This is a genomic window from Kribbella sp. NPDC051952 (assembly GCF_040680855.1).
Lineage (GTDB): Bacteria > Actinomycetota > Actinomycetes > Propionibacteriales > Kribbellaceae > Kribbella.
On sequence record NZ_JBFAXQ010000020.1, the window covers coordinates 57,266 to 113,265 of the forward strand.

Below are 56,000 nucleotides of genomic sequence, written 5' to 3' on the forward strand. Positions count from 1 at the left end.
TCAGGGTCGCTGCGCCCGCCGCGTCCGAGAACGTCGACACGGCCGCCGCGAGTACCGCCAGCTGTACCGGCCAGCGGCGCCGGAACCACAGGGTCAGGCAGAGCGCCATCCCGGCGTAGAAGTCCAGCGCAAGGAGCTCGCCGCTGATCGGGTCGCGCTGCCCCTCGTCGTACAGAATGAGCGCGCCCAGCACCGCGACCACGAACACCAGCGAGTCGACCAGCCAGTCGCGCGTACTGCGGCGACGGCGGGTGGACTCGGTCATGTCTCGAATCTAGCGCTGCGTAAGCGCTCTCCGGGTCTTTCGCGGCTGTCCGGATACCGAAGTCGCTTTCTTGAGCTACTTAGGTCAACGGTAGGTTGCCGGGCATGAGTCAGCTCGCTGTCACCGTCATCGGCCCGGATCGCCCGGGCATCATCGCGGACGTCACCGGAGCCCTCGCCGGGACCGGGGTCAACCTCGAAGACACCACCATGACGCTGCTGCGCGGCCATTTCGCGATGATGATCGTCTGCTCCGGACCGTTCGACGAGGTCAAGTCCGCGCTCGAGCCGCTGCGCGGTGAGCTGGTCATCACGGTGCGGCAGATGGGTCCCGAACACGAGCACGCGCCGATCGGAGCGCCGTACATGCTGAGCGTGCACGGCGCGGACCGGCCCGGGATCGTGGCGGCGGTGACCCGGATGATCGCGTCGGTCGGTGGGACGATCACGGACCTCGCCACGCGGCTGAGCGGGGAGCTGTACGTCCTGACCGCGGAGGTCGAGCTGCCGCCGGCCGCCGAGGTCGGGTACCTCAACAGGGCGCTGGAGATCACCGCCGAAGAGCTCGGCGTCGGCGTCACCCTGCGCCCGGCCGAGAGCGACGACCTGTGACCGTGATTGCTGCTTGGAGTCCTGCACAGCTTTCGTTCGTGGGTGATGTTCTCGAAGTGGTCCGGGCCCCGCATCCGGTACTGGCCACCGAGGGCGCGATCGTAGACCCGCTCGACCCAGCCATGATCAAGCTCGCCGCCGACCTGGTCGCGACGATGCGGGTCTCCCCCGGCTGCGTCGGGCTGGCCGCGCCCCAGGTCGGCGTGGCGGCGCAGATGTTCTCGCTCGACGTGACCGATCACCCGAAGACGCGCACGTGCCACGGGGTTTTCGTGCTCTGCAACGCGGTCGTCCTCGAGGCTTCCCGGCAGGAGAAGGGCCGCGAGGGCTGCATGTCCGTCCCCGACCTCACCGGCGACGTCAAACGAGCCACGCGGCTGACCGTGACCGGCGTACTGCCTGGTACGACGGAACAGGTCACGATCACCACCGACGCCTTCGAAGCCCGAGCGTTGCAACACGAGATCGACCACTGCAACGGCCAACTCTTCCTCGACCGCGCAGCCGGCGCCCACGCCATCTACCCCCGCAAGGTCTACAAGTAGCCCTCCTTACCAGCCTGCTGCCCACCGGGCGCTCGGACGAGTACCCTCATCCCCGAGCCGTGGTTGCCACGGGATGTCGCGATCATGCGACGTGGCAGTCGGCCCGGGTGGCGGAACGGCAGACGCAGCGAGCTTAAACCTCGCAGCCGAAAGGCATACGGGTTCGAATCCCGTCCCGGGCACAAACGTTGGACGAGTGTCGTGGGGGTCCAGCCCACGCGTGCTACGCAGGCGCTCTCTCGTCGCTCCGCTCCTCATCGCACCCGCTACGCGCGCTCCCACCCACCCCCGGCTGTCGCCGGACGCGCGCTGCCGCGCGGTCGACAGCTCTGTGATTCGGCCGACCGTTCGTCTCCAGCCCGCCCGCCCATTCGTCTCCAGCCCGTGTGTCCGTCGTCCCCGGCCTGCCTGTCCGTCTCCGGCCTGCCTGTCCGTCTCCGGCCTGCTTGTCCGTCTCCGGCCTGCCTGTCCGTCTCCGGCCTGCCTGTCCGTCTCCGGCCTGCCTGTCCGTCTCCGGCCTGCTTGTCGGGGTCGGGAGGCTGGGGGCGCCATGTTGCTTCGGAGGGGATCAGCTCGGTGGGGCATCGATTCCGGTCGGCTGACGGGTTTCTCCGCGTCTTCACGACGGTCCTTCCGGGCGGAAAAGCGGGCGACTGGTGTAGTCGGTTGCTTTACGTTGGCGGGGTGAGTCTTGAGATTCCGGAGCAGGTTCGGCGGACGGTTTTGGCTGAGGGGGATGGGGCCTGGCTGGAGGAGTTGCCGGGGGTGGTTGGGGCGTTGGCTCGGGAGTGGGGGCTGGTGGTTGGTGCCAGCTTTGAGGGTGGGCATGCTGCGGTGGCTCTTGAAGTGACGTTGGTTGATGGGGCTTCGGCGGTGCTTAAGGTTGGGGTGCCGGGGCGGGATGTTGGGCCGGAGGCTGTGGCGTTGCGGCTGGCGGATGGGGTGGGGTGCGCCAAGCTTTTGGGCGAAGACTTGGGTCGGCAAGCTCTGCTGCTGGAGCGGCTTGGGGCTCCGATGTACGACCTTGTGGCCGACCCAGTCAGTCGCCACAGCTTGTTGTGCGACGTGGCGGTTCGACTGTGGCGTCCGATCGGTCCCGACGTCGACCTCCCAACCGGCGCGGACTTAGCTGCGCAGTACGCCGACCGGCTGCCGAAACTATGGGAGCAGGCGGGGCGGCCCTGCTCGCCGGCCACTGTGGCGGATGCGCTGGATTGCATGGATCGTCGTCGGCTTGCCCACGATGATCGGTCGGCGGTGCTCGTCCACGGTGATATCCACGAGATGAACGCACTGCAGGCAAGTGACGGCAGCTACAAGCTCATCGATCCAGCCGGGCTGCGAGCCGAACCGGCCTGCGATCTCGGCACCATCGTGCGTTGCAACCCGGACCTCGGCGATGACCTCCGGGCGAGGACCGAGCGGCTGGCTTCTCGCACGGGCGTCGATGCCACCGCCATCTGGGAATGGGGGACCATCCACCGGGTCGTCAGCGGCGTCTACGCCTGCAGTATCGGCTTCCAGCCCTTCGGCGATCTGCTGCTGGCCGAAGCAGACCGCCTCACGGCGTAGTCAAAGGACCCCTGCCCGCCGGTAGTCGAAGGGCCTTGCCAGCCGATCGCGGTCGGCACGATCATCGGCCAGGCGCTCGGGGCGGACGATCACGCCTTCAGGTTGAGGATGAGTACGAGCACTTCAGCTCAGGGCTTCAGGTAGCGGTCGACCTCGGGTAGGACTTCGGCCAGTGGGCGGTGCATGTCCAGCTGGAGGTAGTTGTCCGAGGGACGTTGAACGCGGTCCTTCGCATCGCGGAACATTGCCGCGCCGTCCACCAGTTCGTCGCCGAGATCCACGGGCGGATGGTCGACGCCGCGGCGGTGGGTTCTCAGCCGCGGCCGCCGGCGGAGCCTCTCGTCGAGGAGCTTCAGATCGTCAATCCAACACTCGATATACCTGTAGCTCGCGTCGTACGACCTGGCGATTTCCATGCCCTCGCTCAGGATCCTGGGCCAGAAGCAGGGGCTGTCCATGACCACATTGTGGCCCTGAGCAAGTACGTGACGCGCCTGCGCGTACATGACCTCGTACGCCGCCTTGGTACTCGCGGCGAGGTCGAACCCCGCGTCGAGTACAGCCGACTTGATGACGTCGTAGTCAACGGCAACCGCACCATGCGTGGCTACGACATGCGCGGCGACGGTGGACTTCCCAGCACCCGGAACGCCCGACATCTGAAGCAGAAACATTAACCCTCCATTCGTTGACCAGGCGGCCTAATCCCTCGATTGAGGCAGGTTGAGGACGGCGGTTGCCAGGGACTCGAGGGCTGCGGGGTTGGGGGTGGACCAGTAGGTGGCTTCTAGGGCTTGGATTTCGGGGGTCATGGCGAAGCGGTCGTACCAGCGGGGTAGGTACTTCGGGAAGGGTGGGTGGTGGCCCTCGGAGAGGAACCAGGCGGTGTAGATGAGCTTGTGGAGTTGAACCGCGAGGTCGGCGTGGAGCCAGCGGTTGTCGCGATCGGCTGCCTTGCGTAGCTCGTTGACGAAGGCCGGCAGCGCGGATTCGAGCTGGTGGCGCACCGCCGCAACGAGTGGGGCCGGCGGATTCTGGACTCGCGCGCGGTACTCGGCTCCCAGGCCGGCTGGATCCAGCAACAGCTCGGACTCGGCCAGGCCAGCGGCGACGTAGATCGGCAGCGGCCAGGCTGGACCCATCCAGCCGTCGCCTCGGTCGAGTTCGCTCAGCCAAGTGTCGAGCGTACGGCGAGGCACGTGCATGAGGTCGACGTCGTACCCATCGATGCTCGACTGCTCGAGCGCCAACTGCCCGTGCACCGTGAAATTCGACTGGGCCGGCAATGTCGGCGTACTGGGCGCATCCGTAGCCCAGATGAGGATCAGGTCGAGATCGGAATCCTCGGTCAGGCCGGTGATCACCGATCCCTGGCCGTACATCCAACTGAGATCGCGGGCGCTGCGGTAGTGGTCGACCAGGCCTTCCATGACCAACGCGGCCGGAGGGGCTCCTCGCATGGGCAGAGGATACGGCGTACGTCCGACATCCGCAGGGACTGCCGACATACTCGCTCGCTCGGGCGCGGAAGGTCAGGTTGACTGGCTTCGTGTCGGAGATTACGCGGAAGAACGGGCGCTACTGGGAAGCCATGGCCGGCCATCGGCGTGGGGAGACGGTGGAGCATCTCCGGTCGGGCGGCGAGGTCATCAGTCCAGAGGAGCTGGCCGTAATCGGCCCTGTGGCTGGGCGACGGTTTCTTCAGGTTGCGGCTTCGGTGGGGGACGCTGCGCTGAGTGTGGCGTTGCAGGGCGCGCAGGCGGTGGCGGTGGATATTGCGCCTAGCCATGTCGCGACGGGCAGGGCTAAGGCTGCGGAACTGGGTGTCGAGGTCGACTTCCGCGTCGGGGATATGACGGCTCTGCCCGAGGACCTCACTGGGTTCGACACGATCTACATCTCGTGGGGTGGGCTGTGCTGGGTGCCCGATCTTCCTGTGTGGGTTGCGGATATGGCGACGCGGCTCAGTCCTGGAGGACGCTTGGTGATCGCCGAGCATCATCCCGTGTGGGAGGTGCTGTCAGTCGCCGGGCCAGATCTGCTGGCGCTGTCTGCGAGCTACTTCGAGCAGACGTGGATCGGCGAGCGCGACCTGGCCAAGGAACCTCAGGTCGTCAAGGAGCTTGGGCTGGAGTGGCAGCCGCACCGGGCGTTCGTTTGGAACCTAGGGGACGTTATTTCGGCGTTCCTTCGAGCTGGGCTCGTTGTGGTGGCGCTCCAGGAATTCGGTGATCGGGAGATGTATCCCGGTTTCGCGCACGGGCAGCACCTACCCTCCACCTACATCGCCGCGGGCGAACGCCCGAAGTGTGACTGACGAACTGTCGGATCCGGGTCGTAGCGTTCGTGGAGTAGGTAGAGGCGGCCGATCGAGGACGCCCAGGTTGACTCGGGAGGTGTTGTGAAGCTTCTTCTTACATCCGGTGGCATCACCAACGGGAGCATTCGCGAGGCGATGGTCGAGCTGCTCGGGAAGCCGATCTCGGAGTGCCGTGCGCTGTGCATTCCTACGGCGCAGTGGGGGCATCCGGCCTGTGGGCCGGCCTCGGTGCGGGGATTCGTCAGCGGTGTCTCGCCCTGGGACATGTCCGGCTTGGGCTGGGAGTCCGTCGGGGTCCTCGAGCTCACTGCGCTGCCCAGCATCAGTAAGGAGCGCTGGGAGCCTTGGGTCCGCGAGGTCGATGTGCTGCTGGTGGACGGCGGCGACGCGACGTACCTGTATCACTGGATGCGGGAGTCAGGGTTGTCGGAGCTTGTGTCGTCGCTACCCGAGCTGGTCTGGGTCGGGGTGAGTGCCGGCAGCATGGTGATGACGCCGCGGATCGGTGCGGACTTCGTCGCGTGGGCGTCGGCGCCGGACGACCGCACGCTGGGGGTCGTCGACTTCTCGATCTTCCCGCATCTGGACCACGAGTCGATGCCGGAGAACACGCTGGTCGAGGCGGAGAAATGGGCCGCCGGGATCGGAGTTCCGTCGTACGCGATGGACGACCAGACCGCTCTCAAGGTGATCGACGGGACGGTCGAGGTCATCTCCGAAGGGCACTGGAAGGCCTTCCCTGCCTAGAGATCGGCGAGGATTTTGGCTCTTGTGAGTACGGCGTCCAGCATCGGCTCGGTCAGTTTGCCGGTGAACGTGTTCTGCTGACTGGGGTGGTAGCAGCCTAGGACGGTGACATCGCCGTGTGGCGTGGTGATTTGGTGCTCTACGGCGTGCCCGAAGGGCGGGCGGGGGCGCGGGATGGTGCCGCCTGCTGCGGCCAGGCCGGCCAGGAGGGCGTCGTACCCGAACTTGCCCAGGCAGATGATCGCCTGGGTAGTGGGGAGGCAGAGTTCTAGCTCCTGGCGGAACCAAGGGGCGCAGGTGTCGCGTTCCTCCGGGGTTGGTTTGTTGGCGGGTGGGGCGCAGCGGACGGCGGCGATCATGCGGGCGCCGGTCAACTGGAGGCCGTCGCCCGCGTGTTCGCTGGTGGGTTGATTGGCGAGGCCGACGCGATGGAGGGCGGCGAACAGCCAGTCGCCGGAGCGGTCGCCGGTGAACACGCGGCCGGTGCGATTGCCGCCGTTCGCCGCTGGAGCGAGGCCGGCGATCAGGATCCGCGGCTCGGCCGCACCCCAGCCGGGGATCGGCCGACCCCAGTACGGCTGATCCGCGAAGGACTTCCGCTTGCCGACAGCAACCTCTTCGCGCCACTCGACCAACCGGCTGCACGCCCGGCAGACCGAGACCCGAGCCTCCAGTTCGTGCAAGTCCTCGGTCGCCGCCAGCCGCACCACGTCCGCAGCACCGCCAGCCACCGGAGTCCGTCGTACGGCGGGATCCTCCGGCCACCCCGATCCCGGTGGGACCGGGCTGTCGAACAACTCCCCCGTCAACGGGTGCGGAAGCTTCATGCGGCCAGCCTAGAGACGGTCAGACCAGGAGCCGACATCGGCGCGTTCACGTCGGCCGGGAGGGCGCTCGGTCGGCGACCGGATCCGGCCACCGCAGAGGGTTGACCTGGATTTAGATCGATCTCATGCTGATTTAGATCGATCTAAGTGAGGAGATCCGATGCCAACGAGCCCGCTGCCGGCCCAGTCGGTCGACGACCGGCCGTCCCGCCTCCCGGTCCGCCGGACCGTTCTCGCCTGCATGGCCGACTACATCGACGCCGGCTCGATCGTGGCCGCGTCGTCGGGACTCGCGCTGTGGTCGGCCGAGTTCGGCATGAGCAAGTCGACGGTCGGCCTCCTCGGCGCACTCGGCACGAACGCCGCGTCGTACGCCGTCGGCGCACTGATCGGAGGCCGGCTCGGCGACGTGTTCGGCCGCAAGCGGATCTATCAGTACGACCTGCTGATCTACGTGCTCGGCGGGCTGCTCGTGGTCGCAGCGTTCAACAGCGCCAGCCTGTTCATCGGCCTGATCATCATGGGTCTCGCGGTCGGCGCCGACGTACCGACGTCCTGGGCGCTCGTCGGCGAGATCGCGCCGGAACGAGCTCGCGGCCGGGCGATCGGATTGACCTCGTTGTTCTGGAACCTCGGGCCGGTCGTGAGCCTGCTGCTCGCGCTCGCGGTCGCCGATCTCGGCGTACTCGGCATCCGGATCGTGTTCGGACAGCTGGTGGTCGTTGCCCTGGTCACCTGGTTCCTGCGGCGGCGGATGGGTGAGTCCGAGATCTGGGTCGACGCGCAGGCGGACCGGGCGCAGGTCAGCGCGGCCCGGCTGCGCGCCCTGCTCCGGCCGGATCTCGCCAAGCCGCTCGTCTTCGTGTTCCTGGTCCATCTGCTCGGCAGCGTTGCCGCGGGCACCTTCGGGTTCTTCCTGCCGTACATCCTGAAGACGGTCGGCGGCCACGGCCAGGCGGCGAGCGTCGGTCTGAACGCACTGAACTTCACCCTCCTCGGGCTGGGCGTCGCGTTCGTCTTCATGCCGCTGATCGATCGGGTGAACCGGCGCCGGTTCTACGGCATCGCCGGTGTCTTCTCGGTCCTCGCGGCCCTGATCCTCATCGTCTTCCCGGTCACGAGTACGGGCGCCATCGTGGCGTTCATCGTGATCAACGCGATCGCGTCGTCGTGCGGGCAGGAGCAGTTCTATCGGGTCTGGTGCCAGGAGCTGTTCCCGACGATGCTCCGCTCCACCGCGCAGGGTGTGATCATCTTCGCCCAGAAGATGCTGCTCGCGGGCTGGAGCCTGCTGGTCCCGCTCATCGTCGCGCGCAGCTTCACCACCTTCGCCTGGATCCTCGCGATCGCGACGTTCCTCAGCGTGCTGATCGGGACCGTCTACATGCCGCGCCGCCCGCAGTCGCTGGCGACGGTCCGATGAGCCGGCCCAACATCTGGCTGATCCTCTGCGACCAGCTCCGCGCGGACGCGCTGGGCTGCTACGGGAACCCGATCGTCGAGACCCCGGCCATCGACGAACTCGCAGCCACGGGGGCGCTTTACACCTCGGCGTACACGCCCTCGCCGGTCTGCGTGCCGGCCCGCGCCTCGCTGATCAGCGGTCGCGAACCGCACGTCAACGAGTGCTACGACAACGGATCGCCGATGCCGGACGGTCCGACTTTGATGAGCGAACTGACGGCCGCGGGCTATCGCACCCACGGCGTCGGGAAGATGCATTTCACCCCGGACGGCGACGCGTTGCGCGGCTTCCAGAGTCGCGACAGCGAGGAGGAGTTCGGTACGGCGGACTCCGACGACTACCTCGCCTGGGTCGAAAAGGAGGGCTACGGCCACGTCGAGTATCCGCACGGGCTGCGCGACGAGATGTACTACGTGCCCCAGCTGTCGCAGCTGCCCGCCGAGCTGCACCCGACGACCTGGGTCGCGGACCGGTCGATCACCTTCCTGCACGAACAGAACGAGGACGAGCCGTTCTTCCTCTGGTCGAGCTTCATCGCGCCGCACCCGCCCTTCACCCCGCCGTCGCCGTGGCACCGGCGCTACCCGGCCTCGCTGATGCCGGATCCGCATCTCCCGGTGTCCGGCGACGGCCTGTTGACGGCGTACAACCGGCTGCAGAACCGGTACAAGTATCGCGACGGCGGCCGGGATCGGCGCCTTGAGCAACTAATCCGCTCGTACTACTACGCGTCGGTGACGTACGTCGACCACCAGATCGGTCGGGTGGTCACGGAGTTGAAGCGGCGCGGGCAGTTCGAGAACACGGTCATCGTGCTGACCGCAGATCATGGCGAGTTCCTCGGGGACTACGGGTGCTTCGGGAAGCGGTCGTTCCTGGATGCGGCGGCCCGGGTCCCGATGATCTGCCGCGGGCCTGGGTTCGGGCCGGCCGAGATCGATGGGCCGGTGAGTCTGGTAGACGTACTGCCGACGTTGCTGACGGCGGCGGACACCATGATCCCGGCGACTGACGGCGTACCGCTGCAGTCGGCTCGATCGGACCGGGTCGTGTTCGGTCAGTTCCAGCAGGGTGAGCTGGGGTTGTATGCGGTGATCACGGAGCGGTGGAAGTACATCTGGTCGGCGCCGGATGGGAAGGAGTACCTGATCGATCGGCGCTGGGACCGGGGTGAGACGAGCAATCGGGCTTACAACGTGCGGCTTCGGGACGTGCTGCTCGAGCTGCGGGCGCAGGCTGCCGGGCATTTCCCGGATCTTGCCGGGACCGACTTCGACGTGGCGAATCGGCCGCTGAAGGTTGGCGCCGCGCCGGGTGATGGAGGTGGGGACGGGCTGGCTGCGCTGGAGCGGGACGCCGACGCTGCGACAATCGTCGTCCAGTGGGAGTGAAGGGAGCCGCATGATCAACGATGCCCGCCGCGTGCGGATGCTCGACGTGGCGAACTCGCTCGGCGTCTCCCGGGCCACCGTTTCGCTGGTGATGCGCGGCAGTCCGCTGGTGTCGGCGACGACGCGCGAGTCGGTACTCGCGGAGGCCGACCGGCTCGGGTACGTGTACAACCAGGCCGCGGCTAGTCTGCGGACCCAGCGCAACGATGTGGTCGGGCTGGTCATGCCGGACATCGTCAACCCACTGGTGGCCGAGATCTCGCTGGGTGCGCAGGAGGTGCTGAACGAGCTCGGGTACTTCGCCGCGATCGTGAACACCGCCGAGAACGTCGAGACCCAGCAGCGGCTGTTCCGAACGCTCGTGCAGCAGCGGGTCGCTGGGGTCATCGTCATTCCGGTACTGCGCACCGCGTCGGCGGACGTGGCCGAGTTGGCCCGCAGCCAGGTGCCGTTGGTCGTGCTGACGCGAGCCTTTCCCGACTCCGGCGTACCGTTCGTCGGGACCGATGACACGCTGATCGGGCGGATGGGCGGCGAGCATCTGGTCGAGGTGCACGGTTGTCGGGAGGTCGCGTACTTCGGTGGCAATGCGCTGGCGACTCCCCGGGTCAGCCGGGAGGGCAGCTTCCGGGAGACGGTCGTCGCGGCGGGAGCGTCGTACGACAAGATGTGGTCGCAGCCGTTCGACGCCGGGATTGTGGACGCGTATCGAGCCGCGTCCGCCCTGCTGGAGAAGGGACCACCGCCGCGCGGGATCCTCTGCCACAGCGACAACGTGGCCTTCGGATTGCTCAAAGCCCTGCAATTGAAGGGCTATACGCCCCAGGACTGCGCGGTCGTCGGCATCGACGACCTACTCCAATCCCAACTCTGGACCCCGTCGGTCAGCAGCATCGCCGTACAACCCACCGAGATCGGCCGCGTCTGCGCCCGCGTCCTCCTCACCGAAATAGGCACCCCACCCAACGGCCCCACCACCCCACCCCCACCAACCCTCCACCCCCGAACCTCCTGCGGCTGCAACCCCACCAACCCATCCCTCTGACAGCAGTCGGCCCGCGCGAGCTGTCTCGCGCGGGCCAAGGGTTCAGCTGACCAGTTCTTCCAGGAGTGGATCTGGGGCGGTTGGCCGGGTGAGGCGACGGGTGGTCGGGATGGCTAGGGCGAGTACGACGGCGGCGGCGGCGAAGGTGGATAGGAGGAGGAAGGTGTCGGTGAAGCCGGATTCGGCGGGGAGGCCGTTGGGTTGCAGGTGGCCGGTGATGATCGAGCTGGCCAGGGCTGTGCCGATCGAACCGCCGATGGTGCGGATGTTGGCGTTCATGCCGGTGGCGGCGCCGGTCTGCTCACGCGGCACGTTCTGGACGATCAGGCTGGTCATCGAGGCGTAGGCCATGCCCAGCCCGATGCCGAAGACCGCGGTCGACAGCGCGACCTGCCACGGCTCGTCGTGGAACTCGGTGAACGCGAGCGACGCGACCAGAATCAACGCCGAACCCCAGACCACCTGAGACTTCACACTGAACCACGGCGCCAGCGGCCCACTCAGCGAACCGGTGATGGCCATCGTGATCAGCATCGGCAGCATCAACAGACCGGCCTGCGTGACACTCGAGCCGAAGCCAAACCCCGCGGCCTTCGGGATCTGCATGAACTGCGGCACGAACGCGTAGATCGCGAACATCGCCGCACCGAACAGCAGCGCCACGAGGTTCGTCGTCCACACCGCCGGCAGCCGCATCATGCGCATGTCGATCAGCGGGTTGCGCGAACGCAACTCCACGGTGATCCAGCCGATCAGCAGTACGACGGCAACCGCGAACAATCCGATTGTCGGCAATGAGGCCCAGCCCCACGACCGACCCGCGCTCAGCGGGAGCAGCAGTGCGACCAGCCAGCCGGACAGGAATGCGGCAGCCAGCCAGTCGATCCGGCCGGGCACCTTGTTCGGCGACTCGGGGACGTAGCGGCGAACCATCACCGCGGACAGCGAGATGATGACCATCGGGATCCAGAACAGCCAGCGCCAGCCGAGCGCCTCGACGATCGGGCCGGCCAGCACGATGCCGAGCCCACCACCGGCGGCGATGATCGCGGAGACCACGCCGACCATGGACGGCACCCGCTCGGCCGGGAACTCGTCCCGGATGATGCCGAACGACAGCGGGAACGCCGCGCCACCGACACCTTGGATCACGCGAGCCGCGATCAGTACGCCGACATTCGGCGCGAGCGCGGCGATCAGACAACCGACCGCGAGAGCGATCAGGGCGACCAGCAGAGTGCGTTCCTTACCGTGCATATCGCCGATCCGGCCGAGCAGTGGGGTCGCCACCGAAACGGACAGAAGCAGTGCGGTGAACACCCAGGTGACGGTGCTCGGGGTCGTGTGCAGGTCATGCTGGATGACGGGCAGCGCCGGGCTCACCAGCGACTGCAACATCGAGAACGAAGCCACGACCGTCGCCAGCACCGCCAGCGTCAGCCGTGGGTTTCCAGACCTGGTTACAGGCATGCAGAAGTCCTTCGAAAGGGTGTGAGCGCGCCACGCGAGGCGGGCGCAAGAGTTCCCCGGCCTGGTAAAGTCGAGGTATGCCTCCACTATAACGGAGGGTTGCCTCCGGTATCAAGCGACCGGGGTGAACGGCTGGGAAGTGACTAAGGTGATCGCGTGGTGACTGAGAGCAGGCCTGTGTTGCAGGTCGACGTACGACGGCCGCAGCGGGCGGACGCGCGGCGGAACTTCGACGCTCTGCTCGGCGCGGCCCGGGAGGCGTTCGCGAGCAAGGGCGCCGACGCGTCGCTGGAGGAGATCGCGAAGCAGGCCGGGGTCGGTATCGGCACGCTGTACCGGAACTTCCCGACCCGGCAGGACCTGTTCAACGCGGTGTACTTCGGTGAGATCGAGGAGCTCTGCCTCGAGGCCGAGGAGGTCGCCGACCTGCCGCCGTGGGAGGCACTGACGACCTGGCTGCAGCGGTTCGTTCAGTACGCCGCGACCAAGCGCGCGATCATCGAATCGCTGAACCGCGACTCGGAGCGGTTCACAGCCGCGCGGGAAGCGATGTATGCCGCCGGGACGCCGCTGTTCGAGCGCGCGCAGAAGGCCGGCGAGGCCCGGACCGATATCAGCTTCGACGACGTGCTGCGCATGGTCAGCGGACTCACCGCCGCCGGGTTCGTGGACGACAGCCAGCGCGAACGAGTCCTCGAGATAGCCCTCGACGGCGTCCGCGCCCGCTGAACCTCAACGCAAGGCAGCGCCCGCTGAACCTCAACGCAACGCAGCGCCCGCTGAACCTCAACGCAACGCAGCGCCCGCTGAAGCTCAGCGCCAGGCATCGCCTGGGGTCCGGACGTAGCGCCGCCAGGAGTAGCGCCACGGGATGACGGCCAGGATGACGACGATGAAGGAGCAGCTGAACAGGACGCTCTGCCCTTCGGCGTTCAGGTCGTTGGCGATCAGGTTCGGAAGCGCGACCGTACCGAGCCAGATGAGCTTCCAGATCACCTCGAACAGCAGGATCGGCAACATCCGCACGGGGTACCGCAGCCCGAGGAACGCCAATAACGACATCGCCGTCAGCAGACAGGCAACGACGCCTTCCATCACCGGCAGCGATCGAACGTCGTGAAACAGAACCGGCCACTTGACCAGCACCAGCCCCACCGCCATGAACGCGTAGCCGAACCGCATGACGTTCATCCGCCGGGTCGTCAGCTCCTGCTCGGGTGTTCGTAGCTGCAAGATGTCGCCAACCACTCGTGCACTCATGACATGCGGTCCTTTCCTCTTGGTTTGTGGTCCAAGAGTGCGGGTGGGGCAGGGGTTCGCCTACGAAGGTTGCTGTTTGTGGGAAATGGGAGTCCTATGAGTTGTGGAGGACACCTCAGCGGCGGAGATCGCCGCGGTGCTCGAGGAGGTCGGGGGCCGGCTCAAACGCGTGCGCTCGCAGCGCCGGCTGACTCTCACCGAGGTTGCAACAGCGACCGGGATCTCGAAGAGCACGATGTCGCGGCTGGAGACCGGACAGCGGCGACCGACTCTGGAACTCCTACTGGCGTTGTCGCACGTGTATCGCGTGCCCTTGGACGACCTCGTCGACGCACCGGCGGAGGGCGATCCACGCATCCGTTTCAAGGCCGGTCGCGTCAGGGGCCGGACAGTGATCCCACTGACGCAACAGCCCGATGGCATGCAGGCGTGGAAGATCGTCATTCCGACCAGCAAAGGCACCCCGGAGCTCAGGGCGCACGACGGCCACGAATGGATCTACGTGCTGTCCGGCCACCTGCGCCTCGTCCTCGGCGACGAGGACTGGGTGCTCGGACCTGGGGAGATCGCCGAGTTCAGCACCGGGAGACCACATTGGTTCGGTAGCACCGGCACTCGGCCCACGGAGATTCTCAGCATCTTCAGCCGCCCCGGCGAACGGATGACCGTCCGGGGAACGACTCCCCACGCCGGGTCAGCCGAGGGACAGAGCGACCCCGTCGAGGATGTCGTGTTCGGAAACGACTAGCTCGTTGAGCGTCAGGCGGTCGAAGAGGCGTTGCAGGATGAGGGCACCGGCGCCGATGACGTCTACTCGGCCGGGATGGATCGACCGTACGGCGGAACGCTCAGCGCGGGTCGAGTTCGTCAGCCAGGTGGTGGTTGCGCGGAGATCATCTGCGCCGAGGCGGGCGTGGTGGACGGCGCTTCGGTCGTACTCCGGGAGCCCTAGCGCGACTGCCGCGACGGTGGTCGCCGTACCCGCGACGCCGATCAGAGTGCGGGCCTCGGTGAGGGGCACCGCGCAGGTGTCGAGGAGAGCGTCGATGTCCTTGGTGATCGCGGCGAGCTCGTCCGGGGGCGTTGGGTCTGCGGTGATCTGGCGTTCGGTCAGCCGGACGGAGCCGAGGTTGAGGGACTCGGCTGCGATCACTCCATCGGTGTCGCCGACGACCAGTTCGGTCGAGCCGCCGCCGATGTCGGCGACGAGGTAGGGCGCGGGCAGGTCGAGGGAGGCTGTGGCACCGCGGAAGCTGAGTTCGGCCTCTTCCCGGCCCGAGATGATCTCCGGTTCGACGCGGAAGCGGGCAGCGATTCCGGTCAGGAACTCGTCTCGGTTGCTCACGTCCCGGGCTGCCGAGGTCGCCACGAATCGCACGCGCGCCGCGCCGGTCGCCCGGATCACCGCAGCGAAGTCGTCAGCCGCGGCGAACACCCGCTGCAACGCCTCCGGGGCGAACGAGCCGGTCGCATCCACGCCCTGTCCCAGGCGGACGATCGTCATCCGCCGATCCACCTCGACCAACGAACCATCCACCAGGTCCGCGATCAGCAGGCGGATCGAGTTCGTCCCGCAGTCGACCGCGGCAACCCGCTCAGACACACGGTCCCCGACGGCCCCAGTCCTCCAACGCTTCGAGAGCCTCGTCCCCCAAGGGGTTGACGCCTGGGCCGGCGGCGAGAGAATGCCCGACCAGGACATGGAGGCACTTGACGCGGTTGGGCATGCCGCCGGCGGTGATGCCGTCGATCTCCTCGACGTGGGCGATCGACTCGCGGTGGGCCAAGTAGGACTCGTGTGCCGCCTGGTACCGCTCGGCCAGCTCGGGATCCGTCCCGAGGCGGTCGGTCATCTCTTTCATCATGCCCTCGGCCTCGAGCGTGCCGATCGCGGACGCGAGCCGCGGGCAGGTCACGTAGTACGTGGTCGGGAACGGCGTACCGTCCGGCAGTCGCGGTTCCGTCTCGACGACGTCCGGCAGGCCGCAGGTACAGCGATGTGCGATCGACCGGATCCCACGGGCGGTCCGCCCTAGCTGCTTGCTGACCGCTTCTTCATCCAAAGTCACCGAGTCACCTTAGGCGACGGCGTGAGGATCGGCTTCGGGGTCGGCTTGGCCGGGGTCGGGGCGGTGGCCGGAGCGGGTGGATTACCCGCGCCCTCGACGCTCCCCCACAGCTTGGTGTACCACGTCGGCTTCTGGGCTTCCGTCGTACCGTCGGACGGGGCCGCGGGCTCCGGCGGGGCGCCGACCGGCTTGCCGTCCGCGCCGATCACGCGGTACCCGACCTCGCCCGGCATCACCCAGCCGAGCCGCTGCCGCGCCTGCGCCTTGACGTAGGCGTCGTCGTCCCAGCGCTCGATCTCGTTGTTCAGCTCCGAGACCCGCTTCTCCCGGTCCCGGATCTCCTGCTGCAGCGAGGTGACCTGCTGGTGCTGGTCGAACCACACCCGCAGGCTCTGCGCGTACGACACGATCAGCGCGCCGAGCACGAGCAGTACGACGGCCGCCCGGCCGGTCAGGTTGCGGGAACCGCGGGTCCGGGCCGAGCCGGGCGCGGTTCCCGTCGTACGGCGTTTGGGCTGGTCGGCCCGCCGGGCCGGTGGACGCGACTGGGTCCGGCTCGACGGACGCGAGCCAGGTCGTGCACCGGAATCCCGACGGGACGGCATACCGAAACCTCCGAAAGATCAGCCCTGGTAGCGCGGGAAGGCCGAACGACCGGCGTACGTCGCCGCGTCGTCGAGCTCCTCCTCGATCCGGAGCAACTGGTTGTACTTGGCGGTGCGGTCGGACCGGGCCGGGGCGCCGGACTTGATCTGGCCACAGTTCGTCGCGACCGCGAGGTCGGCGATCGTGGTGTCCTCGGTCTCGCCGGAGCGGTGGCTCATCATGCAGGTGAAGCCGCTGCGGTGGGCCAGGTCGACGGCGTCCAGCGTCTCGGTCAGCGAGCCGATCTGGTTCACCTTCACCAGCAGGCTGTTCGCCGACTTCTCGTTGATGCCGCGCTGCAGCCGCTCGACGTTGGTGACGAACAGGTCGTCGCCGACCAGCTGGGTCTTCGCGCCGAGCTCGGCGGTGATGGCCTTCCAGCCGTCCCAGTCCTCCTCGTTCAGCGGGTCCTCGATCGAGACGATCGGGTACGACGCGACCAGGTCGGCGTAGTAGGCGATCATCTCCTCGGCCGACTTCTTGCCACCCTCGAACGCGTACACGCCCTCGGTGAAGAACTCGCTCGCGGCCACGTCCATGGCCAGCGCGATGTCCTTGCCCGGCTCCAGGCCGGCCTTCTCGATCGCGACCAGGATCAGGTCGAGCGCGTCGCGGTTGCTCGGCAGGTTCGGCGCGAAGCCGCCCTCGTCGCCGAGGCCGGTGGACAGGCCGCGCTCCTTCAGCACCGCCTTCAGCGCGTGGTAGACACCCGCACCCTGCATCAGCGCCTCGCCGTACGTGGCGGCGCCGATCGGGGCGATCATGAACTCCTGGACGTCGACGTTGCTGTCCGCGTGCGCTCCGCCGTTCAGGATGTTCATCATCGGCACCGGCAGGACGTGTGCGTTCGGGCCGCCGACGTACCGGAACAGCGGCAGGCCGGAGCTGTCCGCGGCCGCCTTGGCGACGGCGAGGCTGACGCCGAGGATGGCGTTCGCGCCCAGCTTGGCCTTGTTCGGGGTGCCGTCCAGGTCGAGCAGCGCGTGGTCGATCAGCCGCTGCTCGTGGACGTCGTACCCGACGATCTCCTTGTCGATGTCGTCCAGGATGGCGGTGATCGCCTTCTGGACACCTTTGCCGCCGTACCGGTCCTTGTCGCCGTCCCGCAGCTCGACGGCCTCGAACTGACCGGTGGACGCGCCCGAGGGCACGGCCGCCCGGGCGACGGTGTCGTCGTCGAGCAGAACCTCGACCTCGACAGTGGGGTTGCCGCGCGAGTCGAGGATCTCGCGGGCGCCGACGGCCTCGATGGTGGCCACATTGACTCCCAAGTTCTCGATGACGAATCGCCCTGAGCCTAGCCGCCAGACCAGTGACCTCATTGGACCGCGTCGCCCCTAACGATCGCATCCAGAAGTAGCTCGCGCGTCAGCAACACCCCGTGGCGCCCGAAAGACCCCCAGATCCCTTCGGTTCAGGCGCTCTCGAAGGAGCGGCGGGCGTCGGATAGGCCTTTGTGGTTTTCGGCGGGGTTGGTGATGCCGGTGCGGATGTCTTGGGTGCAGCGCCAGGCGAAGTAGGCGGCTTGGACTGCCCAGCGGAGGTGGAGGAAAGGGGTCAGGCCTCGCTCGAGCTCGGCCGCGAGGTTGGGGCGGCGGTCTAGGTACGCCGGGACCAGGTGGTCTGGTTTCCCGGTGTACATGACGGCTGAGGCGACGTCGTACAGGATGGGGGCGTACATGGCGCTGCCCCAATCGATCAGGGCGACCTCGCCGTTGGATTGGCGGAGGAATGCCTCGGCCGAGGGATCGCCGTGCAGCCAGGCCCAGGACAACCCGTCGAGGACCTTCACACCGTCGAGCGCGCCCTCAACGGCCGGGCGGATCCAGGGCTCCAGGTCGAGGTACTTGTCGAACTGGGTCACCAAGTGGAGCCAGTCGTCGAGATTTCCCGGCTCCGCTGCGGAAACCGTGTGCACCCGACCGAGCACCGTCCCGATCGCGGCCGCATCAGCTGAGGTCAGCGGCACGCCGTCGACGTACTCCAGTACGGCGATCTGCCGATCCTCGACGTACTCGACCAGCCGTCCCCGCGTGCTCGGCCGCGGCCGGCCCGTGATCACGCCGGCATCGTCGAGTCGGGCCGCCAACTCGAGTCCGGGCGCGAAGGCCGAGTCCCCGGCATCTACCGACTTGAGGACCACTCGCCAGCCATCCGCCGCGGCCAGCCAGGCGGTGGAGTTCATCCCGCCGGTCAACACCTCCAGGCGGACCGGTTCGAGGTCCCAGCGCTCCGACAACACCTCCGCAACGTCCACCGGCGCCACTTTGCCAGCGGCGCCGGTGCACTGCACCCGCTTTATCGGGGGTCGAACGACGAGTGATCCCACGGGTGCGGCGGCAGGTGCCGCAGCCGCAGGGTGAGCTCGCCCAGCCGTGCGCGCAGTGCGGTAAGCCGGCTGTCCCGGTCGATCACCGGCTGCAAACTCACCGGCTCAGCGCCCGGGATCCCACTGTGGATCGGCGGCCGGTTCGCGACCTCGACTGCCGAGGTGTTCTCCACCCGGTTCGACAGCCCGCCGATCTGCAACCGCAGGAAGTTGTACGGCGCTCGCGCGTCGTCGACCACGTCCTGCGCGTCGCGGAGGATCGCCGGCACGATCTTCTCGACCAGCTCACGGTCGAGACTGCGAGCCGTCGCCAGGTCGGCTTCAGCCTCCTCGACCAGTTCGTCGTACTGCTCCCGATCCTCGTCGAGGTCCTCCGACAGCGCGTCCCGCTCCCGCGACACCTTGCTGCCGTCGAGCGCCTTGCCGAGGAACGCCAACGTCGGCATCAAGAGCCCGGTCGTGACGGCCAGCATCACCATCACCACAGTCACAGCCGTCTCCGCCCGTCCGAGCGCATCCAGTCCGCGCTCGATCAGCGCGGTGGTGATGCCGACCGCGACCGTACCGGTCACCAGCAGGTACCAGAGCCGCTGCCGCCGGCTGGCCTCCGCGTGGTGCTTCTGCCCGTCGGCCTGCGCCTCCCGCGCGTGGTTGTGCGCCCGTGCCGCGTGATCCACCAGCCAGGTCTGCCCCAGCATGATGTAAACGACCAGGATCAGAGAGAACGTCCACCCCATCCAGTCCCGCCACGGGGTCGCGATCGGCACGTTCAGGTAGTAGGTGAGGAAAGCAAGGAACCCCAGCGCCTCGGCCCACGGCGCGACATGCGCGATCAGCCGCAACCACGCCGGCGCCCGATCGTGATGCCGATGCCCTTCGGCCCGATCCGACTCGACCCGGTCGGTCAACCAGTCGACCCGGTCGGCGGCCGTGCGTCCGCTGTACACCTTGTTGGTCTCCGGCGTACTGATGTCCCCCGGAAGCTTGCGGGCGGCATCGATCGTCGTCTCGACGTCGTCGCACAGCCGGTCGATCGCATCCAGCGCCGGGTCGGCCTGGTTCTTCAGCCGCAGGAACAGCAACTCCCGCGCGTCCCGCTCGTACGGCGCACTCAACTGGTGACCGACGACGGCCTGCGGCTCCCACTCGGTCCGCGGCGTACCAACGGCCTGGTGGTGGCGTACGACGTACTCGTAGTAAGCGGAGGCGATGCGGTACTCCGCCCTTGTGCACAAGCCCGCCCGCACGGCCTCGCGGCGCGTGTAGTGCGGTCCTCTGAGATTCTCGGCTCCGTTGTCCGGCAACGGAATCACCTGGCTGGTCATCGCCGTCTCCTGTCAGCTTGCGTTGTTGAAGCGAACGACCACACAGCGATTCCTGGGGTCGCTCGGGGTGGGGAACGGCTGCTTCGCGTTGCCGAATCCCTTGGCGTCAATGCGGTTCCGCGCGACTCCGAGCTGCACCAGCAGCCCGGCCACGACCTGGGCCCGCTGGGTGCTCAACCGGAGCGCCACCGGGTTGTTCGGCCGTTTCGAGGTCGCGGACGTGTGTCCTTCGACGGACACCCGGGTGGCCGGACCGATCGTCTTGACGCAGGCGGCGAGTGCTCGCAGCGTCGCCGGGCGGTCCAGCAGGACCGCCTGGTCCGACGCGAAGTACGTCGCCGCGCTCAATGTGCACGTCTTCTCTCCGGGTACGCGCGTGGTCCGCGGCGGGACCGGCGTACCTGGTGGTGGCGGGATCGCCACGGCCGGCGCGGCCAGAGTCGAACTGGACGGCGCCGCGTCGGGGTACTCGAACCGGACCGACGGTGCTCCGGCTGCGTGGAGCAGCCCACTCCACAGGGTTTCGCGATAGACCGACTGCGGTTGCCGCAGGGCCGGCTGTGGGCCCGATTCGGCGAGCATCACGAAGGTGATCGCGGCGCTCCGCAGTGCCGGCAGTTCACCGGCGGTCTTCAGATCTTGGATCAGAGTCGCCGGAGCGACGTCGAAGCCGAGCTTGCGGAAGTCGATGGGATCGGTGGTGTCCAGCCCCGAGGAGAAGATGAAGACCGGTCGCGAGGTGTCGATCCGGGCTCTCGACAGACCGGCGAACAGCGCCTGCCCGCCGACGGTCGAGCTCTTCTCGTTGAGCTGGTCCTCGAGCTTCGTGATCGAGCGCGCGATCTCCTCCGCGGCCCGCTCCTGAACCTTCAACGGCTCGCCGTCCGGCTTGCCGTCGACCCGAGGAGTCAGATCGACCGAGCTGGAGCTGACGGCGCCATTGCCGTCCACCCGGACCAGCCGCACCGCCTGGTGCGCCATCCCGGCCTGCTCGATCATCGCCCGCGCGGACCCGTCGATCCGGACCGCGCCCTGGTTGGCCGTAGGCGCCGTGTAGACGATCGTCGCGCCCAACGCCGGCCCGGCCGCGCGGTGTCCCCGCGTCGCCCAGACCGCCGCCGATGCCGACAAGACCGCCACGAGCAGCCCGATCACCAGGGCGAGAATCCAACCGCGGGATCCACCCCGTCGGCGTCCCCGCCCACGGCTGTGGCCACGGACCCGTCCGGGCCTTCGTCCACGCGCTCGCGCACCGGGGGGCCGGGACAGTCGCGTCGGCCGGCGCCGGGCGGTGCGATATCTGCTGCTTGTCATCGCGCACCTCCGCGGTGGAGGTGCGCGGTTGACGGGACCGTTCCCGCCTTGTCCAGCTCGATTGTGCAGAGTGTGTTGCACATTGCACAGCATGAGATAGGCTTTTGTGTCATCACTGACTCGACCCCTCACTTGGCCTAAGTCGTCGGGTTCTCGGTGATGTGAGGCGGCTCGGGTGCAACCGGGCCGCCTCTTCGTTATCAGCCTCAAGCTCAGAGTAGTTGCGGCACATGCGACAGGTCAATACAAATGTGCGCCCCCTCTATGCACAGGTGCGCACGTCGCGCACAATGTGAAACACCCGCTTGGCACGGGGGTCGAAAAGGCAGCCAGGAGGGGCAGGGATAGGCTGTGATGCACGGTTGTGAACTTCTGCGCGGCGCGCCTGCGCGTGGCCTCGGCCGACACTCTGCTTTCATGGCGCCAACGGCGTCCCTTCAGCTCCCCACGCGGTAGACCGGCCCTTGAGTGAGACGACTCCCAGAAGGAGAAGGCGGTGACCGAGACATCCGCTGGCCTGTCCGTTGACAACGCGCTGGAGAGCCGGCGCGCCATCGCCGATCTGATCCGCGCTGCGCGCAACGAGCGCGGGCTGAGTCAGGCAGCGCTCGGCGCCCAGATCGGTGTGAGCCGGTATGTGATCAACCGGATCGAAGGCACCAACCAGGATCTGTCGCTGGAGCACGCCGCGAAACTGGCCGAGTTCCTCGACCGGCCCGCGCTGGAGGAGCTCGCCCGCGCCCAGTTCGCCTCCCCGGTCCGGACGGTGGAGTCACCGTCCACCCGCGACGCCCTGCTCGAGGAGCTGCTGAAATCTCGCGGCCTCGACCGCCTGATCATCGTCCTGGCCGACGAACTCGACATCGTCAGCCTGCTGGCGAACGCCCGGATCAACCTGCCGGAGCGAGTGACGATCGTCTTTCCCAGTCACGCCCGCCAGCAGCAACTCCGAGGGATGGCGGTGCCCACCGCCGCCACCTGGGACGTACAGCGGCAGATCACCAGGATCTTCGAGGCCCTCGCGGTCGGCGGCCGGCTGCACCCGGACGAAGGACCGCTCGACTACGACATCAAGCTCTACGAGTCCGACGACGTCCGGCAGTCCTTCGTTCTGGTCGGAACGGCGGCGGGCAACCAATGCGCCGTCTGGCCGGCGCTGCCGAACATCCAGCCGGATCAGTTCGAGACGATTCCGGCCGCCGTGTCCGCCGAAGCGGCGTTCATCCAGGTGATCGAGGCCCACTACCGCGATCTCGTCCGCGACCGGATGCCGCTGACCCACCTGAAGGCCGTCGTCGTTGTTGACGAGAGCAACGAGTCGACGCCGGCCGGCCCGGCCGCTCGGCACCGCCTGTCCAGCTACTTCCAGCTCGGTATCGACGCCGAGAAGGATGCGGCCCGGCGCGGCGGCGGCGCGACCGGAGGCTTCGGCTTCGGGGTCGCGCTGGTTCTCGTCCATGGTTACGCCGAGCGGCCCGGACGCCCGCTCGGCCGTCGGGTCCTGCTGCAGCAGGACGCGAAGTCCGCGACGTACCAACTCGTCAGTAGCCACGTCTCCGACGAGGATCTCGTCGGAGACGGACAGCGGGGGCCGCGGTCGACCTCGACCAGCCACGAGGCACGACGCAAGCTGATCGCGGGTGATCGCGAGGCGAGTGTCAACTCGGACGCGTTCAGCCGGGCCGCGCGGCACGGCCTCCTGGACGAGTTCGGCGCCGACGTACCGGTCGGTGCGCTCCAGGAGATCGCATTACCTGAACCGTTGTGGATCGTTGAGAAGATCGACCCGCAGGGCCACCGCCTGATGCCGGTCGTTCCACGGTTGTTTCATCTGGACCTGACTCCCCGCAACCGCGAGGACCTGATGGCCCGGATCGAAGCGAGCGGTCAGAAAGGGGATCCGGCGCAGCTCGTCGACGACTGGCTGGCGTCCGTCGGCCGCCTCGAGGCGGCCCTGCTCGACGCCGGCGACACCATGGCCTTCGGCCAGCAGGATCTGCGGGATCAGGACGTCAAACTCAACGACTTCCTCGATACCGCACGCGTGCAAGCGGGGGACTGGTTCTTTTCCGTGCTTGAAGAATTGGAGATCGTGAAGGACTGATGAACACAACTGGTGTTGACCACGACCTCAGGAGGGTTCCGCGTGAGTGGCTTGACGCACTGGAACTCGCCGCGGGGTCTACAGAACCGGTCGCGACGTACGCACCGGTCCTCGCGCTGACGATTAGCCGCGAGGACGAGGGTTCGCGACAGGTTCTGGGGTGCGTGCGGTCTCCTGAGGAGAACCGGACCCACCCGGGGGTGCTGAGTTCTCCCACGGTTCGAATCCGTGGCGTCGAGGACTTCTCCGGCCTGAAGACCGGGCCGGTCGTGGGCGAGGTGCCGGTATGGCTCAGCGCTCATGTGGACCAGCTGCTGGGGGGCAAGCTGGCCGCGGACAGTGTGGTGACGGCGGGGCTCACGCCGGACTTCGTTCAGGTGTGGCAGGCCCACAGCGTGATCGGGATCGAGGACGGGCAGCCCGTCACCGAACCGCTGACGATGATCAACGTGCACATCTCGGTGCCGGCCGGGGTCGAGCTGTTCCCGCACCGCACCACGTCGTACTCGTGGATCGGCTTCGTGAGTGAAGAGCGGCATGCGCTGGCGGTTGCGCAGCGGGACGCCGAGCTTCTCAACGTGTCGTTCGGCGGCGAGACGCCGATCGTGTACGGGCTGTGCACCTTGAGTACGGCGAACATGCTCAAGGCAACGACTGCGGTACTGGTTTCCTAAGCTTCTTGCTCCGCGGCGCGGATCCGGTCGGTCAACGATCGGACCGTGCCGCGGAGTGCTTGTTCTGGGTCGATGTCGAGCGCGCGGGCGGTCCGGACGAGATCGAGGAGTTGCCGGCCGATGCGCTCGGCGTCCGTGGCCGGCGCCGGCGTCTCATCGTCGGCGGGGATGACCTTGGCGGCCCGGCCCAGGATCTTGTCGGCAAGGGCCAGGGCCGGGAGAGCGAGCGGGATGCCTTCCAGGGCGGAGGTGCGCTGCTTCTCGGCGGCCTTGATCGTTTCCCAGTTGGCCTCGACCGCGGCCAGGTCCTTGTTCTGCTCGTCGCCGAAGACGTGCGGGTGGCGGCGGATCAGCTTCTCGACGATGTCGCCCGCCACGTCGTCGACGGTGAAGCCGTTTTCAACGTCCTCCTCCGCGATACGGGAGTGGAACGCGATCTGCAGTGCCAGATCGCCGAGCTCTTCGCGCAGGTGCGAACGGTCGCCGGTCTCGATGGCCTCGAGGGTCTCGTAGGTCTCCTCGAGCAGGTACTTCGCGAGGCTCTCGTGGGTCTGCTGCTGATCCCACGGGCAGTTGCGGCGGAGGCGGTCCATCACCCGGATCAGGTCGATCAGCCGCGCGCCAGGTACGTCGTACGAGCCGTGCAGGATCTCGACCTCGTACGGCGGTCGTGGGTCCCGGCTCAGCTGGTCCGCGAGGACCCGCAACAGGCCCGGCTCGCCGTCGTCACCCACGAGCCAGACGACCTGACGACCGTCGCCGGCCGCAGTGGACAGCCAAGCCCAGGCCTCGTCGACCTGCGAAACGGGTAGACCGGAGCCGACCACGGCCTGCACGTCCGGACGTGTGCTCGGGCCGCCGGACGCACCGATCTCGTCAGCGGACTCCAGCGCTTGCCAGGCCGCGCGGGTGAGCAGGCCTGGTGCCACCCGGGGACTGGTCAGGACAACCGTGATCCCACCGGCGGTGTCACCAGGCATGCGGCTGCCTCAGCCCTGGCCCTGCTGCTGTTGCTGCTGGGCCTCAGCGGCTTCGCGCTTGGCCTTGGCCTGGTCGGACTCCAGCGACAGCGAGCCGGAGATCTTGCCGTCGATGGCACCGTCGGTCCACTGGCCGAAGCGCGGGGAGACGGTGATCTTGATGTCCTTCGACGCTTCCTTGATCACGGCCATGCCGTCCTGCTGCTTCTGCTGCGCCTGCGGGTCGTTGACCCCGGTCCCGCCGCCGAGCTTGATCGTGGTGACCGCGGCGGAGGCGACCTGGTTCAGGAAGTCGCGCGTCAGCTCGCTGCCCTGGAAGCGCTGGTACGCCGCTTCGTCCCGGACCACGAGCTTCGCCGCCTCGGCGGTCTCCGCGGCGCTCACCGGGATCGACCGCTGCTCACGGATCTGCTCGACCAGTGCGTTGTTCACCAACTCGTTCAGCGTGATGCTGGTGGTGAAGTCCTGCCCGAGGGCCGTCGTGACCGCACGCGAGGTCTTGTCGAGGTCGCCGACAGTGATCTCGGTCTTGCCGACCACGGCCGCCGCGCCCGGGTGCGTCCCCGCCGCGCAGCCGCCGGCCAGCAGCACCATCGCGGCCGCCGCACCGAGAGCCCCAAGCTTCCGCCCTCTGCTCACCGAATCTCCTCGCTTCTACTCAGGTTCATGCCGGTACTCCCACCGGCTCAGCGATCACGTCGTCGATCAACCGGGTACACCATTGCAGCAGCTCCTGGTCACGGAGCGGCTGACCGGCGACCGGCCGGGTGGCAGGTCTCGGCACCAGGATCGTACGCAGTTGCGCCTTGACCAGACTCTTCGGGTACAGCCTGTTCAGCCGGAGCACCTTCGAATCGGGCAGCTCGACCGGTCCGAACCGGATCAGATTGCCCTGCAGGGTGACGTCGTGCAGCCCGGCCCGGCGGGCGTGGTTGCGGAACTTCGCCACCTCGATCAGGTTCAGCACCGGCTGCGGGATGTCGCCGTACCGGTCGTGCAGTTCCTCGACCAGCTCGGCGATCCCGTCCTCGTCCCGGACAGCCGCGAGCCGCTGGTACATCTCCAGGCGCAGCCGCTGGGACGGGATGTAGTCGTGCGGCAGGTGCGCGTCGATCGGGAGCTCGATCTTGACCTCGGGCTCCTCGGCCTGGGTGTCGCCGCGGTACTCCGCGACCGCCTCGCCGACGAGCCGGACGTACAGGTCGAAGCCGACGTCCGCGATGTGCCCGGACTGCTCGCCGCCGAGCAGGTTGCCGGCGCCGCGGATCTCCAGGTCCTTCATCGCGACCGCCATACCGCCACCCAGGTCGGCGTGCTGCGCGATCGTGGCGAGCCGGTCGTGCGCGGTCTCGGTCAGCGGCTTCTCCGGCGGGAAGAAGAAGTACGCGTACGCACGCTCCCGGCCACGACCGACCCGGCCGCGGAGCTGGTGCAGCTGGGACAGCCCGAGCAGGTCCGACCGCTCGACGATCATCGTGTTCGCGTTCGAGATGTCGATCCCGGACTCGACGATCGTCGTACACACGATCACGTCCGACTGCTTCTCCCAGAAGCCCTGGATCACGTTCTCGAGGGTGTGCTCGTTCATCTGCCCGTGCGCCACCGAGACGCGGGCCTCGGGGACGAGCTGGCGGATCCGGGCGGCGGCCTTCTCGATCGTGTTGACCCGGTTGTGGACGACGAAGACCTGGCCCTCGCGGAGCAGTTCGCGCCGGATCGCGGCAGTCACCTGGCCCTCGTCGTACGCACCGACGAAGGTGAGCACCGGGTGTCGCTCCTCGGGTGGCGTCGCGATCGTGGACATCTCCCGGATCCCGGTGATCGACATCTCCAGGGTCCGCGGGATCGGCGTCGCGGACATCGTCAGTACGTCGACCGCCGTCCGCAACCGCTTCAGCTGCTCCTTGTGCTCGACGCCGAACCGCTGCTCCTCGTCGACCACGACCAGGCCCAGATCCTTGAACGCCACCTCGCCGCTGAACAGCCGGTGCGTCCCGATCACCACGTCGACCGAACCGTCGGCCAGGCCGTCGATCGTCGCCTTGGCCTCCTTGTCGGTCTGGAACCGCGACAGCGGGGCCACGTTCACCGGGAAGGAGGCGTACCGCTCGGCGAAGGTCGCGTAGTGCTGCTGCACGAGCAGCGTCGTCGGCACCAGTACGGCGACCTGCTTGCCGTCCTGCACTGCCTTGAACGCGGCCCGGACGGCGATCTCGGTCTTGCCGTAGCCGACGTCACCACACACGATCCGGTCCATCGGCATGACGCGTTCCATGTCGTGCTTCACGTCGTCGATGGTGGCGAGCTGGTCCGGCGTCTCCACGAACGGGAACGCGTCCTCCAGCTCACGCTGCCACGGGGTGTCCTTGGCGAACGCGTGTCCCTTGGTCGCCTGACGGGCGGCATACAGCTTGATCAGCTCGCCGGCGATCTGCCGGACCGCCTTGCGGGCGCGGCCCTTGCGCTTGGCCCAGTCGCCGCCACCCATCTTGTCCAGGGTCGGCTGCTCGCCCCCGACGTACCGGGTGACCTGGTCGAGCTGGTCGGTCGGCACGTACAGGCGGTCGCCGGGTTGACCGCGCTTGCTCGGCGCGAACTCGATCACGACGTACTCGCGGGTGGCCTTCTGGGCTCCCGTGCCGACGGTCCGCTGCATCATCTCGACGTACCGGCCGACGCCGTGCTGCTCGTGGACGACGTAGTCGCCGGGCTGCAGCTCCAGCGGATCGATCGTCTTCTTGCGGCGCGACGGCATCCGTTGCTGCGAACGGCGTTCGGCCGCGGACCGCTGACCGGCCAGGTCGTTCTCGGTGAGCACCGCGAGCTTGATGCCGTCGGCAATGAACCCGTGGTCCAGCTGCCCCTGCGAGATCAGTACGACGCCCGGCTCCGGCACGGAGTCGATCCCCTCGACAGCCCGGGCGGGCAGCTCGGCCTCGGAGAACACTTCGGCGAGACGCTGCGCTGGACCGTGGCCCTCGGTGACGCAGACGACGCGCCAGCCGTCCCGCAACCAGCCGCGGATGTCCTCGACCGCGGCCGCCGTCTCACCACGGTACGGATCGACTTCGTGCGCGGCGATCGCCCGACTGGTGACCGCACCGGCCTCAGTGTCGATGTCGAACGAGACGCGCGCACCCATCGAGTCGCGCAGCTCCGGTGCATCGGTCGGCGCGGCCGTGAACGGCGACAGGCTCCACCAGGCCAGGCCCTTGGCCAGCGCCTGCGACCGGACATCGCCGAGCGACATGTACGCCGCGGCCCCCAGGTCGATCGGCGCATCGCCACCACCGGCGGCAGCGGCCCATGACGCCTCCAGGAACTCCTGGCTGGTCGCGACCAGATCGTGCGCCCGGGCCCGGACCCGTTCGGGATCGCTGACGACGACGTGCGTACCGGCCGGCATCAGATCGACCAGCAGCTCCATGTGGTCGACCAGGACCGGCGCCAAGGACTCCATGCCCTCGACGGCATGTCCCTCGGCCAGCTTCTCGAGCAGCTCGGCCAGCTCCGGGTGTTCCTTCGCCAGTACGGCGGCCCGCGAACGGACCTCCTCCGTCAGCAACAGCTCACGACATGGCGGAGCCCACAACCCGTGCTCGGCGATCTCCAGTGACCGCTGGTCGGCGACCGCGAAGTACCGGATCTCTTCCACGTCGTCACCGAAGAAGTCGACCCGCAGCGGGTGCTCCTCGGTCGGCGGGAAGACGTCGATGATGCCGCCGCGGACCGCGAACTCACCACGCCGCTCGACCAGATCGACCCGGTGGTACGCGGCGCCCGCCAGGGCCTCGACGACCTCCTCGAGCTCCATCGTGTCGCCGACGTGCAGCTGCACGGGCTTCAGATCGGCCAGCCCGGCGACCTGCGGCTGCAGCACAGATCGCACCGGCGCGACCAGGATCTTGATCGGCCCGGTCGTCTCGTCCGACGGATCCGGGTGCACAAGTCGCCGCAGTACGGCGAGACGCCGGCCGACCGTGTCCGATCGGGGCGAGAGCCGCTCGTGCGGAAGCGTCTCCCAGGCCGGGTAGTAGGCGACCGTGCCGGGCTCGACCAGGCACTGCAGCGCCTCGGTCAGCTCCTCGGCCTCACGGAACGTCGCGGTGACGGCCAGGACCGGACGGCCGGCGCCCTGCTGCTCGGACGCGAGCGCGGCGAGCAGGACCGGGCGGATCGGGGTCGGCGCGCTGAGATCGAGAGTCGTGACGTCGTCGGACTTGGCGTCACGAACGGCCTCGGCGACCACCGGATCGGTGATCAGAGTGTCGACAAGGCCGCTGAGCTTCACGAGTTGTACTTCCCTTGGGTGGCGTCCAGGCCGTCGGTGAGCAGGGATTCGACGGCATCCGCGGTCCGGTCCACGGCGAACGGGAGGTCTTTGCGTTCGGTGGAGGAGAACTCGTTGAGGACGAAGTCGGCGGGCGCCTGCCGGCCCGGCGGACGACCCACACCGAACCGGACTCGATAGTACTCACCGGTGCCAAGCGATTTCCGCAGCGACTTGAGCCCGTTGTGGCCGTTGTCGCCGCCGCCGAACTTGCACCGCAGTACGCCGAAGTCGATGTCGAGCTCGTCGTGGACGACGAGCAGGTTGACCGGCTCCAGCTTGAAGAACTTCAACAGGCCCGACACCGGGCCGCCGGACTCGTTCATGTACGAGCGGGGTTTGGCCAGAACCGTCCGCAGGCCACGGATCCGGGTCTCGATCACCTCGGACTTGACCTGCTTGTGCTGCTTCCACTTCCCGCCGGTCCGGGCCGCCAGCTCATCGGCCACCAGGTGACCGATGTTGTGCCGGGTGCGGGCATACGAAGGGCCGGGATTCCCCAGTCCGACGACCAACCACACGTCGTCCGCCACGGATTCCCGGCCCTCCTGTTGTGTCTGTGTGACCGCAGACTACTCGGCGGCGGCGGCCACCGGCTCCTCGGCCGCGGTCTCCGGCTCGTCCCGCTCGATGCCGGCCTCGGCCTCGGCGTCGGCCAGCTCGGCCTCGGCCTGCTCGGCGGTCTGCTGCGCGGTGATGTTGACGATCAGGGTCTCCGGCTCGATGGCCAGTGTCGTCCCGGCCGGCAACTGCAGGTCGGAGGCGTGGATCTGGGCGCCGACGTCCAGGCCCTCGATCGAGACGGTGACACCGTCGGGGATGTGCGTCGCCTCGGCCTCGACCAGGATGCTCTGCGCTTCCAGCACGACCAGGGTCTCGCTGACGGCCTCGCCCTCGAGGTGGACCGCGATGTCGACCTGGACCTTCTCGCCGCGCCGGACCATGACCAGGTCGACGTGCTCGATGAAGCCCTTGATCGGGTCGCGCTGAACCTGCTTCGGCAGCGCCAGGTGGGACTCGCCACCCTCGACCTCGATCATCAGCAGGGCGTTGGCGGTCTTCAGGGCCAGCATGGTGTCGTGACCGGGCAGCGTGATGTGCACGGGGTCACTGCCATGGCCGTAGAGGACGGCGGGAACCTTGTTTTCCCGGCGGATTCGGCGGGCAGCACCCTTGCCGAACTCCGTACGCGATTCGGCTTGGATCTTGACCTCGGCCACGAGATGAACTCCTTGAATGCGTTGCGGTGATCAGTTGACTAGGTGGAACTCGGCTGCGGCCTCAGCGGGCGCTTTGTGACCCCGGAGAAGGCGTCAGGCAACGAACCACCGCGTCGATCACGGAGCCGCGCCCAACAGTTCTCGGGGGGCGTCCCTCGCCGAGGCAACCAAAACAGTCTACCCACCACTCCGGCCGTACGGGAAATCCGTTCCCACCGGGACTTTGCTCCAGGTTCGGCAGCCGTCGCCGTGACCGGTTTCCGCACCTGTCGTTCGATACGTTGCCGGGGTGTTGTCCACCTCTCTCCTGCTCTCCCTGCCGCTGCTGATCGCGCTGATCGCAGCGGTGATTTGGCTGGCCGTCTGGCGGCGCAGGCAACTGCGCGAGCGGTCTCGGCAGAGGGCGATCGCGGCGGCGCAGTACGGCTGGTATCCGGTCCCACCGAACCCATGGCTCATGCAGGTCACCGAGAACCTGTTCCAGCGCGGCCGGCCCGGTGAGGCGTTCGCCGGCGACTACCGCGGTCGCGGAGTGTGCGTACTCGATTACACGTACACGACGAGCAACGGCAAGACCCAGCAGCAGCACGCCGTACACGTGGTTGCCCTCAACCTCCCGGCCGCACTACCGCCGCTCACCCTCACCTGGGACTCAGGATTGAAGCGGGCCTTCGGCGGCCGGGATCTCGAGCTCGAGAGCGAGGCGTTCAACGACGCGTTCCGGGTCGCCTGCGCGGACGATCGCTACGCCTCGGCCGTCCTGCACCCCCGGATGATGGAGTGGATGCTGTTCAACCCCGGGCTGGAATGGCAGTTCGCCGGGAACGCACTCGTCTCCTGGGGAGTCGGCCAGTTCGTGGTGCCCGAGCTGCTGCCACGCCTGGAGGCGATGGCCGGCGTGATCGACCGGATCCCAGCCTTCGTCCTCCGCGACTACGGGCAGACCGTCAGCTGAGCTTCGTCCAGACCTGGCGGAGCGCGCGGGCCGCGTCGCCTTCGAGTCCGGCATCATCCAGGGTGGCCGCCAGTTCGTCGAACTCCGGGCCCCAGCGCCAGGCCACGCGGCGCAGGTTCTCCGGCAGCGACGGGTCCTTGAGCGACTCCGCGTCCGCGCGGACCTGCTGGGCGACGAGCGCATCGGTGACGCCATGCTTCTCCGCCAACTGGAACGCCAGTACAGCCAGTGCCGCCTTGCCCTTGTTGTAGAGGGCGTACGACGACTTCGCCGCGCTGGCCGCCCCTGGCTCGGAGCCGACCACCATCGGCGTGACCGCCGTACCGGCCCAGAGCTCGGCGACCTGATCGGCGGCGGCACCGGACAGCATCAGGTGCGTCGGACTCGGCCCACCGGTCGGCGGCGGACCGACCACGCCGGCGTCCACGAAGGTCGCATCGGGCACGGCGGACTGCGCCTCCCGCAACGACAGCGGCGACAACGGGTTCGCCTCGATGTAGAGCCCGGCGAATCCCGCTTGGCCCACCTGCCGCGCGATGTCGACAGCGCCTTGCGGGGCACACGAGCAGAGCACGGCCTCGGCCTTGCCGACCGCGTCGGTGAACGACGTACCGATCAGGCCGGCTTCGTCGGCGCGGGCCCGGGAGGCCTCGCTGCGGCCCTCCGACACCCAATGCACTTCGTGGCCTGCGGCAACTAATTGGGCGGCGAGTTTCGAACCCATCGCGCCGGGGTGGAACACAGCGATCCGCATTGGCAGCAACCTCCGGAGAGCGGTCAGTGCTCACCAAGATAGGCCAGTACGGCGAGCACCCGGCGATGCTGCTCGTCGTTGGTGATCAGCCCGAGCTTCGCCAGGATGCTGCCGACGTGCGTCTCCACGGTCCGCTCGGTCAGGAACAACCGCCGCCCGATGCCGACGTTCGTACACCCCTCGGCCATCAGCGCGAGCACCTCCCGCTCACGCGGGGTCAACGGTGCCAGCCGATCGTCGGCACGCTGCCGCCCGATCAACTGGGCCACCACTTCGGGGTCGAGCGCCGATCCGCCGGATGCGACCCGGTCCAGGGCGTCGAGGAACTCGTCGACCGCGAGGACGCGGTCCTTCAGCAGGTAGCCGAAGCGGCCGGTCGCGACGAGTTCGACCGAGTGCCGAGTCTCGACGTGCTGGGACAGCAGCACGATGCCGAGCTCGGGGTTCTGCATCCGCAGCCGGCGGGCGGCCCGGGCTCCGTCGTCGGTGTGGTCGGGCGGCATCCGAATGTCGATGACGGCGAGATCGGGCGACGTCTGGGCCACCGTGGTCACCAGGCTCGGCGCGTCCTCGGCCAGGCCGGCGATCTCGTGCCCGGCATCGGCCAGCAACCGCGCCAGGCCTTCGCGAAACAACGCCGAGTCCTCCCCGATCACGATCCGCACGGCAAACCCCCGCTCACGATCCGCATGGCAACACCGCTTCCACCGTCGTGCCTCGTCCAACCGGACTCCGGAGTTCCAGCGACCCACCAACCGCCGCAACCCGGTCGAGTAAGCCGCTCAGCCCCGAGCCCGGCCGCGGCGCCGCTCCCCCGCACCCGTCGTCCTCGATCAGCACCCGCACCTCGCCGGTCGACTGCGCCACCCGGACCGCGATCGACGTCGCGTTCGCGTACTTCGCCGCGTTCGTGACCGCCTCCGCCGCGACGAAGTACGCCGTGGTCGCCAACTCCTCGGGCAGATCAGGAGGTATCTGCAGGCGGACCGGAATCGGCAGCGCCTGCGTGATCCCACTCAGCGCCGCATGCAGCCCGTCATCAAGGCTCGTCGGCCGCAACCCGTGCGCGATCTGCCGCAACTCGGCCACCGCCGTCGCCAACTCCGCGACGCCCTGATCCAGCAGCCCATCCACATCAACCGACCCGTCACCGAGGTGCCGCTGCGCCAATCGCATCGCCATTCCCAACGAGACCAGCCGCTGCTGCGCACCGTCATGCAGATCCCGCTCGAGCCGCCGCCGCTCCGCATCACCCGCCTGAACCAGCCGCGCCCGGCTCGCCTCGACCTCACGCAACGCACCACCCAGCTCGGCCCGCAACCGCGTCACCTCAACCAGACTGGCCGCCCCGGCCGCCACAGCCTTCAGTACGGCGGGACTCGTCGCGTCAGACGCTAGTACGCCGATCTGCACGCCGCCCAGCGTCACCGGGATCAGCTGTGGACCACTGACCGGCGTACCCGCGGCGTCGACGAAGCCGGAGGCACCTGGGACGAGGAGACCGACTCGCAGGGCCGGATCGCGCAGTGCGGTGCGCAGTGCAGACTCCAGCTCTTCCGGCTGGGCCTGTTCGGTGTGGATCCGGCGCTGCAGGTCCTCGATGGCCAGGAGGGCTGCACGCCGTGGTGGATAGAGCCGTCGGTCCACTGCGCGCTGCAGCCGGGATCGCAGCGGTGACAGGATCAACGCACACACGGCGGTTGCGGCTGCGGCGACGGCTGCGGAGTCGCTGATGACCAGGCCGAGTGCCACCGCGGAGAGGGCATAGGTGCCGAGGAGGACCACCGTCGCGATGCCGTACGTGACGGTGTCGGCCAGCACGCGGTCTACGTCGTACAGGTCGTGCCGGAGCATTGCGACCGCGACAGAGGCCGGAAGACTCACCAGCGTGGCGATCCCGAAGACCGTTGCGACGATGCCGGTATGTCCGGTGACGATGATCTCGGCCCCACAGACAAGGGGGTAGAACACTGCAGCCAGGCCCGCCAGTGACAACCACTTCAACTGGGCGCGCATCTTGCCGGTCGCTCGGCGATAGCGCGCCACCACGGACGCCGCGGCCGCCAGCATCGCGACAAGCAGTGCGCCGAAGGCAACCTCACTCACGATCCGCAACGGCAACGGCATCCGGGCATAGGGCCTGGCCAGATCCTGCAGCGGCTCGAGGAACGGCGTCGAGTTGAAGGCACCGAAGACCTGCTGGGCAATGCCGAGCAGCACCAAGGCCGGCGGGAGTAGTCGCCAACGGCGACTCGGCAACCGTCCGTCCGGGAAGTACAGCAGCAAGAGGGCGACCGCTACGAACAGCCACCAGCCGCTCTCGTCGAACCAGGCGACGACCCGGCTGTCCAGCGGCACCTGGCCGGGATCGCTGACGACGACGCTGAAGTACACGTCGCGCGCGGTGAGGAAGACCGCCGACGCACCGATCCAGCTGAGAAGGGCACCGACGGGATTCCGCCGCTCGCGCAGGCTGATGACGAGCCCGAGCAGCGTAATGGCGGCCGCGACCGCGACGAGGGCGGCGAAGTTCCGGACGGTGTGCGGCCCGTGCCGATAGGCGATCAGCAGCCAACTGCTCCCCACGACCATCGCCAGGACGAGCAGGGAGAGACCGAGCGAGATCCACCGCGGCCACCGCATGTGGTCAGAGTAAGGCCGCGATCCGCCCTGGCGGCTCCGAGTCAGCACGGAGATCCGGGTCCGTACCGGCTCCGATGCGGCAGCCCGGTGCCCGGACGTTCCCTGGAGCTGTCCGATTTCTCCAGCAGGGGGTTCCCATGTCCACCGAAACCACCACGGCCGTCGTACCGGCAACCGATCCCGTCACCCGTCGCCGCATCGGCCTGGTCGGCCTGGTGCTCGGCCTCACCTCATTGGCCGCCCTACCCGGCGGACTGCTCTGGCCCTCCCCGTCCGGCGGCGGCGAGACCTACACGTACGCCGACATCCAGCCACTGCGCGACCGCTGGTGGGGCCTGCTCGTGTTCCTCAGCGCGAACCTGATCCTGAACGTACCGGCCCAGGCCTTCCTCACCACCTACCTGGTCCGCCGCCGCGGTGCGGCCTGGGCCACCGTCGGCGGGGTAATCATGTGGGTCGGTACGGCGCTCTACGCGGTCGGCGTCGGCGGCTGGGCGGCGACGTACTACTTCGCCACCGGGATGGACGCCTCGATCGGTACGCCGGTGATGGAACACGTCGCCGACGACATGTTCCACCTGTTCGCCGCCATGATCGTCGGCTCGCTCTCGGTCGCCGTCGGCACGGTCATCCAGTGCGTCGGGCTGCTGCGGGCGCACGTCGTCCCGCGGTGGATCCCGGTACTGGCGATGACGATCGCGCTCACGTTCTTCATCCCCGGGAACGGCATTGCCGGACTGATCACCGCCTTGCCGATGACAGCAGCCGCCATCGGCCTCGGCTACTTCGCGTGGCGTCGTACCCAGGGTGGTTAGGCGCGGCCGTCGAACAGGCTGGTCACCGAGCCGTCCTCGAAGACCTCGCGGATGGCTCGGCTGATCAGCGGGGCGATCGACAGCTCGGTGAGCTTGTCGAACCGGCGGTCCTCCGCGATCGGGAGCGTGTTGGTGACGATCACTTCGCTGGCCTGGCAGTTCTTCAGCCGGTCCACCGCCGGGCCGGACAGGATCGCATGGGTCGCGGCGATCACCACGCCCGCGGCGCCCTCGGCGTACAGCGCGTCGGCCGCCTTGGTGATGGTGCCCGCGGTGTCGATCATGTCGTCGACCAGGATGCAGACCCGGCCCTTGACCTCACCGACGACACGGTTCGCGACCGTCTCGTTCGGGCGGTCGATGTCGCGGGTCTTGTGGATGAAGGCCAGCGGCGCGTTGTTCAGCCGGGCCGACCACTGCTCGGCCACCTTGATCCGGCCGGCGTCCGGCGAGACCACGGCCAGCTGCTCGTCGCCGTACTTGTTCCGGACGTACTCGCTCAGGATCGGCATCGCCATCAGGTGGTCCACCGGGCCGTCGAAGAAGCCCTGGATCTGCGAGGTGTGCAGATCGACGCAGATCAGCCGGTTCGCGCCGGCGGTCTTGAACAGGTCGGCCATCAGCCGGGCCGAGATCGGTTCCCGGCCACGGTGCTTCTTGTCCTGCCGCGCGTACCCGTAGAACGGCAGTACGACGGTGATCCGCTTGGCCGACGCCCGCTTCAGCGCGTCGACCATGATCAGCTGCTCCATGATCCACTCGTTGATCGGCGAGGTGTGGCTCTGGATCACGAACGCGTCGCTGCCCCGGACCGACTCCTCGAACCGGACGTAGATCTCGCCGTTGGCGAAGTCGTACGCCTGGGTCGGCACCAGGCCGGCGCCGAGATTCTGGGCGACCTCCTCGGCCAGACCGGGATGGGCCCGGCCGGAGAACACCATCAGGTTCTTCTCGGTGGTTCGCTTCATCCCGCTCATGGCCCGTGCCTCCCGTTACGCCTTCTCGCCAGTGTCGCCCAGCACGGCCGGATCCGCTGCCTTGTCCGCCGCTTGAGCTTCTTCGGCCGCCTTGGCGGTCTTGGTGCCGGCCCGCTTCCGCGCGACCCAGCCCTTGATGTTGCGCTGCCGGCCGCGGGCAACCGCGATCTCGCCCGGCCCGACGTCCTCGGTCAGCGCGGTCCCGGCGGCCAGGTAGGCGCCGTCCGCAACCGTCCGCGGCGCCACGATGACCGAGTTGCTGCCGATGAACGAGTGCTTGCCGATGTGCGTCGGGTGCTTCGCGACGCCGTCGTAGTTGGCGAAGATCGTGCCGGCGCCGATGTTCGCGCCCTCGCCGATCGTGGCGTCCCCGGCGTACGTCAGGTGCGGCACCTTGGCGCCGTCGCCGATCGTGCTGTTCTTGGTCTCGACGAACGTGCCGATCTTGGCCTTCACGCCCAGCTTGGTGCCGGGACGGAGGTAGGCGAACGGGCCGACGTTCGCGCCGTCGCCGAGCTCCGAGCTCGACCCGTGGGTGCGGATGATCGTCGCACCGGCCCCGATCCGTACGTCGGTCAGCGTCGTGTCCGGGCCGATCGTCGTACCGGATCCGACCGTGGTCTCGCCGTGCAGCTGGGTGTTCGGCAGCAGGGTCACGTCGCGGTCGAGCTGGACGGTCTGGTCGACCCAGGTGGTGTTCGGGTCGACGACGGTCACCCCCTCGCGCATCAGCTTGTCGAGGGTACGGCGGTTCAGCTCGGCCCGGAGCGTGGCCAGCTGGACCCGGTCGTTGACGCCCTCGGTCTGCATCGCGTCCTCGGTGACGTGCGAACCGACCCGCTTGCCGTCGGTGCGGGCGATCGCGAGGACATCGGTGAGGTACAGCTCGCCCTGGGCGTTGTCGGTGGTGATCCGGCTCAGGCCGTCGCGCAGCGTGGCCGCGTCGAAGACGTAGATGCCGGCGTTGATCTCGTCGATCTCCCGCTGCTCCGGCGTCGCGTCCTTGTGCTCGACGATCTCGGCGACGGTGCCGTCCGGCCCTTGCACGATCCGTCCGTACCCGGTCGGGTCCGGCACCCGCGCGGTCAGCACGGTGACCGCGTTGCCGTGCTTGTCGTGGTCCGCGATCAGCTCGTGCAGCGTCTCCGCCTCGAGCAGCGGGACGTCACCCGACGTGACGATGACCGAGCCGTCGAAGCTCGCCGGTACGGCGGTCAGCCCGGCGCGGACCGCGTCCCCGGTGCCGAGCTGCTTCTCCTGCACCGCCGTACGAGCGTCCGGGTCGACCTCGGCGAGGTGAGCCTCGACCAGCTCGCGGCCGTTACCGACCACGACGACGAGATGCTCGGGGGTGAGTGCCCGGGCGGTGACCACGGCGTGCCCGACGAGGCTGCGCCCGCCGATCTCGTGCAGCACCTTCGGGATCGCCGATTTCATCCGGGTTCCGAGTCCGGCGGCCATGATCACGACCGCCGCGGGGCGATGGGAAGTCACGCGGTCTTCTCCTCGAGTTCCCTGCGAGTTTCTGGAACAAGTATCAGCATGGGCACCCGAAACTGTGCCCGCGCAAGCCTACTTGCTCTCCGGAGTCGACTTCTCCCGGGTCCGGCGGGCCTAGTGACCCCGGACACACCGAAGACTGTCCGCGCCGGCTGATAGGCATTTCCCGTGTACATCCGCTATCAGAGCCCTGACCCCGACCACCGCGGCCGCCGGATCGGCATCTTCGGCCTGGTCAACCAACTGGGACACCGCGGACTGCTCACCGACGCCGAGGAAGCCTGGCGCCGGGAGAACAACGCCTGGTACGACGCCACCTACACGAACCCGTCCGATGTCGACCCCACTGTGTACGCCGACAATCCGCTGGCCGCTGCCTGGTTCAAACCGAGCGCCACTCATCTCTTCACCCGGGTGCCCGGGTATCTCGCCATCCTCGAGTCCCATCAGGTCCCGTGTGACCGCTTCACCAGCCCGGATCCCGGGCACGTCCTCTACGACGACCCGCACCAGATCGTCGTCGTCCCTCATACCTGACAAGGAGCACGCGCAATGGGCCTCACCATCGGAGCAATCGTCCTCAACGTCGACGGCCAGGACGAGGTCGCCGACTTCTGGCGCCAGGCCCTCGACCTCGACGCCGACGCCAATCCCGACTTCCTCATCCCGAAGGACGTGCCGGCGACGCGGCTGCACCTCGACCGGACCGACCGCACCCACCTGGACCTCTGGGTCGACAGCAACTCCACCCCGGAGGCCGAGGTGGAGCGACTGATCGGGCTGGGCGCGGAACGCGTCGAGGACTGGACCTACCCGCCCAACGCGGACTTCGTCGTACTGCGAGCCCCCGGCGGCACGATCTTCTGCATCATCGGCTGAGCATGGACGTTCCTCGCCTCACCCACGTACGGGTGAACGTCCGGGACCTCGGCCGGGCGATCGAGTGGTACGAAGAGCTGTTCGGCGTACCGGCGGAGGGCCATTGGCCACCGGATGCCCCGACGTACGCCCATTTCACTCTGGGGCCTGCTCAGTTCGCGCTCGGGCGTTATGAGCCGGTTCCCGCTACCGGCGCGCGGTTCAATCTGGAGGTCGACGACGTCGACGCTTGGTGGGCGCGGATCGGCCCACGCGCGGACGTGCTCGAGCCCTTGCAGGACACGCCGTACGGCACTCGCAAGTTCACGATTCGCGACCCGGACGGGAACGAACTCGGCTTTGTTCGGTCCTGACCCGGCCGCCGCGGACCACGAGCCAGAGGGCGAGGAGGAACTCGCCGAGGAAGGTGAAGTTCGCGATGACGAGGTTGTGGCCGGAGATCGTGCCGACGGCGTCCGCGACGTACCCGAGGCCGGCGATGACGAGGAGGGCGCCGAGCAGTCTGGGGACGTAGCCGGAGCGGTAGGCCAGGTAGCCGATCAGCACGAGATGACAACCGAACAGACCCAATCCCGTGAGCCAGACGTCTGAGAACGCGTCGAGCTCATGGAGCACTGCCTGTGGGTCGCCCAGCAGCCGGAGCACGGCGAGAAGGTGACCTAGGGCAACCATGAAGACGGCCGCGTAGACGAGCCTGAACGTTGCTGCTAGCAACGAGAGGTTCTTGCTGACGGGACTGAAGAAGCGGTAGAGCGCCACCGCGACGACGATGTCGAGCACGATCACGCCGAAGAGGCCCGCGATGCCTGCCCGGAAGAGTCCCTCCGAGGCCGCGATGTCCGCCGCGGTCTTCAGTTGCTCGACGACGCCGAAGTTGGCGAAGCCGGCCAGCGCCGACATCAGGAGCAGCCCGGCTCCCGCGGTCACCGCCCATGGCCGGATGTCCTCAACCGCGGTCCGTTCCCGCACTTCCGGCAGTTGCACAGTCTCCATCAGGTCCCCCTCAACTGGATTCGTACTTAGTAAGGTCAACGTAGCGTACTTAGTACGAAAGAACGAGACCTCGAGCGGTCCTGTCGATTTCCGGGAGGGTCGCGCGTCATCGTGGTGACAGCCGAATCCACCTCGAGGGATGGGGACTGATGACCCGGTTCTTGGTTCTGATGGCCGAGCCCGACCACTTCGCCCGCTGGGACGCAGCCGACGAAGCCACACAGGAGGAGGTGTTCGCCGCCTTCCGTACGTTCACGGCGGCGGTGCGTGAGCGCGGCCGGTTCCGTGGCGGTGAAGCGCTCACCCACCCGAAGAACGCCCGTACTCTCCGCCCCGACGGCGACGGACGCCGGATCACCGAAGGCCCGGACGCCGAAACCGTCGAACAACTCGGCGGCTTCTACCTGGTCGAACTACCCGACCTCCAGGCCGCGATGGAGGTCGCCTCCCTGCTCCCCCGCGACTACGACATCGAGGTCCGCGAATGCCTCGACGTAGGAGTCCCGGACGAGTGACCCCACCAGAGACCGCACTCCGCGACGCGTGGGGCGGCTAACTGAGCCCTGCTCGTCGCACAGTTCGGGTGCCGGTACCGGCCATCCGGAGTGGGGAGATCGGATAACCATCGGTGCGATCTCTGCATCGAAGGTAAACGTCAGGTTCTCCTCCGGTCCGCCGGAGTTCTTTCTAGCTGGGGGCTATTCATGCAGAAATCCATCCTCCGATCCGCCGCGGTACTGACATCCGCGGTGCTGGCCGGAGCCGTCATCACCGGCATCTCGCCGGCCATGGCCGCGCAGTCGTCCGACTGTTCGGCCACGGAACTCAAGCTGCCCGCGGGCACTCCCACCAACAACACCTTCGCCTCGATGTCCGCCTCCGACCCGACCGCCCGCTACCAGGTCGGCCATCTTCAGCTTCCCGACGTCACGTTCGAGCCGGTGTTCTGGACGGACGGCGAACCGCAGGTCCTCGAACCGCTTCCGGGCAGCCGTACGTCGCTGATCGATGTGAACTCGCACGGGACGGTCCTCGGGTCGACGGAGGACGCCGAGGGGGCCGCACAACCCTGGCTCTACTCGCACGGCACCGTCCGGAAGCTCACCGGCCCCGCCGGCATGGACTACGTCTCGGTCCGGGCTCTCAACGAGCGCGGCGATGTGGTCGGAAACGGCCTGGACAAGGCCACCGGCGTGTCGAGTCCGATCGTTTGGCCGGCCGGCGGCAAGCCGCGCCGACTGCTCGCGGACAACTCGTCGTCCGCAGCCGACATCAGTGACAACGGTGTGGTCGTCGGCAGCGTCTCGACCGAGGAGATCGGGCTCGGCATGATCTGGGCGCGTTGGGACCGCAAGGGTCTGCCGGTCCGCGGTGAGGCCGGCGCCTCGGTGGACCTGACCGAGATCCGCGGCAACTCGTTCGTCGGCATCCAGAGCTTCAAGGACGGCCACGTCGGTGGCGGCCGCTGGAACACGCAGAGCACCAAGGTCGTCAGCTACCCGAACGTCGTGGACGGCGTGAACAGCTCCGGCGACGTCGCGTACTCCGACGAGACGGGCACCACGGTCGTGGTCCGCCCGGACGGGACGCAGTATCCGATCGATGCCGTGGGCTTCAACACGGTGCGGTACCTGTTCGAGCGCGGTCAGCAGTACGACGCGGCCGGCGAGCGCGACTACGGGTTCAGCCAAGCCATCCTCTGGTCCGGCTGCGCCAGCTGATCCAGCGCCAGTTGATCCAGCACCGGCTGATCCAGCACTGGTTGTCCTAGCCCTCTGGCATGCTCACGGGCATGGCTGATGGGATGTTGGTCGACGTCGGGGATGTCACGCTGTTCGTCCGCGAGCTTGGGCGGCGTACTGACAAGCCGTCCCTCGTGGTGATCCATGGCGGACCCGACGTCGGCCACGGCTACCTCCTACCGGGCTTCGAACCTCTCGCGCGCGACCATCACGTCGTACTGTTCGACTTCCGTGGTTGTGGGCGGAGCTCGCGGGGGTTGCCGGCGGACGAGCTCGAGCCGGAGTACGTCGTACGGGACACTCATCGGCTGATCGAGAAGCTGGGGCTCGGATCGGTCGACCTGCTTGGGTTCTCGACCGGTGGTCGGGCGGCGATGCAGTTCGTCGACAAGCATCCGTCGCAGGTACGCCGGTTGATCCTCGCGTCCACCTCCGCCTATTCCGGTGCGGACAACGAGCGGTATCTGGACGGGTGGGAGGAGTACGAGCGCCGCCGCCGAGCCGAGGCGGCCGCTCACGGAGCTTTGCGCAACTCCACCATCTTCGTCTGGAACCTCGACCTGGCGCCTGCCTATCTGGAACTCCTCGAATCGCTGGGCTCCGACACCGGCGACTGGAGCTATGAACGGGCCGTCAGCGGCGTCATGCACCCGTGGTGCCCAGGCGACCCCGAGGCCATCCTCCGCAACTCCGGCAAGCCCATTCTCATCCTTCACGGCGAACAGGACATGGGCTTCCCCGTCCAACTGGCCCGCCGTCTGCACGCCGCCGTACCCACCAGCCAACTGGCCGTCATCCCGAACGCCGCCCACATGTGCCACTTCGAGAAGCCGGACGTTTGGTCCGACCACATCCGGGAGTTCCTACGGTGAACGTAAGAGTCGACGTACTGGAGCAGGTCACCGACGAGGTAGTTGCCGCCTACAACCACCTGCTACCCCAACTCTCCCACTCAGCCGTGCCGCTGGACCGGCCCACGCTGAGCCGCCTCGTCTCCCACGAAGCCAACACAGTCCTGGTCGCACGCATCGAGGACCGGATCGTCGGAACGCTGACCCTCGTAACGTTCCCCAGCCTCTCCGGCCTCCGAGCCCGAATCGAAGACGTCGTAGTCGACGAATCCACCCGCGGCCAGGGCATCGGCGCGATCCTCACCCAGGAAGCCCTCCACCAAGCCCGATCAGCCGGCGCCCGCACCGTCGACCTGACCTCCCGCCCAGACCGAGCCGCCGCCAACCACCTCTACCAACGCCTAGGCTTTGCCCCCCGAACCTCAAACATCTACCGCTACACCTTCGACTGATGAACGCGGTGAAAGCTGAGCTGACGAGGGTGCTGCAGAGCAGGCGCGCTGTGATGCTCAGCAAACTGGACGGCCTGTCGGAGTACGATCGCCGCCGCCCGGCGACGCCCACCGGCACAAACCTGTTGGGGTTGGTGAAACACCTGGCCGGCTTGGAGTACGGCTACCTAGGTATCTCGTTCGGCCGCCCGCCCATCGACCGTCCGTCGTGGTTCCGGGACGACCCGTACGCCGAGATCGACATGTGGGCCACCCCCGACGAATCCACCACCTACATCACGACCGTCTACCGCCAGGCCTGCGCCCACGCCGACCTCACCATCGCGGACTTGGATCTGGACGCCGCCGGTCACGTCGAGCACTGGGACCACCCAGCCACAACGCTCGGTGTCCTCCTCATCAGAATGCTCGCCGAAACAGCCCAACACGCAGGCCACGCAGACATCATCCGAGAACAAACCGACGGCCAACTCACCAACAACACCCACGCAGACACACCCTTCTGGCGCGATCGAACGCACACAGTCCAACAAGCCGCCAACCACTTCCGCTTCGCCGTCGACCCAGAGCCCGACTACATCGAATGGGACGACGCTCAGAAGAACGACCTAGGTTGAGCACATGCCGAGAACACTGATCAACCGAGTCCTCATCGCCGTACTGGCCGTTGGGTCGGTGCTCCTCACGGTCGACGCCTTCTCGGCGGCGGGACCCGCCAACTCATCATCGGCCTCCTTCTCCTCCTGGTCACAGCCCTCTCAGTCCCGTCCCTCCGCCGCGCCGAACAACGCCGAGCCGGCAAGTAACTGCAGCAACGCAGGCCCTCAGCTACTCCGGCGCGATCACGTACAGATCGACGTCGATGCTCGCGCCCAGCCGGCCCAATCTGCGTAGTGTCTCCGCCGAGAATGCGAGGGCTGGTGTTGCGACGTCGAGGCCGATCTCATTGTCCGAATCGGCCTGAATCACCCCGTACATGGACGTGACCAGGCCAATCACCAAGGTGAGCCCCCAGCGACGTACCGCCTCAGCCAACTGCTCGGCTACCGGCTCAAATGCATCGAGGACCTCGAGCACGAGTGCTTCACTGTCCCACTCGACGCGCTCTGGGGTTTCCCACCACCAAACTGTCACGTCGCGTACGCGGCCGGAGCGGAGCACGTCTCCCCGTCGCATGACCTTGCTCGGGATGATTCCAAGGAGACTCGTCAAGGACTCAGGGTCAAAGTCCTCGCCGGTGTCGCTGGCGTAGACGCGCAGCTCGGCCCTCTGCTCAACCCGAGGCGTTCTGATCACACCAGCCATGCTCGCAGCCGCCGTGACGCGGTAGTTCATCAGCGTCAGACGAGCAGTGTCTCGAGGTCTGGGAGGCGGTGGAACATGTCGGGGAGGCCGCGGATGCCGTTGTGTGCGGACTCTTGGGATAGGGCGAGCTCGGGGCCGGTGGTTGGTTCGATGTCGGCTAGGCAGCGGAGGATGTTCCAGCGGGTGTGGCCCAGCCAGCCGCTGATCATGAAGACGAACCAGCTTGGGCCCGGCGGTGGCAGTACTCCGCCGGCTGCGACGTACCCATCGAGGACGGCGCGGAAGATGGTCGGTTCGATGGTGTCGAAGCCAGGGCCCTTAGAGATGCTCAGCGCGGTCGAACCGAGCTCACCGGACAGGTCGAGCAGCCCGGAAAGCTCCCAGTCCAGCACCACCGGCCGACCCTCGCGAGCGAGCAGGTTCCACGGCTGGATGTCCTTGTGCGTCAGTACGACGGGACCCGGCCGTTCACAGGTGTCGACGAAGTGCGCGATCGCGAGGAACATCTCGACGTGGGAGGCGAGTTCGTCGGCCCACGGCTGCCCGGTCGCCGCCGCCCGCTCGGCGAGCTCGGGCCAGTCCCGCGCCACCGGCTCCTCCGTCGACACATCGGTCCACTCAACGTCCAGCGCGTGGATGCGCGCGAGAATCTCACCGATCTCAAACGCGTACGCCGCCGACACCGGCGCCTCAGGCACCTTCTCTCCCTCGACCCACCGATGAACGAGCATGTCGTCGCCGGCCGCGATCGGCTCAGGCATCGGAACGCCGGCCGCAAACGCCGCCCGCTCGAACCTGAACACATCCTCGACGCGATAGCTCCAGCGCCGGTCGACCAGATTCAACTCCTTCACCGCAAACGACCCCTGGTCGGTGTCCAGCCGATACATCCGATTGGCGAACCCGCCGCCCACACGGATCATCGGCCCAACCGCCGCACCAAGCTGCGAAAGATCCACCCCACGAAATCTAGGCCCCCACCCTTCACCAACGCACCGCAATTACCCAGACCCAGCAGCGCACTCCGGCACCACAATTACCTCAGGGCGCAGCGGCGCACTCCGGCCCCTTGGGCCAGCGGCGCACTCCGGCCCCTTGGGCCAGCGGCGCTCTCCACCCCCTTGGGCTCGCGGCGCTCTCCGGCCGCTTGGGGGTGGGCGCGTCTAGGGTGCCGTTCATGGTTGCGCGGATTCCGATCTCAGTCGCTCTACTTGTCCGCGACGGTCTCGTGCTCCTGGTCCACCGCCATCCAGCCCGTAGGTGGTATCCCGACGCCTGGAGCTTCTCCGCCGGCGGACATGTCGAGCCCGGCGAACTACCCCACCAGGCCGTCCGTCGGGAATGCCGAGAAGAACTCGCGATCATCGTCCACGACCCCATACCCATCCCGCTGACGGTCAACGACCCGACCCTCGACGTACACGGCTTCCTGATCACCCGCTGGGACGGGAACCCTGTCAACGCCGCACCCGAGGAACACGACGACCTACGCTGGTTCCACCCCACCGACCTCGCAGCCCTAAACCTGGCCCACCCAGAAACCCTCCCAACCACCCTAAACGCCATCCACCGCGCCACCGCACAGCCAGAAAACTAGCTCCCCCGCCAGGTTCCGATCCTGTTCGAGATTCAAGATTGCCGCAGGCCCGTCCACCACGGTCCAGACGAGGCATCGGCTCACCCTGTGCCTGGTCGTACGTCCCGATCCACATCGTCGTTAGCAAATCCGTTAGCAAGATCGATGCCCACTATCGATGCTCACAGACAAGAGTTAGGTTCTGCCCATGCCTAGGACCTTGATCAATCAGGCACTCGTCGCGGTGATAACGGTTGTGTCAGCGCTTCTAATTGTGGACGCGCTGATCGACGGTGACACCCGACACCTGGTTATCGGTCTTCTGCTCCTGACGGTCGCAGCCATCTCGCTTCCCGGACTTCGCCGCGCTGAGCAACGGCGGGCCAAGAAATAGCTGTAGCAACGAGATCCCCGAAGCTTGTGTCTTCTCCCCGCCCCTTCCGAGACAGACTGTGAGACGTCAACGGATGTACGACAGGTTAGAAGTCTGCCGCGCCCACGTGACGAACCGACGCAAGTAGCCGATGAGTGGATGTCGGGCAAGGCGCGCCAGGCCGCGCGCTGAGGCTGGTGTCACTCACGCGACCTGGCAATCGATCAACAGAGCCGTGGCAGTCTCAGCCTGGGCTACGACGTGCTTGGGGCCGCAGGCGCCCGAGAAGACTTGGTATGAGCCGGGTGGCACGACTAGCGTCGCTTCGCCTCGAGTGTCGGTGGTAGCCGTCCAAGTAGCTCCACTAGCCGCCGTCGCGGTCACGTCGACGCCGACCGCCGGTGCTCCGTCCAGAGCCATCCCGCCACCTGGCCTCACCGGACCTCCGAAGAGAGCGACGTGCGCTGTGATGCTAGCTGTGGTGCCATCTGTGCTGTGTGCCTGGCAACCGCTGGCCAGTGCCAGCGTGATCACGACACACCCCAGCCTCCGTCCAACTCGTCGAACCGCATCCTCTATAGCCCGCGACATGTCTCTCCCCCTCCAGGTCCCTTCTGTTAGACGCGCATGCGTGCGCCCTCGTTGCCCGCTGTGCCGCGATCCGTGCCCCTTGGCCGCCATCGCTCCACTCGCCGAGTTGTTCACGGTTCGTGCGGCTCGGTCGCTTCACGCGTTGCGCCTCCTCCCGCCCGCGGCGCTCGCGGGACGACCGCTCCTCCACAGATCTCTCAGCGACCGCGAGTTGCCGGGAGCACGGGGTAGTCGACGTGCGCGGCAGCGCACAGGCCGCGGGCGACAGACCGCTAACCCGCGCGGCAGCGCGGCATCCGCGCGAGCGCTAGGAGCGCGCGACAGCACGCACCGTCTTCGGGTGGGCGGGAGCGCCGGCGAGCACGCGACGAAGGAGCGCGCGTAGCGGCGCGTGGGAGACACATCCCCCTCTCACTCACCACAGCCGTTCGAACCACCATCCGTCCCCACCACCACGAGGACCCGGGACCACAGGGCGATCGACGTGCGCGGCAGCGCACAGGCTGCGGGCGACAGCCCGCTAACCCGCGCGACAGCGCGGCATCCGCGCGGTAGCGCGGCATTCGCGCGGTAGCGCGGCATTCGCGCGGTAGCGCGGCATTCGCGCGGTAGCGCGGCATTCGCGCGAGCGCTAGGAGCGCGCGACAGCACGCACCGTCTTCGGGTGGGTGGGAGCGCCGGCGAGCACGCGACGAAGGAGCGCGCGTAGCGGCGCGTGGGAGAGACATCCTCTTTACTCACCACACGCGCGAGAACGACTACTAGCTCCCCCGCCAGGTTTCGATCCTGGTCTTCGAGATTCAAAGTCTCGCGGGCTGCCGATTACCCCACGGGGGATCGTGGTTGCCGGGACAGTTTGCCATGAGTGGGGTCGGTTACACGCTTGAGGGGTTCCTTACCTACGCCTCCGTAGGTTACGGTTGCGTAGGTAAGCCGTCCCCCACCCGAGGGAAATACACGATGACTCCACCCGCCGTAGCCGCACCGGAGGCGCCTACCCGCGCCCAGGCCGACGATCTCGAGGTCGACACCGGAACGCTCGGGGGTGAACGCAAGCGCCCGTGGGAGCAGGTCGCGCTGGCGCTGTTCATCGGCATCCCATTCCTGGCCGTCCTCGCGGCGGTCCCGATCGCGTGGGGCGGGTTCCTCGGCTGGCGCGACATCGTGATCGCGGTCGTGTTCTACACGGTCGCCGGGCACGGCATCTCGATCGGCTTCCACCGGCTGTTCACGCACAAGAGCTTCAAGCCGAACCGGCCGATGAAGTACGCGCTCGCCATCGCCGGCTCGCTGGCGATCGAGGGGCCGGTGATCCGCTGGGTCGCCGACCACCGCAAGCATCACAAGTTCTCCGACCGCGACGGTGACCCGCACAGCCCCTGGCGGTACGGCGACACGCTCGGAGCGCTCACCAAGGGCTTCGTCTACGCCCACGTCGGCTGGTTGTTCGACACCGAGCAGACCCCGCAGCGCCAGTACGCGCCGGATCTGCTGAAGGACAAGGACATCGTGAGGGTGTCGCGGTGGTTCCCGGTCCTCGTGACGATCTCGGTCGTCCTCCCGGCCGTCATCGGCGGGCTCTGGTCCTGGTCGATCGGCGGCGCACTGACCGCGTTCTTCTGGGCCAGCCTGGTCCGGATCGCCCTGCTGCACCACGTCACCTGGTCGATCAACTCGATCTGCCACACCATCGGCGACCGGCCGTTCAAGAGCCGGGACAAGTCCGGCAACGTGTGGTGGCTGGCGATCCTGAGCCAGGGCGAGTCGTGGCACAACCTGCACCACTCGGACCCGACCTGCGCGCGGCACGGCGTACTGAAGGGTCAGCTGGACACGTCCGCCCGGACCATCTGGTTCTTCGAGAAGATGGGCTGGGTCAGCGACGTCCGCTGGCCGGTCAAGGAGCGCCTGGAGGCCCGCCGGGTCGACGCCGCGAAGGCCCGATCACTGAAGGCGGCTTGAGCGCACTATCCGGTCTGGCCCTAAATCCCCCACTCGCAGCACCGAAGTACGGCATGATGCTGACGTGATCTCGACGTGACGGAACCCAAACCGCGGCGGTCCGGCCGAGTCCGGATGACGAGTGCCGAACGTCGCGAGCAACTCATCACCATCGCCCGTGGCCTGTTCGCCCAGAAGGGGTACGAGGCGACCTCGGTCGAGGAGATCGCGAACCGCGCCGAGGTCTCCAAGCCGGTCGTCTACGAACACTTCGGCGGCAAGGAAGGCCTGTACGCCGTAGTCGTGGACCGCGAGGTCCGGGCCCTGCTCGACGGTGTCACCGGCGCACTGACCGCGGGCCGGGCCCACGAACTGGTCGAGCAGGCGGCGCTCGCCCTGCTGGACTACATCGAGAAGAACTCCGACGGTTTCCGGATCCTGGTCCGGGACTCGCCGGTCGGCTCGTCGACAGGTTCGTTCATCTCGATCCTGAGCGATGTCGCGACGCGGGTCGAGCACATCCTGGCCGAGGAGTTCAAGCGCCGCGGCCTGGACCCGAAGAACGCCCCGATGTACGCGCAGATGCTGGTCGGCATGGTCGCGCTCACCGGTCAGTGGTGGCTGGACGCCCGCAAGCCGAAGAAGCCGGACGTCGCCGCGCACCTCGTCAACCTCGCCTGGAACGGCCTGTCCGGCCTCGAGGCCAAGCCGACCCTGGCGACCCGCCCGCACAAGTAGGCGGAGCTGCAGCACTCATCAACTGGCCCGGCGGCTGCCGGCTCAGCGTGAGCTGCGCGGTTGGCGGGCGGTTGGCGGGCGGTTGCTGAGTGCTGCACGTCCGCAGTCGTACGACGACATCCGACCTGAGGCTGACCTCCGGCGCGGCGCGAGCCCGTAGCCTGGCCCGCATGACGGGGATCCTGACCGCTCGGCCGGTGCCTGCCCGCAGCAAGGCGTTCGACCTGCTGCTCGCGGGCGGCTTGAGCGTGTTCTTCGGCTTCCTGTCGGTGGCGCAGACCAACCTCGGCGGCATCCTCGCGTTCGGCATGCTGGTCCCGCTGATCTGGCGGCGGACCCATCCCGAACTGGTCTTCTTCGGGGTCTCGGCGATCGCCGTCCTGCAGTGGCTGGCCGGCGTCCACCTGATGGCCGGCAACGTCGGCCTGCTCGTCGCGCTCTACGCGATCTCCGTGTACGGCGATGTCCGGTTCAGCCGGATCGCCCTCGGCGTCGGCGGTCTCGGCGTACTGATGGCGACCGCGCGCTACTACAACGGCAACGACTGGAAGCAGCAGATCACGATGATGGGCGCCCTCGGCGCCGTCGTCTTCGGGGTCTGGGCACTGGGCGAACGACGCCGGACCAGAGGCCTGTACGTCGCTCAACTCGAGGAGCGGGCGGCTCAGTTGGAGCGCGACCGCGACCGGGAGGCGAAGTTGGCCGTGAGCAACGAACGGACCCGGATCGCCCGTGAGATCCACGACGTGGTCGCGCACGGCCTGTCGATCATGATCGTCCAGGCCGACGGCGGCCTGTACGCGGCCGACCAGTCACCGGAGCAGGCGAAGAAGGCCCTCGCCACCATCGGCGACACCGGACGGGCGAGCCTGACCGAGATGCGCAAGATGCTCGGTCTGCTCAAGCAGGACGAACAACCCGAACTCGACCCGAACCAGCCGCGCCCGCAACCCGGCGTCTCCAGCCTGCCCGAGCTGATCGACAACGTCCGCGCGGCCGGGCTGTCGGTCGACTACCAGGTGACCGGCGAGCCGCGGGATCTGCCCGCGCTGCTCGGACTGACGGCGTACCGGATCGTGCAGGAGGGGCTGACCAACACGCTGAAACACGCCGGGCCGGGGGCGCGTACCTCCGTGCTGCTGGACTTCGGGCGCGAGATGCTGACCGTGGTGGTCACCGACGACGGCCGGGGTGGCGGAGTCGCGCCGAGCTCGGATCCGGGTCACGGACTGGTCGGGATGCGGCAACGCGCCTCGATCTCCGGCGGTACGGTGAACGCCGGACCGAAAGCGGGCGGTGGTTACGAGGTGATCGCCAAGCTCCCGTACGACCTGCCATCCGGAGGCCAGCAGTGAGTGACGACGTGATCAGGGTGTTCCTGGTGGACGACCAGGAGCTGGTCCGGGCCGGATTCACGATGCTGGTCGACTCCCAGGCCGACATGCGGGTGGTCGGCCAGGCCGGTGACGGCGGCGAGGCGGTCGAGAAGATCCAGGTGACCGCGTGCGACGTCGTACTGATGGACGTCCGGATGCCGAGGCTGGACGGCGTGGAGGCCACCCGGCAGCTGCAGTCGTTGCCGCAGGCACCGAAGGTGATCGTGCTGACCACGTTCGACCTGGACGAGTACGCGTTCGCCGCGATCAAGGCCGGTGCGGCCGGCTTCCTGCTCAAGAACACGCCCCCGGCCGACCTGCTCTCCGCGATCCGCCAGGTGCACTCCGGTGACGCGGTCGTCTCCCCCAGTACGACGAAACGCCTGCTGGAGCACTTCGCCGGCGCACTGCCTGACGCGGAAACCGAACGCCCCGACCTCGGCGACCTGACCGCCCGTGAACGGGAGGTTCTGGTCGAGGTGGCCCGTGGTCTGTCGAACACCGAGATCGCCAAGCTCTTCACGTTGTCCGAGGCAACGGTCAAGACCCACATCGGCCGCATCCTGGCCAAGACCGGCCTCCGCGACCGGGTCGCCCTCGTCGTCCTCGGCTACGAAACGGGCCTGGTCAAGCCGACGAAGTAATACCCAGGTAGGACCTCAGGTCCCCACCCTGGTCCGACGATCGCGAGCACTCGGAGAACTAACTTCTTGTTCATCATCGGGATGAACCAAGGAGAGACATGAGCTTGCAGACCGGGGAGCTTGCGGCGGGGCGACTGCCGCAGGACGGGATGCCGCGGACCGCGATCCGGGCGCACGAGCTGCGCAAGATCTACGGACAGGGCGACACCGCGGTGGCCGCGCTCGACGGGGTGTCGGTCGACTTCGGCGTCGGCCAGTTCACCGCGATCATGGGACCGTCCGGTTCGGGCAAGTCGACGCTGATGCACTGCCTGGCCGGGCTCGACACCCCGACCGACGGTCAGGTGCTGCTCGGTGAGACCGAGTTGACCCGGCTGCCGGACGCCGAGCTGACCAAGATCCGGCGGGACCGGGTCGGCTTCGTGTTCCAGTCGTTCAACCTGCTCCCGATGCTGTCCGCGAACGACAACATCCTGCTGCCGCTCGAGCTCGGCAACCGCAAGCCCGACCAGGAGTGGCTGTCGACGCTGATCGACGTACTCGGGCTGCAGGACCGGCTCACCCACCGGCCGTCCGAGCTGTCGGGCGGTCAGCAGCAGCGCGTCGCGGTCGCTCGCGCCCTCGTCGGCCGGCCCGAGGTCGTCTTCGCCGACGAGCCGACCGGCAACCTGGACTCACGATCCGGCGCGGAGGTCCTCGGGTTCCTGCGCCGTTCGGTGCGTGAGTTCGGCCAGACCGTGGTCATGGTGACCCACGACCCGCTGGCCGCGTCGTACGCCGACCGCGTCGTGATGCTTGCCGACGGCAAGCTCGCCGGCGAGTTGCAGGAGCCGACCCCGGAGACCGTGCTCGACGCACTGCGGCAGCTGGGAGCCTGAGGTGCGACGCTCCATCCTGTCCTCGCTGCGCGCCCACCTGGGCCGCCTGGTCGCCGCCTGCCTGGCGATCGTCCTCGGCGTCGGCTTCGGCACCCTCGCGATGACCGCGCACGCCTCTGCGTCGCACGGCATCGACGAGACGATCGGCAAGCAGTACGCCGGTGTCGACGCGCTCGCGTACCCCGAGAACGCCGAGATCAAGCCGACCGACCTCGCCGCGGTGCAGAAGCTCCCGCAGGTCGCGTCCGCGGTGACGATGACGACCGCCTTCCTGGAGGTCGCGTACCCGGGCCTGGTCCGGCCGACCTCGTTGCCGATCGACACGCTCTACGACACCACCCACATCGCCGGACCCGGTACGTCGTCCGGACGGTTGCCAACCGCAACGAACGAGATCGCGATCCCGGCCAAGCTCGCCGCCAAGCACAAGGTCTCTGTCGGCCAGTCGCTGCGGATCAGCTCGTACGACAACAAGTCGTGGAACGTCACGGTGACCGGCCTGCTGGACGACTCCAAGTCCGTCGGTACGGCGTCCGCCGTCGCCACCCCGGCCGCGGTGAAGATCTTCGAGCCGGGCGCGTTCGTCCGGGCGATCGCGGTCGCGGCGAAGCCCGGCGTCGACCAGCAGGCGATGGCCACGGCCGTCCAGGGCGTCGTCTCGACGGACCTGAAGGTCTACACCGGCGACGCCTGGATCCAGCACGAGGTGGAGAACTACACGAACGGCATCGACGTACTCGGCGGGGTGTTCGGCATGTTCGCCGTGATCGCGCTGTTCGTCGCCTGCCTGGTGATCGGCAACACCTTCACGATCGTGATCGCCCAGCGCACCCGCGAGATGGCGTTGCTGCGCTGCGTCGGCGCCTCCCGGCGGCAGGTGTTCTCTTCCGTACTCGCGGAGGCGAGCGTCGTCGGCGTGGTCGCGTCCGCGATCGGGGTCGTGTTCGGGGTCGCGCTGTCCGCCCTGGCGCTGGCGCTGTCCCGTGAGTTCGATTGGGGTATCCCGCCGGTTCCGCTGCACCTCGATCTGTGGTCGGTGTTCCTACCGCTCCTGTTCGGGACCGTGGCCACCATCGCGGCTGCCGTCGTACCGGCTCGCCGGGCGACCAAGGTCGCGCCGCTGGCCGCGCTGCGTCCCGCGGATGCACCGGCTGCCGCGTCCAAGCGTGGAGTGGTTCGGCTGATCTTCGGATTCCTGCTGCTCGCCGGTGGTGGGCTGCTGCTGGCGACCGCGGCTTCGAGTCACCAGGTATTGATCGGTGTCGCCGGTGGGGTGGTGTCGTTCCTCGGCATCCTGGCGATCGGCTCACTCCTGGTGCCCGCACTGATCCGCCTGATCGGTGCGTTGCCGGCTCGCAGTGGTGGAGTCCCGGCTCGCATCGCGGTCGCCAACGCGATCCGGAACCCGAAGCGTACGGCGGCCACCACGTCGGCCCTGCTGATCGGGGTGACGCTGATCAGCCTCACCTGTGTCGGCATCGCTTCGGTGCGGAAGACGTTCGACGTGTCGATGGACGGGCAGTACCCGGTCGACCTGATGGTCAACTCCTTCAACGAGAAGATGCCGTCCGGTGCCGACCAGCAGCTCCGCGAGATCAAGGGCGTCACGCAGGTCGTCCCGATCCGCAAGGTGATGGTCAAGACCACCGGCCAGGAGTTGCAGGTGACCGGGATCGACCAGTCCGCAGCCGGTTCCGTCGTGCACAACCCGGCGATCGTGAACCAGCTCAAGCCGGGTACGGCGCTCCTCGACTACCAGACCCTGAGCATGCTGGACGTCAAGGAGGGCACCCCGATCACGATCGTCTCCGGCCAGCACAAGTTGACCGTCACGGTCCAGGGGGCGACCGGACTCGACCCGATCACGCTCACCTCCACCGATCTGGCGAAGCTCTCGCCGAGCGCGGCGGTGACCGGGTTCTGGCTGGCATCGGATCCGAAGGTTGACGGGTCTGACGTGATCGACTCCGTCGAGCAATCGATCCCGTCGGTGAAGGACCTGTCGGTCAGCGGCGGTCTGGCCGAGCGAAGCAGCTACACGAAGATCTTCGACGTACTGCTGATCGTCGGGGTCGGTCTGCTCGGTGTCTCGGTGCTGATTGCCCTGGTGGGTGTGGGAAACACGCTCAGCCTGTCGGTCCTCGAACGTACGCGGGAGAACGCCCTGCTCCGGGCGATGGGTCTGACCCGACGCCAGCTGCGCAGCATGCTCGCGGTCGAATCGTTGCTGATGGCATTGGTCGCGGCCGGGCTCGGGATCGTGCTCGGCCTGATCTACGGCTGGACCGGGACGAGTGCGCTGATGGGCGGTCAGACGGTCGACGGCAGCGTGGAGTACGCCGTACCCGTCACGCTGCTCGTCGCCATCGCAGCGGTCGCCGCCATCGCGGGTCTACTCGCCTCGGTCCTCCCCGCCCGCCGGGCCGCAAAGGTCGCCCCCGCCGGCGCGTTGGCGACCGAGTAAGCCAGCGGCTCGCCCGGCTTGAGGGGGCCGGGCGAGCCGCTTACACAATCTCGATGCGATTCCCGTGGCCGTCGGCGGTGTGAAACCGCCGGCGGCCCGGGATCGTTTCGTTGTCCCACGTCACCGGAAACCCGAGGCCTTCCAACCGCGAGGCCAACGTATCCAGATCATCAACAGCCAGCGCCGGATGCGCCTTCTTCGCGGGCCGGAAGTCCTGCTCCACCCCGATGTGCAGCTCAGCGGCCCCAGCACGGAACCAGCAACCACCGCGCGCCTTCAGCAGCTCCGGCTTCTCCACCTCGGTCATCCCGAGCGCATCCCGGTAGAACTCCCGCGCAATGTCCTCCCCACCAGGCGGACAGGACACCTGCACGTGATCGAGCCGCATCATCAGGCCCGCTTCTGGGCAACCGCGAAGATCCGCCGGAACGGCAGCAGCGTCCCGTAGTCCCGTTGCGGGTAAGCCTCCGCCAGCCGAGCGCCGTACTCCGCCTCGAACCGCACCCGCAGGTCATCCGGCAGCGACTGCAACACCGGCCGCGCCCCGGTCCCCTTCACCCACTCCAGTACGGCGTTGTCGCCCTGCAGCAGATGGAAGTACGTCGTCTCCCACGCATCCACCACACATCCCTCAGCACTGAGCACGTCGACGTACTCGGCCGGCCCCGGGACATCCGGACGCAGCGACGCGTCCTTCGCGTACTCGGCGTACGGCTCGGTCTCGGCGATCTCCCGCAGGATCGCGTGCGAGGGCGCGTTGCCGTTGCCCGGGATCTGGATCGCCAGCCACCCACCCGCCCGCAGCGCCCGGACGAAGCCCGGCAGCAGTTCGAGCTGCTCAGGGATCCACTGCAGGGTCGCGTTGGTGACGATCACATCGATCGAGCCCGGCTCGGCAGCCCATTCGCGTACGTCGCCCAGCTCGAAGCTCAGCCGCTCGTCCGCGAACTCCTCCGCCGCCGCGAGCATCTGCGGCGAGTTGTCGACGCCGACGATGGTCGCCTCCGGCCAGACCTGCCGCAGCGTCACGGTCAGGCCGCCGGGA

At 67.8% G+C, this 56,000-nt stretch carries 57 protein-coding genes and 2 tRNA genes (2 of these 59 running past the window's edge); 30 read left to right on the top strand and 29 right to left on the bottom strand.

The genetic code is table 11. From position 1 onward, the window contains the following. Window positions 1–265: the beginning of a histidine kinase gene (locus AB0L70_RS30605; RefSeq protein WP_363690232.1), read on the bottom strand. Its footprint begins 860 nt before the window's first position; the window shows 265 of its 1,125 coding nt (coding positions 1–265); it begins with the start codon at window positions 263–265; its stop codon lies off the left edge, out of view. Between the two features lie 104 nt (window positions 266–369). On the opposite strand from AB0L70_RS30605, the gene AB0L70_RS30610 reads away from it, so the two are divergent. The 4 genes from AB0L70_RS30610 to AB0L70_RS30625 all read left to right on the top strand — a co-directional run bounded on the left by AB0L70_RS30610 (window position 370) and on the right by AB0L70_RS30625 (window position 2,993). Further along, window positions 370–876 carry an ACT domain-containing protein gene (locus tag AB0L70_RS30610; protein ID WP_363690233.1) on the top strand — a complete coding sequence of 169 codons (507 nt, stop codon included), beginning with the start codon at window positions 370–372 and terminating at the stop codon, window positions 874–876. 38 nt (window positions 877–914) lie between these two features. Further along, window positions 915–1,421, top strand: a complete 507-nt coding sequence (locus AB0L70_RS30615; protein ID WP_363690234.1) for a peptide deformylase — start codon at window positions 915–917, stop codon at window positions 1,419–1,421. Between the two features lie 101 nt (window positions 1,422–1,522). Next, window positions 1,523–1,603, top strand: a tRNA-Leu gene (locus AB0L70_RS30620). 502 nt (window positions 1,604–2,105) lie between these two features. Further along, window positions 2,106–2,993 carry an aminoglycoside phosphotransferase family protein gene (locus tag AB0L70_RS30625; protein WP_363690235.1) on the top strand — a complete coding sequence of 296 codons (888 nt, stop codon included), beginning with the start codon at window positions 2,106–2,108 and terminating at the stop codon, window positions 2,991–2,993. 128 nt (window positions 2,994–3,121) lie between these two features. On the opposite strand, the gene AB0L70_RS30630 is transcribed toward AB0L70_RS30625, so the two are convergent. Further along, on the bottom strand, window positions 3,122–3,667 hold the full coding sequence (locus AB0L70_RS30630; protein WP_363690236.1) for an AAA family ATPase: 546 nt from the start codon (window positions 3,665–3,667) through the stop codon (window positions 3,122–3,124). A 27-nt stretch (window positions 3,668–3,694) separates the two neighbouring features. Further along, window positions 3,695–4,453 carry a hypothetical protein gene (locus AB0L70_RS30635; protein ID WP_363690237.1) on the bottom strand — a complete coding sequence of 253 codons (759 nt, stop codon included), beginning with the start codon at window positions 4,451–4,453 and terminating at the stop codon, window positions 3,695–3,697. A gap of 89 nt (window positions 4,454–4,542) precedes the next feature. Between AB0L70_RS30635 and AB0L70_RS30640 the strand changes: the two genes are divergently transcribed. Both AB0L70_RS30640 and AB0L70_RS30645 read left to right on the top strand, forming a co-directional pair. Next, complete coding sequence (locus AB0L70_RS30640) at window positions 4,543–5,310, top strand: methyltransferase domain-containing protein (protein WP_363690238.1); 768 nt, start codon at window positions 4,543–4,545, stop codon at window positions 5,308–5,310. 84 nt (window positions 5,311–5,394) lie between these two features. Continuing rightward, complete coding sequence (locus AB0L70_RS30645; protein ID WP_363690239.1) at window positions 5,395–6,060, top strand: Type 1 glutamine amidotransferase-like domain-containing protein; 666 nt, start codon at window positions 5,395–5,397, stop codon at window positions 6,058–6,060. On the opposite strand, the gene AB0L70_RS30650 is transcribed toward AB0L70_RS30645, so the two are convergent. Further along, entirely contained in the window at window positions 6,057–6,887 is an 831-nt protein-coding gene (locus AB0L70_RS30650) for a uracil-DNA glycosylase (protein WP_363690240.1), read from the bottom strand. The two genes, AB0L70_RS30645 and AB0L70_RS30650, sit on opposite strands and share 4 nt — an antisense overlap. 160 nt (window positions 6,888–7,047) lie before the next feature. Here AB0L70_RS30650 and AB0L70_RS30655 point away from each other — a divergent pair, with 160 nt between their 5' ends. From AB0L70_RS30655 to AB0L70_RS30665, 3 genes are read left to right on the top strand one after another with little or no spacing between them, the layout of a single operon-like run. Then, window positions 7,048–8,310 carry an MFS transporter gene (locus AB0L70_RS30655; RefSeq protein ID WP_363690241.1) on the top strand — a complete coding sequence of 421 codons (1,263 nt, stop codon included), beginning with the start codon at window positions 7,048–7,050 and terminating at the stop codon, window positions 8,308–8,310. Continuing rightward, window positions 8,307–9,743 (top strand): sulfatase-like hydrolase/transferase, encoded by a 1,437-nt coding sequence (locus tag AB0L70_RS30660; RefSeq protein WP_363690242.1) that lies wholly within the window; start codon window positions 8,307–8,309, stop codon window positions 9,741–9,743. The genes AB0L70_RS30655 and AB0L70_RS30660 overlap by 4 nt, the downstream gene beginning before the upstream one ends. Window positions 9,744–9,753: 10 nt before the next feature. Further along, complete coding sequence (locus tag AB0L70_RS30665) at window positions 9,754–10,788, top strand: LacI family DNA-binding transcriptional regulator (protein ID WP_363690243.1); 1,035 nt, start codon at window positions 9,754–9,756, stop codon at window positions 10,786–10,788. Window positions 10,789–10,830: 42 nt separating this feature from the next. Here AB0L70_RS30665 and AB0L70_RS30670 read toward each other — a convergent pair whose 3' ends face one another. Then, window positions 10,831–12,258 (bottom strand): MFS transporter, encoded by a 1,428-nt coding sequence (locus tag AB0L70_RS30670; RefSeq protein ID WP_363690244.1) that lies wholly within the window; start codon window positions 12,256–12,258, stop codon window positions 10,831–10,833. 159 nt (window positions 12,259–12,417) lie between these two features. Here AB0L70_RS30670 and AB0L70_RS30675 point away from each other — a divergent pair, with 159 nt between their 5' ends. Beyond that, window positions 12,418–12,987 carry a helix-turn-helix domain-containing protein gene (locus tag AB0L70_RS30675; protein ID WP_363690245.1) on the top strand — a complete coding sequence of 190 codons (570 nt, stop codon included), beginning with the start codon at window positions 12,418–12,420 and terminating at the stop codon, window positions 12,985–12,987. 84 nt (window positions 12,988–13,071) lie between these two features. On the opposite strand, the gene AB0L70_RS30680 is transcribed toward AB0L70_RS30675, so the two are convergent. Next, window positions 13,072–13,518, bottom strand: coding sequence for a hypothetical protein (locus tag AB0L70_RS30680; RefSeq protein WP_363690246.1), 447 nt, complete (start codon window positions 13,516–13,518; stop codon window positions 13,072–13,074). Window positions 13,519–13,621: 103 nt separating this feature from the next. On the opposite strand from AB0L70_RS30680, the gene AB0L70_RS30685 reads away from it, so the two are divergent. Then, window positions 13,622–14,266, top strand: a complete 645-nt coding sequence (locus AB0L70_RS30685; RefSeq protein WP_363690247.1) for an XRE family transcriptional regulator — start codon at window positions 13,622–13,624, stop codon at window positions 14,264–14,266. Here AB0L70_RS30685 and AB0L70_RS30690 read toward each other — a convergent pair. The 7 genes from AB0L70_RS30690 to AB0L70_RS30720 form a co-directional block, all read right to left on the bottom strand. After that, window positions 14,213–15,121 (bottom strand): Ppx/GppA phosphatase family protein, encoded by a 909-nt coding sequence (locus AB0L70_RS30690; RefSeq protein ID WP_363690248.1) that lies wholly within the window; start codon window positions 15,119–15,121, stop codon window positions 14,213–14,215. The genes AB0L70_RS30685 and AB0L70_RS30690 overlap by 54 nt on opposite strands. Continuing rightward, the gene (locus AB0L70_RS30695; protein WP_363690249.1) at window positions 15,114–15,587 is read right to left on the bottom strand and encodes a DUF501 domain-containing protein; all 474 of its coding nucleotides are present in this window, start codon (window positions 15,585–15,587) and stop codon (window positions 15,114–15,116) included. The genes AB0L70_RS30690 and AB0L70_RS30695 overlap by 8 nt, the downstream gene beginning before the upstream one ends. Continuing rightward, entirely contained in the window at window positions 15,584–16,192 is a 609-nt protein-coding gene (locus tag AB0L70_RS30700; protein WP_363690250.1) for a septum formation initiator family protein, read from the bottom strand. The genes AB0L70_RS30695 and AB0L70_RS30700 overlap by 4 nt, the downstream gene beginning before the upstream one ends. An 18-nt stretch (window positions 16,193–16,210) precedes the next feature. After that, complete coding sequence (eno, locus tag AB0L70_RS30705) at window positions 16,211–17,491, bottom strand: phosphopyruvate hydratase (protein WP_363690251.1); 1,281 nt, start codon at window positions 17,489–17,491, stop codon at window positions 16,211–16,213. Between the two features lie 155 nt (window positions 17,492–17,646). Next, complete coding sequence (locus AB0L70_RS30710; protein ID WP_363690252.1) at window positions 17,647–18,489, bottom strand: phosphotransferase; 843 nt, start codon at window positions 18,487–18,489, stop codon at window positions 17,647–17,649. Window positions 18,490–18,530: 41 nt separating this feature from the next. Continuing rightward, window positions 18,531–19,886 carry a hypothetical protein gene (locus AB0L70_RS30715; protein WP_363690253.1) on the bottom strand — a complete coding sequence of 452 codons (1,356 nt, stop codon included), beginning with the start codon at window positions 19,884–19,886 and terminating at the stop codon, window positions 18,531–18,533. Window positions 19,887–19,898: 12 nt separating this feature from the next. Continuing rightward, window positions 19,899–21,041 carry an OmpA family protein gene (locus tag AB0L70_RS30720; RefSeq protein ID WP_363690254.1) on the bottom strand — a complete coding sequence of 381 codons (1,143 nt, stop codon included), beginning with the start codon at window positions 21,039–21,041 and terminating at the stop codon, window positions 19,899–19,901. A 655-nt stretch (window positions 21,042–21,696) separates the two neighbouring features. On the opposite strand from AB0L70_RS30720, the gene AB0L70_RS30725 reads away from it, so the two are divergent. Further along, window positions 21,697–23,304 carry a helix-turn-helix domain-containing protein gene (locus AB0L70_RS30725; protein ID WP_363690255.1) on the top strand — a complete coding sequence of 536 codons (1,608 nt, stop codon included), beginning with the start codon at window positions 21,697–21,699 and terminating at the stop codon, window positions 23,302–23,304. Then, complete coding sequence (locus tag AB0L70_RS30730) at window positions 23,304–23,978, top strand: hypothetical protein (protein WP_363690256.1); 675 nt, start codon at window positions 23,304–23,306, stop codon at window positions 23,976–23,978. Before AB0L70_RS30725 ends, AB0L70_RS30730 begins: the two co-directional genes overlap by 1 nt. Here AB0L70_RS30730 and AB0L70_RS30735 read toward each other — a convergent pair. Genes AB0L70_RS30735 through AB0L70_RS30755 form a run of 5 tightly spaced genes read right to left on the bottom strand, consistent with a single transcriptional unit; the run spans window position 23,975 to window position 30,508 of the window. Next, a complete protein-coding gene (locus tag AB0L70_RS30735; protein ID WP_363690257.1) occupies window positions 23,975–24,958 on the bottom strand; it encodes a MazG family protein in 984 nt (327 codons plus the stop codon). The genes AB0L70_RS30730 and AB0L70_RS30735 overlap by 4 nt on opposite strands. A 9-nt stretch (window positions 24,959–24,967) precedes the next feature. Beyond that, on the bottom strand, window positions 24,968–25,597 hold the full coding sequence (locus tag AB0L70_RS30740; RefSeq protein WP_363690258.1) for a hypothetical protein: 630 nt from the start codon (window positions 25,595–25,597) through the stop codon (window positions 24,968–24,970). Window positions 25,598–25,622: 25 nt separating this feature from the next. Further along, window positions 25,623–29,249 (bottom strand): transcription-repair coupling factor, encoded by a 3,627-nt coding sequence (gene mfd, locus AB0L70_RS30745; protein WP_363690259.1) that lies wholly within the window; start codon window positions 29,247–29,249, stop codon window positions 25,623–25,625. Continuing rightward, complete coding sequence (gene pth / locus AB0L70_RS30750) at window positions 29,246–29,821, bottom strand: aminoacyl-tRNA hydrolase (protein WP_363690260.1); 576 nt, start codon at window positions 29,819–29,821, stop codon at window positions 29,246–29,248. Before pth ends, mfd begins: the two co-directional genes overlap by 4 nt. A gap of 39 nt (window positions 29,822–29,860) precedes the next feature. Continuing rightward, the gene (locus AB0L70_RS30755; protein WP_363690261.1) at window positions 29,861–30,508 is read right to left on the bottom strand and encodes a 50S ribosomal protein L25/general stress protein Ctc; all 648 of its coding nucleotides are present in this window, start codon (window positions 30,506–30,508) and stop codon (window positions 29,861–29,863) included. 289 nt (window positions 30,509–30,797) lie between these two features. On the opposite strand from AB0L70_RS30755, the gene AB0L70_RS30760 reads away from it, so the two are divergent. Next, complete coding sequence (locus tag AB0L70_RS30760) at window positions 30,798–31,463, top strand: hypothetical protein (protein ID WP_363690262.1); 666 nt, start codon at window positions 30,798–30,800, stop codon at window positions 31,461–31,463. Here AB0L70_RS30760 and AB0L70_RS30765 read toward each other — a convergent pair. From AB0L70_RS30765 to AB0L70_RS30775, 3 genes are read right to left on the bottom strand one after another with little or no spacing between them, the layout of a single operon-like run. Next, on the bottom strand, window positions 31,456–32,217 hold the full coding sequence (locus AB0L70_RS30765) for a DUF1932 domain-containing protein (RefSeq protein ID WP_363690263.1): 762 nt from the start codon (window positions 32,215–32,217) through the stop codon (window positions 31,456–31,458). The two genes, AB0L70_RS30760 and AB0L70_RS30765, sit on opposite strands and share 8 nt — an antisense overlap. A gap of 23 nt (window positions 32,218–32,240) precedes the next feature. Next, the gene (locus tag AB0L70_RS30770; protein ID WP_363690264.1) at window positions 32,241–32,882 is read right to left on the bottom strand and encodes a response regulator transcription factor; all 642 of its coding nucleotides are present in this window, start codon (window positions 32,880–32,882) and stop codon (window positions 32,241–32,243) included. A 13-nt stretch (window positions 32,883–32,895) separates the two neighbouring features. After that, window positions 32,896–34,860, bottom strand: a complete 1,965-nt coding sequence (locus tag AB0L70_RS30775) for a histidine kinase (RefSeq protein ID WP_363690265.1) — start codon at window positions 34,858–34,860, stop codon at window positions 32,896–32,898. A 137-nt stretch (window positions 34,861–34,997) separates the two neighbouring features. Between AB0L70_RS30775 and AB0L70_RS30780 the strand changes: the two genes are divergently transcribed. Then, window positions 34,998–35,675: a hypothetical protein gene (locus AB0L70_RS30780; protein ID WP_363690266.1), complete on the top strand. Its 678-nt coding sequence runs from the start codon at window positions 34,998–35,000 to the stop codon at window positions 35,673–35,675. On the opposite strand, the gene AB0L70_RS30785 is transcribed toward AB0L70_RS30780, so the two are convergent. Both AB0L70_RS30785 and glmU read right to left on the bottom strand, forming a co-directional pair. Then, window positions 35,672–36,652, bottom strand: a complete 981-nt coding sequence (locus AB0L70_RS30785; protein ID WP_363690267.1) for a ribose-phosphate diphosphokinase — start codon at window positions 36,650–36,652, stop codon at window positions 35,672–35,674. The genes AB0L70_RS30780 and AB0L70_RS30785 overlap by 4 nt on opposite strands. A gap of 15 nt (window positions 36,653–36,667) precedes the next feature. Next, window positions 36,668–38,146, bottom strand: coding sequence for a bifunctional UDP-N-acetylglucosamine diphosphorylase/glucosamine-1-phosphate N-acetyltransferase GlmU (gene glmU, locus AB0L70_RS30790; protein ID WP_363690268.1), 1,479 nt, complete (start codon window positions 38,144–38,146; stop codon window positions 36,668–36,670). Between the two features lie 174 nt (window positions 38,147–38,320). Between glmU and AB0L70_RS30795 the strand changes: the two genes are divergently transcribed. The 3 genes from AB0L70_RS30795 to AB0L70_RS30805 are packed head-to-tail and all read left to right on the top strand — an operon-like array spanning window position 38,321 to window position 39,384. After that, window positions 38,321–38,689: a hypothetical protein gene (locus AB0L70_RS30795; RefSeq protein WP_363690269.1), complete on the top strand. Its 369-nt coding sequence runs from the start codon at window positions 38,321–38,323 to the stop codon at window positions 38,687–38,689. 15 nt (window positions 38,690–38,704) lie between these two features. Further along, on the top strand, window positions 38,705–39,031 hold the full coding sequence (locus AB0L70_RS30800; RefSeq protein ID WP_363690270.1) for a VOC family protein: 327 nt from the start codon (window positions 38,705–38,707) through the stop codon (window positions 39,029–39,031). A gap of 2 nt (window positions 39,032–39,033) precedes the next feature. Next, window positions 39,034–39,384 (top strand): VOC family protein, encoded by a 351-nt coding sequence (locus AB0L70_RS30805; protein ID WP_363690271.1) that lies wholly within the window; start codon window positions 39,034–39,036, stop codon window positions 39,382–39,384. Here AB0L70_RS30805 and AB0L70_RS30810 read toward each other — a convergent pair. After that, window positions 39,335–40,024 carry a DUF4386 domain-containing protein gene (locus AB0L70_RS30810; protein WP_363690272.1) on the bottom strand — a complete coding sequence of 230 codons (690 nt, stop codon included), beginning with the start codon at window positions 40,022–40,024 and terminating at the stop codon, window positions 39,335–39,337. The two genes, AB0L70_RS30805 and AB0L70_RS30810, sit on opposite strands and share 50 nt — an antisense overlap. Window positions 40,025–40,173: 149 nt before the next feature. Here AB0L70_RS30810 and AB0L70_RS30815 point away from each other — a divergent pair, with 149 nt between their 5' ends. From AB0L70_RS30815 to AB0L70_RS30835, 5 genes are all read left to right on the top strand, one after another. Next, window positions 40,174–40,539 (top strand): YciI family protein, encoded by a 366-nt coding sequence (locus tag AB0L70_RS30815; RefSeq protein WP_363690273.1) that lies wholly within the window; start codon window positions 40,174–40,176, stop codon window positions 40,537–40,539. 189 nt (window positions 40,540–40,728) lie between these two features. After that, window positions 40,729–41,745, top strand: coding sequence for a hypothetical protein (locus AB0L70_RS30820; RefSeq protein WP_363690274.1), 1,017 nt, complete (start codon window positions 40,729–40,731; stop codon window positions 41,743–41,745). Between the two features lie 71 nt (window positions 41,746–41,816). Next, window positions 41,817–42,638 carry an alpha/beta hydrolase gene (locus tag AB0L70_RS30825; RefSeq protein ID WP_363690275.1) on the top strand — a complete coding sequence of 274 codons (822 nt, stop codon included), beginning with the start codon at window positions 41,817–41,819 and terminating at the stop codon, window positions 42,636–42,638. Beyond that, window positions 42,635–43,069 carry a GNAT family N-acetyltransferase gene (locus tag AB0L70_RS30830; protein ID WP_363690276.1) on the top strand — a complete coding sequence of 145 codons (435 nt, stop codon included), beginning with the start codon at window positions 42,635–42,637 and terminating at the stop codon, window positions 43,067–43,069. Before AB0L70_RS30825 ends, AB0L70_RS30830 begins: the two co-directional genes overlap by 4 nt. After that, the gene (locus AB0L70_RS30835; RefSeq protein WP_363690277.1) at window positions 43,069–43,686 is read left to right on the top strand and encodes a DinB family protein; all 618 of its coding nucleotides are present in this window, start codon (window positions 43,069–43,071) and stop codon (window positions 43,684–43,686) included. The genes AB0L70_RS30830 and AB0L70_RS30835 overlap by 1 nt, the downstream gene beginning before the upstream one ends. A 211-nt stretch (window positions 43,687–43,897) precedes the next feature. On the opposite strand, the gene AB0L70_RS30840 is transcribed toward AB0L70_RS30835, so the two are convergent. Continuing rightward, entirely contained in the window at window positions 43,898–44,404 is a 507-nt protein-coding gene (locus AB0L70_RS30840; RefSeq protein ID WP_363690278.1) for a DUF4279 domain-containing protein, read from the bottom strand. Between the two features lie 5 nt (window positions 44,405–44,409). Then, the gene (locus AB0L70_RS30845; protein ID WP_363690279.1) at window positions 44,410–45,333 is read right to left on the bottom strand and encodes a phosphotransferase; all 924 of its coding nucleotides are present in this window, start codon (window positions 45,331–45,333) and stop codon (window positions 44,410–44,412) included. 218 nt (window positions 45,334–45,551) lie between these two features. On the opposite strand from AB0L70_RS30845, the gene AB0L70_RS30850 reads away from it, so the two are divergent. Further along, the gene (locus AB0L70_RS30850; protein ID WP_363690280.1) at window positions 45,552–45,971 is read left to right on the top strand and encodes an NUDIX hydrolase; all 420 of its coding nucleotides are present in this window, start codon (window positions 45,552–45,554) and stop codon (window positions 45,969–45,971) included. A gap of 1,708 nt (window positions 45,972–47,679) precedes the next feature. On the opposite strand, the gene AB0L70_RS30855 is transcribed toward AB0L70_RS30850, so the two are convergent. Further along, window positions 47,680–47,751: transfer RNA gene (locus AB0L70_RS30855), tRNA-Gln, on the bottom strand. Window positions 47,752–47,874: 123 nt separating this feature from the next. Between AB0L70_RS30855 and AB0L70_RS30860 the strand changes: the two genes are divergently transcribed. The 6 genes from AB0L70_RS30860 (at window position 47,875) to AB0L70_RS30885 (ending at window position 54,955) form a co-directional block, all read left to right on the top strand. Further along, a complete protein-coding gene (locus AB0L70_RS30860) occupies window positions 47,875–48,876 on the top strand; it encodes a fatty acid desaturase (RefSeq protein ID WP_363690281.1) in 1,002 nt (333 codons plus the stop codon). A 114-nt stretch (window positions 48,877–48,990) separates the two neighbouring features. Further along, window positions 48,991–49,593: a TetR/AcrR family transcriptional regulator gene (locus AB0L70_RS30865; protein ID WP_363690282.1), complete on the top strand. Its 603-nt coding sequence runs from the start codon at window positions 48,991–48,993 to the stop codon at window positions 49,591–49,593. A 170-nt stretch (window positions 49,594–49,763) separates the two neighbouring features. After that, window positions 49,764–50,948, top strand: a complete 1,185-nt coding sequence (locus AB0L70_RS30870; protein WP_363690283.1) for a sensor histidine kinase — start codon at window positions 49,764–49,766, stop codon at window positions 50,946–50,948. After that, window positions 50,945–51,613 carry a response regulator transcription factor gene (locus AB0L70_RS30875; protein WP_363690284.1) on the top strand — a complete coding sequence of 223 codons (669 nt, stop codon included), beginning with the start codon at window positions 50,945–50,947 and terminating at the stop codon, window positions 51,611–51,613. The genes AB0L70_RS30870 and AB0L70_RS30875 overlap by 4 nt, the downstream gene beginning before the upstream one ends. Window positions 51,614–51,711: 98 nt before the next feature. Continuing rightward, window positions 51,712–52,491, top strand: a complete 780-nt coding sequence (locus tag AB0L70_RS30880; RefSeq protein ID WP_363690285.1) for an ABC transporter ATP-binding protein — start codon at window positions 51,712–51,714, stop codon at window positions 52,489–52,491. 1 nt (window position 52,492) lies between these two features. Further along, entirely contained in the window at window positions 52,493–54,955 is a 2,463-nt protein-coding gene (locus tag AB0L70_RS30885) for an FtsX-like permease family protein (RefSeq protein WP_363690286.1), read from the top strand. 40 nt (window positions 54,956–54,995) lie between these two features. Here AB0L70_RS30885 and AB0L70_RS30890 read toward each other — a convergent pair whose 3' ends face one another. Beyond that, a complete protein-coding gene (locus AB0L70_RS30890) occupies window positions 54,996–55,346 on the bottom strand; it encodes a VOC family protein (protein WP_363690287.1) in 351 nt (116 codons plus the stop codon). Beyond that, a protein-coding gene (locus AB0L70_RS30895) for a methyltransferase domain-containing protein (protein ID WP_363690288.1) crosses the window boundary here: on the bottom strand, window positions 55,346–56,000 show its 3' portion. The gene runs 131 nt beyond the window's last position; only the last 655 of its 786 coding nucleotides appear in the window; the start codon falls outside the window, past its right edge; the stop codon is at window positions 55,346–55,348. The genes AB0L70_RS30890 and AB0L70_RS30895 overlap by 1 nt, the downstream gene beginning before the upstream one ends.

What these genes read in the sequence shown, in the direction of transcription:
- AB0L70_RS30610 (WP_363690233.1), top strand. Translation starts at nt 370, where the DNA reads ATGAGTCAGCTCGCTGTCACCGTCATCGGCCCGGATCGCCCGGGCATC.
- AB0L70_RS30630 (WP_363690236.1), bottom strand. Translation starts at nt 3,667, where the DNA reads ATGTTTCTGCTTCAGATGTCGGGCGTTCCGGGTGCTGGGAAGTCCACC.
- AB0L70_RS30635 (WP_363690237.1), bottom strand. Translation starts at nt 4,453, where the DNA reads ATGCGAGGAGCCCCTCCGGCCGCGTTGGTCATGGAAGGCCTGGTCGAC.
- AB0L70_RS30650 (WP_363690240.1), bottom strand. Translation starts at nt 6,887, where the DNA reads ATGAAGCTTCCGCACCCGTTGACGGGGGAGTTGTTCGACAGCCCGGTC.
- AB0L70_RS30655 (WP_363690241.1), top strand. Translation starts at nt 7,048, where the DNA reads ATGCCAACGAGCCCGCTGCCGGCCCAGTCGGTCGACGACCGGCCGTCC.
- AB0L70_RS30660 (WP_363690242.1), top strand. Translation starts at nt 8,307, where the DNA reads ATGAGCCGGCCCAACATCTGGCTGATCCTCTGCGACCAGCTCCGCGCG.
- AB0L70_RS30665 (WP_363690243.1), top strand. Translation starts at nt 9,754, where the DNA reads ATGATCAACGATGCCCGCCGCGTGCGGATGCTCGACGTGGCGAACTCG.
- AB0L70_RS30670 (WP_363690244.1), bottom strand. Translation starts at nt 12,258, where the DNA reads ATGCCTGTAACCAGGTCTGGAAACCCACGGCTGACGCTGGCGGTGCTG.
- AB0L70_RS30680 (WP_363690246.1), bottom strand. Translation starts at nt 13,518, where the DNA reads ATGAGTGCACGAGTGGTTGGCGACATCTTGCAGCTACGAACACCCGAG.
- AB0L70_RS30700 (WP_363690250.1), bottom strand. Translation starts at nt 16,192, where the DNA reads ATGCCGTCCCGTCGGGATTCCGGTGCACGACCTGGCTCGCGTCCGTCG.
- AB0L70_RS30715 (WP_363690253.1), bottom strand. Translation starts at nt 19,886, where the DNA reads ATGACCAGCCAGGTGATTCCGTTGCCGGACAACGGAGCCGAGAATCTC.
- AB0L70_RS30730 (WP_363690256.1), top strand. Translation starts at nt 23,304, where the DNA reads ATGAACACAACTGGTGTTGACCACGACCTCAGGAGGGTTCCGCGTGAG.
- AB0L70_RS30735 (WP_363690257.1), bottom strand. Translation starts at nt 24,958, where the DNA reads ATGCCTGGTGACACCGCCGGTGGGATCACGGTTGTCCTGACCAGTCCC.
- AB0L70_RS30765 (WP_363690263.1), bottom strand. Translation starts at nt 32,217, where the DNA reads ATGCGGATCGCTGTGTTCCACCCCGGCGCGATGGGTTCGAAACTCGCC.
- AB0L70_RS30775 (WP_363690265.1), bottom strand. Translation starts at nt 34,860, where the DNA reads ATGCGGTGGCCGCGGTGGATCTCGCTCGGTCTCTCCCTGCTCGTCCTG.
- AB0L70_RS30780 (WP_363690266.1), top strand. Translation starts at nt 34,998, where the DNA reads ATGTCCACCGAAACCACCACGGCCGTCGTACCGGCAACCGATCCCGTC.
- AB0L70_RS30785 (WP_363690267.1), bottom strand. Translation starts at nt 36,652, where the DNA reads ATGAGCGGGATGAAGCGAACCACCGAGAAGAACCTGATGGTGTTCTCC.
- AB0L70_RS30800 (WP_363690270.1), top strand. Translation starts at nt 38,705, where the DNA reads ATGGGCCTCACCATCGGAGCAATCGTCCTCAACGTCGACGGCCAGGAC.
- AB0L70_RS30805 (WP_363690271.1), top strand. Translation starts at nt 39,034, where the DNA reads ATGGACGTTCCTCGCCTCACCCACGTACGGGTGAACGTCCGGGACCTC.
- AB0L70_RS30810 (WP_363690272.1), bottom strand. Translation starts at nt 40,024, where the DNA reads ATGGAGACTGTGCAACTGCCGGAAGTGCGGGAACGGACCGCGGTTGAG.
- AB0L70_RS30815 (WP_363690273.1), top strand. Translation starts at nt 40,174, where the DNA reads ATGACCCGGTTCTTGGTTCTGATGGCCGAGCCCGACCACTTCGCCCGC.
- AB0L70_RS30820 (WP_363690274.1), top strand. Translation starts at nt 40,729, where the DNA reads ATGCAGAAATCCATCCTCCGATCCGCCGCGGTACTGACATCCGCGGTG.
- AB0L70_RS30825 (WP_363690275.1), top strand. Translation starts at nt 41,817, where the DNA reads ATGGCTGATGGGATGTTGGTCGACGTCGGGGATGTCACGCTGTTCGTC.
- AB0L70_RS30835 (WP_363690277.1), top strand. Translation starts at nt 43,069, where the DNA reads ATGAACGCGGTGAAAGCTGAGCTGACGAGGGTGCTGCAGAGCAGGCGC.
- AB0L70_RS30840 (WP_363690278.1), bottom strand. Translation starts at nt 44,404, where the DNA reads ATGAACTACCGCGTCACGGCGGCTGCGAGCATGGCTGGTGTGATCAGA.
- AB0L70_RS30850 (WP_363690280.1), top strand. Translation starts at nt 45,552, where the DNA reads ATGGTTGCGCGGATTCCGATCTCAGTCGCTCTACTTGTCCGCGACGGT.
- AB0L70_RS30860 (WP_363690281.1), top strand. Translation starts at nt 47,875, where the DNA reads ATGACTCCACCCGCCGTAGCCGCACCGGAGGCGCCTACCCGCGCCCAG.
- AB0L70_RS30865 (WP_363690282.1), top strand. Translation starts at nt 48,991, where the DNA reads ATGACGAGTGCCGAACGTCGCGAGCAACTCATCACCATCGCCCGTGGC.
- AB0L70_RS30870 (WP_363690283.1), top strand. Translation starts at nt 49,764, where the DNA reads ATGACGGGGATCCTGACCGCTCGGCCGGTGCCTGCCCGCAGCAAGGCG.
- AB0L70_RS30880 (WP_363690285.1), top strand. Translation starts at nt 51,712, where the DNA reads ATGAGCTTGCAGACCGGGGAGCTTGCGGCGGGGCGACTGCCGCAGGAC.
- AB0L70_RS30890 (WP_363690287.1), bottom strand. Translation starts at nt 55,346, where the DNA reads ATGATGCGGCTCGATCACGTGCAGGTGTCCTGTCCGCCTGGTGGGGAG.